This window comes from Rhizobium sp. FG113 (assembly GCF_057809895.1).
In genome coordinates this window covers 443,309-496,093 of the sequence record NZ_JBMDKV010000003.1, presented here as the reverse complement: position 1 = coordinate 496,093, position 52,785 = coordinate 443,309, and the positions used below count along the sequence as shown (strand labels likewise).

Genomic DNA, 52,785 nt, shown 5'->3' with positions numbered 1-52,785 from the left:
CAAGCTCTACCACATGCTGCCGGCAGCCGTGTCGGGTGATCCGACCGTCCGCACCGCGGCCGACAACCAGACGGTTCGCAACGTCTTCGTCATTGGTCCGGACAAGAAGATCAAGCTCATCCTCGTCTACCCGATGACGACGGGCCGCAACTTCGACGAAGTCATCCGCGTCATCGATTCCTTGCAGCTGACCGCCAAGCACAAGGTCGCGACGCCGGCCAACTGGCAGAACGGCGGCGACGTCATCATTGCCGGTTCGGTCTCCGACGAGGACGCGAAAAAGCAGTATCCTGACGGCTGGGTGTCGCCCAAGCCCTACATCCGCATCGTCCCGCAGCCGAAGGGCTAAGCTCGACGCGGGACATCGATATCGGACAGAACGCAGGAGGCGAAGATGATCTTCCGTCAGCTTTTCGACCCCGCATCCAGCACCTACTCCTACCTGATGGCAAGCAGGCGGGGCGGGGAGGCGCTGATCATCGATCCTGTGCTTGAAAAGGTCGATCGCTACCTGCAGCTCATCCATGAACTCGACCTGAAGCTGGTCAAGGCCGTGGACACGCATCTGCACGCCGATCACATCACCGGTCTTGGCGCCTTGCGCGACAAGACCCACTGCACGACCGTCATGGGCGAGCAGACGAAGGCCGATGTTGTCTCGATGCGCCTGTCCGACAATGACAGGCTGACGATCGAGGGCCTGTCGCTCGATGTCATCTACACGCCTGGTCATACCGACGATAGCTACAGCTTCGTCCTTCCAGACCGTGTCTTTACCGGCGATACGCTGCTGATACGCGGCACCGGCCGCACCGACTTCCAGAACGGCGATCCGCGCGCCCAGTTCGAATCCATCTTCGGCCGCCTGCTGAAACTGCCGGATACGACCCTGGTCTACCCTGCCCACGACTACAAGGGCGACACGGTCTCGACGATCGGCGAGGAGAAGGCCTTCAACCCGCGCCTGCAGGTGCGCTCGGCCGATGAATATGCCGATCTGATGAACAATCTGAAGCTCGCCAATCCCAAGATGATGGACGTGGCGGTGCCGGCCAACATGAAGATCGGCATGGATCACCACGACGTCGACAGCCACGGATGGTCATTGAGCGTCCGGCAGGTCTTTGATCTGATGGGCAGGCCCGATGTTGCGCTGATCGACCTGCGCGAGGATAGCGAACGCCAGCGCCACGGCGTTATCCCGTCATCGCTGCATTTTCCCTATCCGGCGCTCGCTGAAAGCATCAGCGCCGGCGGCGTTCTGCATGAACTGGGTGTCTCGACCACCAAGCGCCTGGTCTTCTACTGCGCCTTCGGCGAACGCTCCGCCATGGCCGTGCAGGCCGCGCACGACGCCGGCATCGCATCCGCCTGCCACATCGAAGGCGGCATCGATGCCTGGAAGAAGGCCAACGGGCCGGTCACCCACTGACCTTCTTTATCTTATGAACAGAGCGGCCTGATCAGGCCGTCTTCGCTACCGGCACTGTCTCGCCGAGCCACGTCGCGCAGTCGCTCAGCGCCCGCTTGGCGATCAGCTGCCGCTTCATGATCGTCTTGTCCTTGCCGCGAAAGCGCTTCACGCCCTCCGGCTTGACGATCGAGCCCGGCTCGAGCTCCGGAAACAGCCCGAAATTGATGTTCATCGGCTGGAAGGAGCGCTTGCCCGGTTCCTCGTCATTGCTGATATGCCCGCCGGTGATATGGCCGAGCAGCGAGCCGAGCGCCGTCGTCACAGGTGGCAGCGACACCGCTTCGCCCTTGCGCTCGGCAGCTGCGAACCGGCCCGCGAGCAGGCCGACGCTGGCGCTTTCGACATAGCCCTCGCAGCCGGTGATCTGGCCCGCGAAGCGCAGGCCCGGCCGCGACTTCAGCGTCAGCGAACCGTCGAGCAGCGTCGGTGAGTTGATATAGGTGTTGCGGTGCAGGCCGCCGAGACGGGCGAACTCGGCATTCTGCAACCCCGGGATCATCTTGAGGATCTCGGTTTGTGCGCCGTATTTCAGCTTCGTCTGGAAGCCGACCATGTTGTAGAGCGTGCCGAGCGCATTGTCCTGGCGCAGCTGCACGACGGCATAGGCCTTGACCGTCGGATTATGCGCGTTGGTGAGCCCCATCGGCTTCATCGGTCCATGGCGCAGCGTCTCGCGGCCGCGCTCTGCCATGATCTCGATCGGCAGGCAGCCGTCGAAATAGGGAGTGCCTTCCCATTCCTTGAAACCGACTGTGTCGCCGGCGATCAACGCATCGACGAAGGCATTGTACTGCGCTTCGTCCATCGGGCAGTTGATGTAATCCTTGCCCGTGCCGCCAGGGCCGACCTTGTCATAGCGCGACTGATACCAGCAGATATCCATGTCGATGCTCTCGCGATAGACGATCGGCGCGATGGCATCGAAGAAAGCGAGCGCATCAGCACCCGTCTCGGCCTGGATGGCGCTCGCAAGCGACGGCGCCGTCAGCGGGCCGGTGGCGACGATCGCCAGATCCCACTCCTTCGGCGGAAGACCAGTGATCTCCTCGCGCACCACTGATATCAGCGGATGATCGTGCACCGCGCGGGTGACGGCTTCCGAGAACCCGTCGCGATCGACAGCCAGCGCGCCGCCGGCCGGCACCTGGTGCTTGTCGGCGCACGCCATGATCAGCGATCCCGCCATGCGCATTTCCGCATGGATGACGCCGACGGCATTGGCGGTCGCGTCGTCCGAGCGGAACGAGTTGGAACAGACGAGCTCGGCCAGATGGTCCGTCTTGTGAGCATCGGTGCCGCGCACGCCGCGCATCTCGTGCAGGATGACGGGAACGCCGGCGTTTGCGATCTGCCACGCGGCTTCGGAGCCCGCGAGCCCGCCGCCGACGACGTGGATGGGAGAATGGGAAGAGGTCTGGGTCATGCGCGGCTGATTATCACGCCGCGCCATCACAGCAAACTGGATATTGGCAGGAAACCGGATATTTGAGCAGCATCTGCTGTACCCCGGTCACCCCACCATTCTCTAGAGATCAAGCTCCAGCCGCGTCTCACCCTTGGCCGGAACCGCGCAGCAGATCAAAGCCTCGTCGTCTGCAACCTCGGCCGTCGGCTCCCTGGTGTAGGCAACCGTACCCGACAGCACCTTGGTCCGGCAGCTACCGCAATTGCCGAGCCGGCAGCTGAATTCCGGCTGCAACCCGCGCGCCTCGGCAAGTTCCAGCAACGTCCCGCCCTCCGGCTCCCACCGCGCCTCCTTGGCCGATTGCGTGAAGTAGACAGGCACCGGCACATCCGCCGCCGCCCGAGCCTGCACCGGGGCAGCCTCGGCCGAAACGCCACCCGATCGCGCAACCGATGCCACGCCGAAAGCCTCGGCATGGATCCTGGGATCGGCGACGTTCAGCCCGCGCAGCCCGTCATAGACCGACTGCATGAAACCCGGCGGGCCGCAGAGGTAGAAGTCGTAATCGTTGAACGGCAGCACGGCGCGCAACAGCGCCATGTCGATCCGCCCCTGCGCCTCATAGTCTCGCCCCTCGACCGCACCGGAGACATCCCCAAGCAGCCGGACCAACCTGACTGCACCGCCAGAAGCCGCGACAAGCGCTCCAATCTCATCGTCAAACGCGCGCTCGGCCTTGCTGTGCGCGGAATAGAACAGCCACACCGGCCGCATCCCGCGCTTGCGGAACCCCTCGTAGACGACATGCCTGAGCATGGCGAGCAATGGCGTGATGCCGATGCCGGCCGCCAGCATCACCGCCGGCCGCGGCTCCGCCGCATCGATGCCGAACGTGCCGCCAGGCGCACGCGCCTCGATGATGTCGCCGACACCGATGTTGTCGTGCAGATGGCGCGAGACGACGCCCTCCCGCTTGACGCTGATGCGGTATCGGTTATCGGACGGCGCGACCGACAGCGTATAGGTCCTGATCAGCGGCCGATCCTCGCCGGGGACAGTCACGCGTATCGGCAGATATTGCCCGGCCGCATGCGCGATCAGCCCGCCGCCATCGACGGGCTCCAGGTGAAACGAGCGGATGCCGGCGCTCTCATCGACAATGCTTGCCACCCGGAGCGGCCGCCAGCGGCTCGCCATCTCGGCGGCGCTGATACGCCCGGCCGCCGCCGTCCAATCGCCGGTCATCAGCGCGTTCGGCGATTGCCCGTCGGCGCGCGCGTTCCACCGAAGCGGCAGCGCATCCGCCCGATAGACGACCCGATGCGGGCGGAAGCGCCACAGACGCTCCGCACCCTGGAAGGCGGCGATCTCGGGCGAATCCAGGATGACTTCGGCATCACCAGACAATTGCAGCAGATCGCCGCTGTCGAAATCGACGAAGACGAGGCCGGCGCGGCCATTGATAAGGATATTGCCAAGCGTATTGAAGAACAGATTGCCGGCGAAGTCGGGGATCGTCAGAACCCCATCCTCGCCGATCCGCACGAAGCCCGGCTTGCCGCCCCGGTGCGAAACATCCACCTGCCGCTCGCCATCTTCGCGATCGGCATAGGACGCCACGAAGAACGTATCCGATTTCGAGATCAGTGCCATCGCCCGCGCGTCCAGCGTCTCCGAAACGACGGCCGGCACGGCAGAGGAGAGCTCAGGCTCGCGGCTGAAGCCGAAATCGCGCAGCTGGATATATTGCGGGCAGTTGCCATAGGACTGGCCGACGGTGACATCGAAGCGATCCGCTGAGCTGCGTGCGATCGTGCCGTTCAGCCGGTTGCGCCGGCGCGTCTGCAGCTCGATCCCGAGCATGCCGATCGCATTGCCATCCTCCATCCCACGATCGGCCGGATCGGCGGGCTCGCGCGGCAGCTTGACGCTCAGCGTGTGCACATCCGGACTGTCGAGGAACCCAGGATAGTTCGCCCGCAGCGTCGCCCAGGCGTCACCATCTCTATCCACCGTGCCGAGCACGATGAAGGGGAGCTGCGGGTAGAACTGGCGGTGTTGCTCGATCAGGTGGTCGCGCAGCACGCGCGCGCCCACATCCTTCATGCGCGCCGCGACGCCGGCCTTTTCCTGCAGGGCAATCTCCCCGTCATGCCACGGGGAAGGCTTTTCAGTCTGCTTCAAAGCAAGCATGACATTCTCCTTCGCGGATTTGTGAGGATCGGCGGCGGCGCGTGGCCTGTCTCAGGCCGCGTCGGGAATACCGATCGCTGTCTTCTGGAATGGGCGGAATCCGGGCAGCGCCTCGATACGCTTCAGCCAGGCGCTGACATTGCCGTAGCGGAAGCGATCGACATTCCCCTCCGGCGCGCGGGCGATGTAGCTGTAGAGCGCGACGTCGGCGATCGTCGGCCGATCCGCTGCGATCCATGCCTTGCCCGCCAGTTCCGCATCGATCAGCGCCAGAATACGGTGCGCGCGTCCGATCACCTCTTCGGTGTCGAAGCTCGCGCCGAACACCGTGACCAGCCGCGCGGCGGCGGGGCCATAGGCGATCTCGCCGGCAGCGACCGAAAGCCAGCGCTGAACGGAAGCGGCGCCCACGGCATCCTCCGGCAGCCAGTCCGGCGCATGCTTCTTGGCGAGGTAGACCAGGATCGCATTCGAATCCGCAAGCACCAGCCCGTCGTCGTCGAGAACGGGGATCTGCCCGAACGGGTTGAGCGCCAGGAAAGCGGGCTTCTTGTGCTCGCCACCGGCGAGATCGATGTCGACAATCTCGGCGTCGATCCCGGCAAGTGAGATGAACAGGCAGGCGCGGTGCGCATGGCCGGAAAGCGGGTGCGAATAGAGCTTCATGGAACTGGTCTCCGTTGATGTTGGCGGAGAGAATAATTGTTCCTGATTTCGTGCGGAATTTCGATTATTAGAAAGGGACTGTTTCTCTGTGTGGAATAAAGGTGGCGATATGGATCGGCTTCAATGCATGAAAGTCCTGGTGCGGGTGTCCGAGACGGCAAGCTTTGCGGAAGCGGCACGCCAGCTGCATATGAGCCCGCCCGCCGTCACCCGCGCCGTGGCTTTTCTCGAGGATGCCACCGGCGCGCGCCTCTTCGTGCGGTCGACGCGATCGGTCAACCTGACCGAGGCCGGCCGACGCTATGCCGATGATTGCAAACGCATTCTGGCCGAGATCGACGAAGCCGAGGCCTCCGCCGGCGGCTCGCACGCGACGCCATCAGGCATGCTGACGATCACCGCGCCCGTGCAGTTCGGGCAGCTGCACATCATGCCTGTCATGACGGAGTTTCTCGATATCCATAAGGGCGTGACCGGCCGTGTTCTGCTCTTCGACAGGATCGTCAGCCTGGTGGAGGAGGGGATAGACGTCGCGATCCGCATCGGCCGCCTGCAGGATTCCGACCAGACGGCGATCAAGGTGGGCAGTGTCCGCCGCGTCGTCTGCGGCGCGCCCTCCTATTTCGAACGCCACGGCGAACCGAAGACACCCGCCGATCTCGCCAACCACGCCACCATCGTCAACACCGGCTCGTCGGCACCCCTCGACTGGCACTTCGCTCCCGACGGCGCCGCCGCCACGCTGCATCCGCGCCTCTACTGCAACACGGTCGACGCCGCGATCGCCGCCTCGGTCACCGGCTGGGGACTATCCCGCCCGCTCTCCTACCAGGTCAGCCGGCACGTTGCTGCAGGCCAGCTGCGTCTGGCGCTCGAAGATTACGAGGAGCCGCCGCTGCCGATCCATGTGGTTCACGCCGAGGGCCGCCACGTGTCGGCCAAGACACGGGCCTTCGTGGACTTCGCGGTGGCGAAGTTGCGGGCGTTGGAGATGTAGGTGGGGAGGGTGTATCTCAAACGCGAAAACGGCGCCTTGTGGGCGCCGTTTTGGGTACTTCAGGCGTTCCGCTATTAGCGGAAAGCGCGCGAAGCGATGTTGTGGATCTGGTAGCGGCTTACGCCGATGTCAGCCAGGGCCTGGTTGGAGAGGCTGCCGAGTTCGCTAAGGGTACGGCGGTAGCTAATCCAGCTCTTTGCAATGCGGATCGGGTTCATGGGTAGTTCCTCAAGATCAGTTCAGTGAGCGGCGCGATTGCCGTCTCAGTGGTTGACGCTGATATAGGTGATCCCGGTCATATTGTGCAGTGCATTTATTAGGCTCCTGCCATGCAATTGTGCAGTACGATGCACAGATAAAGCGCAAGTGTCACTTTTTGAGCAGGCGGAACACTTGGGTGCGGTGCAACCTAGGCGTTAATGAGACGTTAAGACAAAAGAAAACGCCCGTTGCCTGGTGGCAGCGGGCGTCTTGGTGGGGCGATTGGCTTGGGAGGAAGCGAACCGCCCTGAGATCAGCGAAGATATTAGCGAACGGCGTCGCGAGCAACACGCTGGATGTCGGCGCGGTCGATACCGAGGTCGTGCAATTCGCGGTTGGTCATGCGGCCGAGTTCGGTAACCGTCTGACGATACTTGCGCCAGTTGTTGAAAGAGCGAGAAATGTTCATGTCGATCCCCTTTCCGAGGGCTTGCGTCTGCCAGCTGCCGCCTATCGGCGCTGACCTCTATTTGATGAGCTGAATATATATTGCACTGCGAAGAGCTAACAGAGACAAGAATTCAACGCACATATGCAGCGGCTGCATCTCTCAAGCTGTAAATCGCACGATTTGGCCACGTTCTGGTCAATCAATAGGCAAAAAGCGCAATCCAGCGGCGGCGGGGCGTGTGAGCTGCCCCATGCGGGCCAAAACGAAGACGCCCACCGGATGCGCAATCCGGCGGGCGTCCATACGTATGACCGGCAACTGGGAGGAGGATGTTGCAGGTCGATCGGGGTGTTTGGAGGGGGAGGATAGATCCAAATCCCGATCCTATCGGCGGAAATCATATCCGAAGGCGTCCGGTAATCCGGTCCGGGTACATCCCGGCTGCGCGCATGCTCAATGGTTTTGAGTAAGAGTGCGATGCAGTATCTTGGCCGTCTCCATGCGCAATATGCATGGCATGACGTAGCGTAAGGGCAAAGTCTTGCCGGGCAATTAACGGTAGCTCCGAATGTCTGTGCCGAAAGGGTCTGTGAAGGAAATAACAAGGAGCCGTTTCCTCAATCGCCAAACCGCGTCTATAAGGTTGAAAATGAGGCGCGCCGGAGGGCTGTTTGCGCGCGATTTGCGGGGTAGGGCATGTATCGCGGACGTCTGGAGAGGGATTTGTCGCAGTGGGTCGGCAAGGGGTTGCTCACCGAGCAGACCGCCGATGCGCTGCTCAAGGAATATGACGGGCGACCGGCAAGCTTCAGCCTCGGCAATGTGCTGATGATCCTCGCCGCCATCCTGCTCGGCGCCGCCATTCTGCTGGTCGTCGCGTCCAGTTGGGAGGCGATACCGCGCCTCGTCAGGATGTTCTTCATCCTTGCGCTGATCTGGTCGGTCCATCTCGGCGCCGGTGCTGCCCTTGTCCGCGGCCAGATCGCCGCCGCCAACGCGCTGCTCGTCATAGGGACGCTCACCTTCGGCGGCGCCATTTCGCTGGTCGGGCAGATGTATCACCTGTCGGGTGACGAGCAGACGGTCATGTATCTCTGGTTCGCCATGGCCGTGGTCTCGGCCGTGCTGTTCCGCTCAGGCGTGGTGTCGGGCGTGGCGGGCTTCCTCGCCTGGGGCAGCTTCGGTCTCTATCTCAGCGGCTCCGACATGCGCCTGATGACACTTGATTCATGGGCGGCGCCCGTCATGGCGGCAATCGTCGTCGCCTTGGTGCGCTACACCGGCGCCGGCCGCGTGCGTCATCTGGCCTATCTGCTGCTGCTTGGCTGGCTCGCCTGGCTCTACACGCTGAATTCCGACCTGTGGCTGGCGCTGATCTATGTCATCGGCGGCATGGCGGTCTTCGTGCTGGTCAGCCTGCCGGTGGCGCGCCTGTCCTCGCTGATCAAGGGTGCCGGTGCCGCACCCGCCTTCTATTCCTTCCTGCTTGCCGTCATCGGCCTGTTCCTGCTGCATGTCGAGCTCGATGCCAGTAAATGGGTTCTCCCGCTCGGCATCGTCACGCTTGCCGCCTCCGTCCTGGCGATCGCGCTGCAAGGGCGTGACAACGGCGCCGTCCGCTATCTGGCCTATACGGTCTTCGCCGTCGAAATCCTCTATCTCGGCTCGGTAACGGTTGGTTCGATCCTCGGCACCTCGGGGCTCTTCCTCTGCTCCGGCCTATTCGTCGCTGCCGTTGCATGGATCGTCATCCGTCTCGAACGACGATTTGCCGGCAAGGCCAGGGAGGCGGTCCAATGAGCATATTCTCCTTCAAGGGCTATTCGAAACGCCGCTGCGTCACCGCCGCTGTCACCGTGGCGCTGCTGCAGACGGCCGTGCTCGGCTATATCGTCCAGAGCCGCGCCTCCGTCCTGCGCAACGGAACGCAGGTGCTGTTGAAGACCGCGCCCGTCGATCCGCGCGACTTCCTGCGCGGCGATTACGTGGTGCTGAACTACGACATTTCGTCCGTGCCCGTCTCCTCGATAACAGGCGCCATGCCAAAGGAGGCCGCCGAGCGTAGCCTCTGGGTGCGTCTGAAGCCGGGCGAGGGCGGTTTCTGGCAGATCGCCGAATCATCCTTCGACAAGCTCCCGCCAGCCGACGGTACGGCCGTCTTGCACACCCAACCCTTCTATAGCTACGGCGAGACCTCGCAGGCCGAAACCATCCGCGTCGAATACGGGATCGAGCGCTATTATGTTCCAGAAGGCGCCGGACATGCGCTGGAAGAGGCGCGCCGCGACGGCCAGGTGTCGATTGCTGCAAGCGTTGGCGCCAATGGCATGGCGCAGATCAAAAGCCTGCTGGTGGATGGCAAGCCGGCCTATGAGGAGCCGCTTTACTGAGTTTGACCGGTTGCGGGCGCAAGTCCGCGCGGCGGCGGGAAAAATCACTGTCATTTGACCTTCATTTTTCCTTTGCCTCCTCCAAATCGGGTGATATAGAGACGCCGCGCTCCGGAAGGCCTCATGTGCAGGCATATGCATGCGGTTTTTGAGAACGCGGGTATGGTGAAATTGGTAGACACGCCAGATTTAGGTTCTGGTGCCGCAAGGCGTGGGAGTTCAAGTCTCTCTACCCGCACCAAAGCTGGCTTGCAGGCGAGGGACCGAAAACGGTGCCCCTCGATTGCCCGGAGCCAAGCGCCGTTCCGCTCACGCAGAACGAAGAAGAATTGAGAACAAGCCACGCCCGGCACTTTCCGGCGTCGTGCTCATCGAAACGAACGGCGTCTGGGCACGGCCGCCACGAATTGAAGGTAGGAAGACATGCAGGTTATCGAAACGCTCGCTGAAGGGCTGAAGCGCGAAATCAAGGTCGTAATCCCGGCCAAGGACATGGAAACCAGGATGAACGAGCGTCTTGCCGACGTGAAGGACAAGGTCCGGATCAACGGCTTCCGTCCGGGCAAGGTTCCGGCCGCTCACCTCAAGAAGGTTTACGGCAAGTCCATCATGGCCGACCTCGTCAACGAGATCGTCCGCGAACAGCCGACTTCCATTCTCGCCGAGCGCGGCGAAAAGTCCGCCACGCAGCCTGAAATCGCGATGACGGAAGACAAGGACGAAGCAGAACTGATCCTGTCGGCTCAGAAGGATTTCGAGTTCACGCTCTCCTACGAAGTTCTGCCCCCGATCGAACTGAAGTCCGTCAAGGGCGTCAAGATCACCCGCGAAGTCGTTGATATCTCCGACGAGGAAGTCAACGAGCAGGTTCTCAAGGTCGCTGAAAGCGCCCGTTCCTACGAGACCAAGAAGGGCAAGGCCGCTGACGGCGACCGCATCACCATGGACTACGTCGGCAAGGTCGACGGCGTTGCCTTCGAAGGCGGCACCGACCAGGGCGCCGAACTCGTTCTCGGCTCGGGCCGTTTCATCCCGGGCTTCGAAGAACAGCTCGTCGGCACCAAGGCTGGCGACGAAAAGACCATCAACGTCACGTTCCCGGCTGACTACCCGGCCAAGAACCTCGCTGGCGCTGAAGCCACCTTCGACGTTACCGTTAAGGATGTTGCTGCTCCTGCCGACGTTGAAATCAACGACGAACTTGCTCAGAAGCTCGGCCTGGAATCGGCTGACCGTCTGAAGGAAATCGTTCGCGGCCAGATCGAATCGCAGTACGGCTCGATGACCCGCCAGAAGGTCAAGCGTCAGATCCTCGACCAGCTCGACGAGATGTACAAGTTCGAAACCCCGGCTTCGCTCGTCGACGCCGAGTACAACGGCATCTGGAACCAGGTCGCCAACGACCTCGCACAGTCCGGCAAGACCTTCGAAGACGAAGACACGACGGAAGAGCAGGCTCGCGAAGAGTACAAGAAGCTCGCTGAACGCCGCGTCCGCCTCGGCCTCGTTCTCTCCGAAATCGGCGAAAAGGCCGGCGTCGAAGTGAGCGAAGACGAAATGCAGCGCGCCATCTATGAGCAGCTGCGTCAGTATCCGGGCCAGGAAAAGCAGATCCTCGAATTCTTCCGTAGCCAGCCGGGTGCGGCCGCTTCGATCCGCGCGCCGATCTTCGAAGAGAAGGTCATCGACCATCTGCTGACCGAACTCGACGTCACCGACAAGAAGGTCACCAAGGAAGAGCTGCTCGCCGACGACGAAGGCGAAGGCTCCGAGAAGGAAACCAAGAAGGCCGCTCCGAAGAAGAAGGCTGCTGCCAAGGCTGAAGCCGCTGAAGGCGAAGAAGCTGCTCCGAAGAAGAAGGCCGCTCCGAAGAAGAAGGCTTCCGAGGAAGGCGCCGAGTAATCTCCGGCCAATCGATCCAACGAAAAACCCCGCTTCAAGCGGGGTTTTTTGTGCTCAAAATTTGCGGTCGGGCAACGCCGGCTCAGCCCGCCCGATGCGCATGCGTGAGCTCGTTGACCTTCTTGATATGCGAGACCGCCGCCTGTCCGCCCGCCGTCTTGGTGAAAAGCTCCAGCGTCTCGTCCTCGTGGTCACCGACAGGTGTCAATGCCTGGTCCATATAGGTCTTGGCATTCTTGTCGCGTGAAATCATGAAGGCGGTGACCGCCAGCCGCGCGATGGTGCCGCCGAGCTTCAGATGCTTGGAAATCGTCTCGCCGACGAAGCGCGGCCAGAAGACCAGTGCGCTCTCGCGCGGCAGGTCCGGCCGGCGCTCCGAGGGATGTTTCAACCGCAGCAGCCCGCTCTGCAGCGGATGCACGTTTTCCAGCGGCACGGTGGTGGCGAACGACACCAGCACCTTGACCAGCCGCGCCAGCGGCACCCCCGTCGCCACCGCCCGGCGCAGCAGCGTCTTCATATGCTCCGGCGAATAGTAGAGCGACCAAGCCTCCTGATAGATGCTCTCCCACTCCTGCTTGCTCATCTTCGGATGGTCGGTGCAGACATGCTCGACATCGTAGATGTTGAGATCCGGATCCATCGCCACGCCCTTGCGGAACAGCGTCTGGTGATCTTCGGAGCCGGGCAGTGGGGTCAGCACGAAGAACTCGATTACATCCAGCGGCAGCTCGTGCTGGATGATCGCGATATCGCGACGAATCGATTCCGGCGTATCGGCCGGGAAACCAAGAATGTAGCCGGCGAGCGTCATGATGCCCTGCGCCTTCCAGGCGAGCAGCATCTTGCGGTATTCGGTGATCTTGTTCTGGTTCTTCTTCGCCGCCGTCAGATTGTCGGGGTTGACGTTCTCCAGCCCGATGAACACGCGGGTGACGCCGGCGCGCTTCGATTTCTCGATGAAATTGGGGATCTTGTGGCACAGCGTGTCGACCTGGATCATCAGGCCGAGCGGAATGCCATCCTTTTCACGCAGCTGGATCAACCGGTCGAAGATTGCTTCCCAATCCTTGTTGCGGGCGAAGTTGTCGTCGGTGATGAAGAACTTGTGGATGCCCTGCGCCCAGTTCATCCGCACCAGCTTCTCGACATCATCAGCAGTGCGGAAGCGCGACTTGCGGCCCTGCACGTTGATGATGGTGCAGAAGGAACACTGATAGGGACAGCCGCGCCCGGCATCGAAGCTGGTGCTCAATCCAAGCGTCTGCGCGACATTGACCTTCGGCAGGAACGGAACCGCGGCCCCTTCGATGCTCGGCAGGTCGTTCATGAAATTGTAGAGCGGCGCCAGCGCACCCGATGCCGCGTCCTGCAGCACCTTCTCCAGCCGCCCCTCGACTTCGCCGGCGAACATCGAGATGCCCATCTCGCGGCATTCGTCCAGGCCCACGGCGTGCCCGTCGAGCATCGAGAGACAGCCGGAGACGTGAAAGCCGCCCATCGCAACAGGAATGCCGGCATCGCGGAAAGGCCGGGCGATATCGAGCGCGCGCGGATACTGGTTCGATTGCACGCCGACAAGCGCGACCATGCCGAAATTGCCGTTGGCCTTCAGTTGCCGCAGCAATGCTGAGGTGTTCACCCGCGTATTGGTTTCGTCGATAACGGTGATGTCGATGTCGACACCGGGGCCGAGCACTTGCCGCTCGGCGCAATCGGCGGCAATTCCGTAGAGCGCCGCCAGCGAGTTGGAGGGGATCATCGCCCGCCACCAGCGGATCACATAGCCATCGTCGTCGTAGTGCGACGGCTTGATGAGGATGAGCTGGAAATTCCGGTCAGTCTTCTCGGATAGTTCGCGCACGGTCACTCGCTGATTAGAGAGTCCCCCAGTGACATGAACGCTATCAGACGCAGCCGATTATACAAGCTGCGCCTATTACGAGGTTGTCAGGCGTCGAAACGCCCTCGTGGAGCCCGTGAACAAATGGGCTGATGTGCTTGATTGTGCTTACGGCCACGGCGGATGCGCGTGAAGCGAAGAGCTCAAAGCTCCGACTTGATATCGCCCATCCGGTTCCAGGCATCGAGGCCGGCGATCTTGTAGGCTTCGGCGAGAGTCGGGTAGTTGAACGTGTTCTCGACGAAATACTCGACCGTTCCCTTGAGGTTCAATACGGCCTGGCCGATGTGCACCAGCTCGGTTGCGCCTTCGCCGACGATATGGACGCCGAGCAGGCGGCGCGTCTTCAAGGAGAAGATCAGCTTCAGGAGACCGGTATCGAGGCCCATGATATGGCCGCGCGAAGTCTCGCGGAAACGGGCAATGCCGCATTCATAGGGAATGCCGCGTTCCTTCATCTCTTCTTCCGTCAGGCCGCAGGTCGAAATCTCCGGTACGGCGTAGATCCCGTAGGGGAAGTATTTCGGCGGCTCCTTGGCGACGGCGCCGACGGCGACGCGCGCCGCGATGCGGCCCTGTTCCATCGAGGTGGACGCGAGGCTCGGGAAGCCGACGACGTCGCCCGCCGCGTAAATGCCGGGCACCGATGTCTCGAACGTCTCGGGATTGACCTTCAACCGGCCACGGCCATCGGCCTCGAGGCCAGCCGCCTTCAGGTTCAGCGCATCGGTGGCGCCCATGCGGCCGGCCGCGAAGAGAACCATGTCTGTCACCAACCGGCGACCATTGTCGAGAATGAGCTCGACCTTGCCGTCATCGAGCTTCGTGACCTTCTCCGCCTTGGTGCCGAGCATGATCTTCATGTTGCGGTCGCGCAGCTGGTAGGTGAAGTCCTCGACGATTTCCTTGTCGATGAAATCGAGCATCGTCGACTTTGGATCGATCAGCGTGACGGCGGTGTCGAGCGCGCTGAAGATGGTGGCATATTCGATGCCGATGACGCCGGCACCGATGACGACCATGGAGCGCGGCAGTTCCTCGATATCGAGCAGTTCGTCGCTATCGAGCACCGTCTTGTTGTCGAAGGGGATATAGTCTGGACGGAACGGCTTGGTGCCGACGGCAAGCAGGATGCTGGCGGCCGAGACGCGCATGACCTCGCCGTCGTCCTTGACGATCTCGAGCGTCGAGGCATCGATGAAGCTCGCCTTGCCGCGCAGATGCTGAACGCGGTTGCGGGCGAACTGGTGCTCCAGCACCTCGACTTCATGATCGAGCGTGATCAGCAGGCGGCGGCGAAGGTCCTCGGCGCTGATCTCTTGCTTGACCCGGTAGGCCTTGCCGTAGAAGCCGCGCTCGCGCCAGCCGGAAAGATTGAGCGCCGTTTCGCGCAAGGTCTTCGAGGGGATGGTGCCGGTATGGACCGAGACGCCGCCGACGCGCTTGCCCTGCTCGATGACGAGCACCTTCTTGCCGAGCTTGGCGGCCTGGATAGCACCACGGCGACCGGCCGGGCCGCTCCCCACAACAACGAGATCGTATTGAAACATGGAAGCGGGCCCCGGTTGAAAAGCTGGAATCATATTGCGACGCAAAATGGCGCGTTCACACGTATCCGGTCAATGTTGCAGATTGATTTACGGCCGAATATTAGGAATGAGCGAGACGAAATAAGGGCGGCAGTGCCGGTGCTGCGGGATGGTTCGTCATAAAGACGGCCATCGACGATGAGAAAGAACGGGTCACTTCAGAATAGCGGATCCGGCCCGAGCGGGGAAAATCCACGGCCGGCGTTTTCAGATCAGCCGCAATCCCTTGAGGCTGGCATGGCCGTCCTTGCCGATGATGATGTGGTCGTGCACGGTGATCCCGAGTGGCTTGGCGGTATCGATGATCATCTTGGTCATGTCGATATCGGCACGCGACGGGGTAGGGTCGCCGGACGGGTGGTTGTGCACCAGAATGATCGCGGTGGCCGAAAGCTCCAGCGCGCGGCGCACCACCTCGCGCGGATAGACTGGCGTGTGGTCGACCGTGCCATGCCCCTGGACTTCGTCGGCGATCAGCGCGTTGCGCTTGTCGAGGAACAGGATGCGGAACTGCTCACGCGTTTCATGCGCCATGGCGGCGTGGCAGTATTCGATCACCGACGACCATGACGACAGCACCTGCTTGCCGCGCAGCTCGCTCTTCAGCGTCCGGTGCGCGATGGTCGAGATCAGCTTCAGGTCCAGCGCCACAGCCTCGCCAACGCCCTTCACCTCCTGCAGCAGCGCGATCGGGGCGCCGAAGACGGCGGCGAGCGAGCCGAAGCGGTCGAGCAGCGCCTTGGCGATCGGCTTGGTATCGCGGCGCGGGATCAGCCGGAACAGCATCAGCTCCAGCATTTCGTAATCGGCAAGCGCGGTATCGCCATGATCGCGGAAGCGCTGGCGCAGCCGTTCGCGGTGGCCGTGGTAATGCTCTTCCTTGGCGGGCGAGGGCCGGAGTGCGGCGGGCTTGCCGGCCTGCTCGGCGAAGAAGGACCGCTCGTCCATGCCATCGTCCTCATCCGCCGCGAAAGGCAGCTCCAGGTCTTCGGAATGGGGAACCGGTCCTTTTGCCATCAGCGGCTCATTTTGTGAGGGGTGGCAGGCCCGGGCGGTCGAGCCCGCCGGGCGACAGCGTGAAGATTTCGCAGCCATCGGCGGTGACGCCGACCGTGTGCTCGTATTGCGCCGACAGCGACCGGTCACGGGTGACGGCGGTCCAACCATCGGCCAAGACCTTCACATGCGGGCGGCCGAGGTTGATCATCGGCTCGATCGTGAAGATCATCCCCTCGCGCAGCTCCGGCCCTTCGCTGGCGCGGCCGTAATGCAAAATATTCGGGCTGTCGTGAAACAGCGCGCCGACCCCATGGCCGCAGAAATCGCGCACCACCGAGCAGCGCTCGGCCTCGGCATAGGTCTGGATCGCCTCGCCGATGGCGCCGGTGCGGGCACCGGGGCGCACGGCCGCGATCCCGCGCATCAGCGATTCATAGGTCACCTCGAGCAGCCGCTCGGCGGCGCGCTTGACCGTGCCGACGGTGTACATGCGGCTGGAATCGCCGTGCCAGCCATCGACCACATAGGTGACGTCGATATTGACGATATCGCCTTCGCGCAGCGGCTTGGCATCCGGGATGCCGTGGCACACGACATGGTTGATCGAGGTGCAGGTGGATTTCGTATAGCCGCGGTAATTGAGCGTCGCCGGAACGGCGCCATTCTCAAGCCCGAAATCGAACACGAAGCGATCGATCGCATCGGTCGTCACACCCGGCTTGACGATATCATCAAGCGCATCCAGACACCGCGCGGTGACCTGGCACGCCTTGCGCATGCCCGCGAAGGCATCGGCGCCGTAGAGCCTGATGGCGCCGGTATTCTTGGATGGCGCGGAGGAGGCTTCGATATAGTTTACCATTGCGGGGGCCTTAGCGGAAATTGTCGTCATTCATAATGCAGCTATGCCGGGTTCGTCCATTGCGATCAATGGGGGAGGCGCATTTAAGCTATCACGCCTTCATCGCACGCTGCCATCCCATTGGCACCCGATCGAGCCACCCGGCACCAGCAAGCCGGAAAACGAAAACGGCGCCCTTGCGGAGCGCCGTTCGCAGTCCTGCCGAGGCAGAAACCAGTATTAGTTGGCCGAGATGTTGACGGCCTTCGGGCCCTTGCCCATGCGATCCGGCTCGGTGTCGAAGGTAACCTGCTGGCCTTCGCGGAGCGACTGGATGCCGGAAGCCTGGAGAGCGGAGATGTGAACGAATACGTCCTTCGCACCGCCATCAGGAGTGATGAAACCAAAACCCTTGTCCTGGTTGAAGAATTTTACGACGCCTTTGGTGGCCATTGGGATAGGTCCTTTTCCCTGTAGTCTGTCTGGTATCCATCCCCCCGAGAGGAAATGGACGGCTTTCACTTTCGCGCTCCCTCATCTTAACTCAGAACGCGAAGGGTCAGTCGAGTAGTTCACGAACGGGGAAAGAACGTCTACGCGCGTGAAGGTCCCCCCACGCCGCCCCTCAAAGAAGGGCTCAGCCACATCAGTCCAGTCACCGGCATGCAAATGCCCGAGTACACAATTGGTGCCAGTAAACGGAGCAAAATGCAAGCGACATTATTCTGACACCAGCCGCTCCAAAGCGGGAATGGCCAAAGATTCAAACACTTGACGATTGGTAACGCTGAGCCGGTATCGCTGACCCATTCCTGGAATGCGTAGCGAAACGGCACGTTCACATCCCCAATTCGTGCGAATGCCCAACTGTTGGGCGACTGCCCGCTGAACGCGAGCGGAATTCCCGGTAGACGCGAGTTCGATCAGCGGGCGGCGCCGGCGCTGAGCTTGTGCTGCACCATGTCGGCACTGCCACGCACATAGGAGACGGCAGGCTTGCCGGCGGCATCGGCGGCGGCGTAGGCGATGATCGTCACGTCTTCCTCATAGGTCGAGACATAGAGCACCTGGGCCGGATTGACGTAGATCGTGTGATTGTGGGTGTTCTTGAAGCCGACGAATGCCATTGATGTCTCCTACCGTGTCTCGATGCGAGATATGCCACGCGGGCGTTGACGCAAGTTTAACGCGATGTCGGCGGGCAGGGCGGGGCGCTGGGGGCGCCGGGGGCGGTGGCGATCGCGATCGCATCAGGGTGTGGCCTGCGCTTCCTTCTGCGGGTGCCCAAGGAACGGTGGCGCTTTCTCGGCGATAAGGGCAAGTGTCTCATCAAGGCAGGCGAGCGCCCGGGCGTCGCCGGCAAGGCAATCACGGACGACCGACACCGTATGGCCGCGCAGGTCCGGCGGCAGGAGGTCAAGGAGCCGGAACATCGCGCCGTGCTCTCCATCGCGAGCATCGGCGCAGACCATCCCGGCCCAGCCGAGATAGTCGGTGAAGCAGGGTGTGTATTCCGAGGGCAGCGTATGGACGCAGGCGAGCTTGCTTCCCTTGACGGCGATGCGCTGGCAGGCGCGAGCGCGGCGGCAGCGGTTGATCGGGCAGGTTACGAGCGGCATGGACAGCATCTCCGATGTCCTCGCCGCCAGCGCAACGATCAACTCGAGACCGAGGCGGTCCCTGAGGTCCTTGCCGGGATCGTCATGAGCGTGCTGCGGCATTGCGGTCCTCTTCGGCTCCGGCGCGCGGCAAGGCCGTCACGCGGCTGGTTTCACCCGTGGTTTGATGGTTCAGGCTTCACTCGTGTAGCGCGCAAAATCGCGTGGCAAAGCGCGCAACTTCGATTGGCAACACAAACCTTTTGTAAGGCGGCCTTTAAAGGCACTTCACAGGCCCATTGATCTGGGTGCGCTCGGGGCCAATATTCCGCGCATGAACGATCTCAGCCCTTTCAACGAAATCCACCTCCTCAACCACACTGTTGTCCACTGGCGTCGCGCAGATGCAGGCTGGGAAATTGCCGCCTATCGGACATCGTCTGGCGGAGGAATGTTGCGATCTGTGGCCGGCGAACTCATACGAAGGACATCGTTGAGCGGCCCTGGCTCAACGGAGTTCAGCGAGGCGCTTGGCATGGTCACGTTAATTGCATGCACGAAGATACAGAGTGATAGGGTCAATGGACCTCGCCGCTGATCATGCTGCCGGACGCCCTCGCGACCGACAGCACTGTGCTTAGTTGCTTATGATCAGCTCTTTAGCGGCCACACCCTTGCCTCCGGAAACCGAATAGAGCAACTCGGCCTCATGAATCGTGAACGCGCCGAATACCTCCCGTATGGCTGGGACGTCGTTTATCGAGAGGATGAAGCGACCCCTGATCTGGCCTAGCATCGTCGCCATGGCGGCAAAATGTTCTCTACCAAACAGGTTCTTTCCATAGTCACCTTCGCTGCCGTAGTACGGCGGATCGAGGTAGAACAGCGCACCTTCGCGATCGTAGCGCGCTATGAATGCCCCCCAGTCAAGGTTCTCTATGACGACGCCGGATAGGCGCTCATGCACGTCTTCAAGGAGCGGGACGAGTCTTGTCAGATTGAAGCGCGCGCTGCCGCCAGTGTCCACCCCGAAGTTCTGACCTGCAACCTTGCCGCCAAATGCGAGCTTCTGAAGATAGATGAAGCGCGCAGCCCGCTCGAGGTCGGTGAGCGTCGTCGGATCACAAGCCTTCAACCGCTCAAACTCGCGACGGCTACTGACTTGGAACTTGAGGGTGTCCATGAACTGCGGATAGTGGCGTTGTAGGATGCGAAAGAGGTTTATCACATCACCGTTGCGGTCGTTGATGACTTCAGCTCGTGGCACCCTCGTGCGGCGGAAGAAAACGCCGCCCATCCCGACAAAAGGCTCCGCATAAAGCTGGTGCGGGATGTCGGCAATCATCTTGACCAACCGAGGCGCAAGCGAGCGTTTGCCACCAATCCAAGCCGCTGGCGGGTGCGTGTTCGGCACATCCCGCCAAGAATCAATATTCACCATTTCCAAGAACTCACGAGTCAGTCACTAGAAACCCGCCCTGCAGGGTACGGGTGTGACGGTTGTGTATGCGGCTGTCGGACGGGTCTGGTCGCCAAACTGTGGCCCGTCGTCGGAGCGCTATTAGCGCTCTGACCACCCGTCTACAATCAGACTTGCGGCCACGATAGTTCATCGAATACGGCCTGCGCAGCTTCTTCAGTCTGAGCAGCTTCGATAGCAAATTTCGTACCTAAACGCGTTGCTTCGATAGCCGCCCCGATAAGCTGCCACTGAGAATATGCGCCGTTGACCACTGTCGCGACCTCGGCGAGCGTCGGAGCTGTTACGCCCACCTCGGCGGAAAGCATCGGATAGTCACTCACTTCGGGATTGGTAGTGGCCAAAAACTTTGAAGCCTCGGCCGCCTTCTGCTGGTAGGTCATGGCCTGCCCAGCGCCCGGCGTGATGGACCTGAGGCGCTCAGCTTCAGCAGCGTTGTCGACCATGGACTTCAGCAAAACTTTGACTTGTTCCAGAGTCAGTGGCGGCTGCTCGGGCTCCTCTTCACGCGGAAGCTCGACAACATTGAACCCGTCATCGATCGAAATGATTTTACCCTCGACCATCCCAGCGATAGCTGCGGCGTATTGCTCATCAGTGATCGCAACCCCGCCCGGAAGTTCTTCTGTCGATATTTGTCCATTGATTGCCCAAGGCATTATTTGACCCTCATGTAAGCTTTGACCCCGAGATTTTTCATGCGGTTTTCGTTGGCGATGCGCGGCGTTCCATTGGTGCCATCGGTAACCGGGCCCGTGGTAGTGCCCGTGGAAACGATGCTGTAGCCACCACCTCCGATGTTGGAGCCACCAGCACCTGTCGCACCAGTCCAGTTGTGCACGTGTCCCTGTGAAGCGTCATCTTGCAGCGTTCCCGGTGCAGTGCTGGGGCGAAGAATTCGGCCTTCTGTGTTGATAAGCCGAATGGTTTGCCCGTTCATCGGGGAGCCCGCTACCGAGATGACAGCACTTGCTAGAACTTGTGGCGCGGTTCCCGAAACGCTTTCCGTTGTCAGCTTCGCGTTGTTGAACGCACCCGCGCCAGTCAAGCCGGCAGTAAGTTCGACAAAGACAACCTCGGCGTCACTGACCGGAGGAACGTCAACACCGGTCAGAGCGGTGTTCACGTAGTAGGTCTCGCCGATCTTGACCGATTTCCATTTCGACTGCGCCCAAAAGTTGGCGAGCGTGATTTTACGCAATGCTCCCGAGACGCTGTCCCAGAAGCCGATTTCATCCGCTGCCACAAAAGCAGTTTTCGCGGTGGCGCCATGGATCGCGCCGGCAAACCCATTGACCACCGAGTTATAAAGAGCCAGCGTCTTGCGATACCAATGAAACGCAGAGAACAGGCCACTTCCGGCTGTTACTTCGACGTCTTCGGCCGCGTTCGCGAACCTATCGGCAAGCGAGGCGCTGCCTGCTGCGTTGAAGGCGGCAGCTGTGGCGTCCTCAAGCAAAGCTTCAGCGGCTGCGACGATGGCAGTGCTGGCCTGATCGGTAATCAGCCGGAAAACATCTCCATCCTTAACGCCGACGATGAGCATGTCTTCAACCAGCCCCTCTGGAGCGATGTCGTTCCCGGAGTTTGACTTGACCGTCAGAGCCGCTTGGCCGTTGAACGAAATCGTGACGGGGCTCGTCGTGTTCGTCTCCGCGATCGGCACGATGACCAGGGCAATCTCCGATACCGGGATGCCCGTCGTGGCCTGGATGGCGGAAGGCGAACCAGCGCCGACGTTGGTAGCTTTGATGAAGCTGTAAGGAAGTTCCATCGCTTTGACCCAAGCGCCGGCGAGACGACGATAAACGCCGTTCTTTGCTGGATCCGGGTCAGCATAGACCCAAGGTGTGAAATCGCCCACGGCAGCGGCTACCAGCTCCGCATAGGTGGTAAAGATCTTCCCAGCATTGGTGAGGAGCTGGAAAGGCCCCGTGGCAAGCAGCTGCGCCGCCGCCGCCTCGACCGGAACGAGGACCGTCGATCCGTTTCGGTTGCCGATGAACTCGTCCAGGAGCGATGCCTGATCGATGTTGGTTGATCTTACGCCGTCGTCCATTTCTTCCTCATCGAATCGTGACGGAGAACGGGCCGGAGATCGGACCGGCGACGCCGTCAGCATTTTGGGGTTCAAGCCAGTAGTAGTGCACGCCGGATGGCAGGCAGGTTTCTGTTTCCAAGAAGGCAACGACGTTGTCGATCGAGCCCACGAAGGTGGACGATGCCGAGAGGCCGAAGACGTTGTTGCCGGCGACGGCGAGCAGCCGATCAGAGAAGTTGCCGCTCACAGATCGTGCAGTTCCGTCGACGTTCGCCACGCCGGACAATCGAGGAGCGACATTGCCTGCAGAGACGCCAGAAAGCGTCCCGGCTATGCGGTAGTATTTTCCGGCCGTGGCTGCGAGGGGCTGTGAAATCACCGCTGCCGTCCCGGCCGAGTGCGAAGCAACGCCACCGGCGATCGACCAGCCGGTTCCAAGCGTCCACGTGGAAGCGCTGTCGAACCCACCATTTGTGATCAGGTTGCTACGCGTGCTGTCCCCATCTGGAATGCTGTAGCTGCGCGACGCAGAGACATCGAGCGCCGTGCCGATCGCGTCAGTCGCACGATTGAGGACGTTTGACATCGACCTATAGAGCTGCACCTTTTTTGTTGCAGCGTTGTCGGTTGTCGAGAACATCACGGTCGCGCCGCCGAGGAGCGCTCCGACAGTGACTGTGCTGCTATCGAGCCCAGTCGGGACCGGCGCATCATCGTTCCCGATCGTTACGTTCACCACTGTCGTGAAAGGACCGAGGACGTTGGCCGGCGAGATGGCGGCGGCGCGGAGCTGCACAGGGTTTCCGGTCGCATAACCGGGAATCGATGCACCGCCATCGGAAGACGGGAAGTCGATACTGTTCCAGACAGATGCGCCGTTAAGACGATGTTGAAGCCGGAAAACAGAGCTGACGATCGCGCCGGAGCCGGCGTTTACCAGCACATTCAAGCCGCCTTCAACACCGGTTCCATTGAGGCCGGTTTTTATGGAGCGGAAAGCGGGCGCCGGCGGCTGTGCGGTGGCATCGCCAACGTCATCACCTACACGGCCTGACCACTCCGGAGGCTCTTCCTCGTCTGTCAACTCGTCGATGATCGGCGCGGCGTCGACGAGCCTGTACACGGAGGAAAGGTTCTGGCCCGCTTCAACGCGGGTCACCAGGAGCGGATAAGACTCGGTCAGCGACTGCCCAAAATGAAGAATGTCACCGATGATCGGCCGATCCTCTTCATTGCCCTGGAGCATGACGGCGGACGAGCTGCCGACGATCGGCACAACCGGCCGAACGACACTCACGCCGATCGTGTCGTCCTCGTCGGCAAAGACGCGGTAGCGAACTGCGTAGGTTCGACCTGCGACGATCTCGACCTCTTCGTCCAGCTCGATGAGCTTACCCGTCACAGACCGAACGCGAGCTGCCACCTGGGTGCGTTCCAACACGTCGAGCGAACCGACAACGAGGTCACCACGCGTGGCTACGCGAACGGACCCGGCTTGCACAGCAGAGTAGGTATCGAGGCGATATAGCGCCTCATACATGCGCCGGCGCGCCTCGATCCAGATCTCGTCCGGATCGGTCTTGCCTGGTAGCTCCAGCGCTTCAGTGAGGATGATGGAGCCAGAGTGCCCAGGCCACGGCACCAGGCGCTCGGCCGGCTTGTAGTCGTTCGTGGCATCGAGAAACGAGACGCGAAACCCATCCGGCGGATCGAAGTAGTTGCGGGTCGCTTTGAACTGCCAGCTGTTGCGCGGGTTGATGTGATCGACGACCAGAGATTTCGGCCGATCGACGACAACAGTCCAGCGTAGGCCGTCATGTCGCTGCATGGCGCGACCGGCAGCAGCGATCTCAGCAAGGTTTTCACGAAACAGCTTATCGTCGTCCAGGGCTCTATCAAATTTCAGGCCCTTCAGAGTGCAGTATTCGTGCCAGTCCTGAAGCTCTTCCAGATTGATGCCACTATCGTCGGTCGGGCGCGGATTGGCGGGTGACTGAAGCGCATAGCGGAACCACGAGGCGGGGTTGCTGGTCTCACGTACGACCCACGTACCTGTCGCCTTATCCCAGTCGAGGCAGCGCTTGGAGGCAATCGCGTTAAAGCTCTCCAGCGTCCCATTCAGCTGGTACGTCGCCTTCACCCGAACCGCGACCAGCGCAAGCGGCTTGTCGAAGTTCAATGGATATTCCGGGCGCAAGGTCTGGAGCGACAGCCAGCTGGAGCGGCTCTGCGTCCTGGTCGACGTGTGTTCGTCCGTCATCCGCTCGACTTCGATTTCCCAGCGGCCGCGCGATGGAAAGTCCCACGTGTGCTGCCGATAGAAGCCCTCGAACTTAGCATTGGTGATGTTCAGGGTGATTACGTCCGCCCACGCCTCGGTGTTGGCCTTGCGCTGGCGGATGCGGATTGCCACCGTCACGTTGATCGGATTTCCGCTATCGTTGACGCTGCCGCAGCCGGCAGGAAAACCGACAATGATCGAGGCCCCGGAGGCATCGGAACCTGTGGTGCGCACGATCGGCGTCGATTTCGACGGGCCGGAGATGACTGTGCCGGCATCGTTGCGTGGCAGCGGCCGTACCAGCTCGGCACCGACGTTCTCCTCGTTGACCTGCTTCGAGTAGATCGTAAGAGGCGCATCGGTGGCGAGCCCCTCTCTGATCTCCGTGGTCACCTCGTCATATTCAGACAGCTCGGTATCGCCGATCCGGAAGCCAGACAGGTTGAGGCCGTATTGACCTCCATAGCCGAAATTGAAGACGGCGCGGACATACTGAATGTCGCCGACGATCTCAGTGTAGGACATGGCTGCAAAGGGCGGCGCATACCTGACCTTGCCGACAATATCGGGAACCACGCCATTCGGATCGAGCCGATTTTGCCATCCCGAGACGGTGTAGACCGGGTTGGTGGTCGTGTCCTTCGGTGTCTTTGGTTTTGTCGGGGGGATCAACGCATTGATCAGCAGCGAGCCGAGGACGTTCACGCCCAGGCCGATCAAGCCAGCGGCCACGCCCGTCGAAATACCAAATGCGCCGGCCAGCGCCGGTGCCCAGAGCTGCCCGAGCGCAACCGCTACGACGGACACGACGATCGACAGCAGGGATTTCAGAATGCTTTTGCCCGGAACGATGCGGATGACGACCTTGACGCCGGCTTTCGGCCGAACCCGGCTCCACTGCTCCCGCTCGATCACCAAGACACCTTGTGCGGTGACGAGCGTGACACGCATGTGCTGAAGGTCGCGACCGGAAGCGCGAGGCAACGAGGCTTCGACCATCTGGAGCAGCGACAGCCCTGTTGGAAGCTCGATGTCGATGCGGCCGGCGCCTGGATCGAGAAGTGGTGCGGCCAGAACCGAGACCACGTCGCTTCGATCGGCTGGGATAAGCGCCGGCGCGTTCACGCTGCCACCTGCGAACCGGCTTCAACATGCCGATAAATGCCCGTCAACCGATGCTGCCAGCGACCCGTGCTGTAGTGTTCAATCTTCGCCTGATCATCGGCGGTGACGTGCAGCATGAGGCCGGGTGACACGACGATGCCGATATGTGTTTCAAGATGCCCGCGCCGGAAGGTGGCGAGGTCAAAAGTCCGCGCGCCCGCGACGGGACGCCAGCCATGCGCTGCGCGTTCGCCAGCGACCAGCGAGGCCACTTCGGCGCGCTCCTCGACCGAGACGTATTCCCCGGCATAGGTCGGCAGCACGATGCCGAGTTCTTCGCGATAAACGAGAACGGCGAGACCCCAGCAATTGCAGCCATCAGCCGCAAAGCCGAACTCGCTGTAGGGAGTGCCGACATATCTATTGGTCCAGTGGATCATCTGTGTAGCCCCGGAAAACGATCCTTGGTCATGCGACCGCCTGGATACTTCTCGTCTTCGATGTCCTCTCGCGAGAAATCGATGGTGACCTCGCCGGCGTCGATCTCGGCCGAGGTGATCTTCATGTCGCGGAATTCGGCCTCGATCAGGCTTGGCGACGAGGCGAGCACGACGGCAACGTGGATCGTCGCAAGGCTGGTAAAGCTGCGCAGGATTTTTGCGATTTCATTGTCGACGTTCTCGAGCACAAAGCTGCCGGAAGCCGGCGCGTCTTCCAGGTCGGAAGGAACGAGCGCGCTCGCCAGCACGAAATAGAATGGCTCCGAGGCCGGATTGCTGCCCATCCAAGTTGAGCGTGTGCCGTACATCAATGGGTCGTCGGACAAGCGCTCGGTGTTGTCTGTCGACAGGCGCACCGGGGAATCAAGCATCGGGTGGTCGATGAAGAAGAGCGCAACCTCGATCTCCTCCGATCCCTCGGCATCTTGTGCCATGCGGGCATTGAGTGACATCCGTCTCATGGCATCACCGTCACATTGAACGTGATGCGGAACCTCGTGCCGACGATCGCCTGTGAAGGAAGCGTATCACCGAACAAGCAGAGCCAGCGCTTGGCAATCAAGACCGGATGACCGGAGCTGGTGAGGAGCGGCCGACCGTCAGCAAGCAGAAGCTGCCAGCCATCAGTTGTCGGATCTGGCATGTAGAAAGGCAGCGCACCGCTCTTCGTGTCCCGCTTGTAGAAGGAATCGAAGACGGCCTTCTGATCACGCTGCACGAAGATCGAGAGCGTGACGTATTCGGGCACTGACGAGAACCGGCGCCGATATGCCGGCGGGCCGCTTTCGCCCTGGCGCTTGAGACGCGCATCCATGGGCGTCAACTGGAAGGTGTTCCGTTCCGGACGCGGAAGCTCGGCCGGCCAAAGAGCAACTGTCATCCGCGATTAACTCCCTGCCTGCGCAGGCCGTACTGCCGCTCCATCGTGCGGGAAGCGTTGCCACCCTTCTTCGCGATTGCGCCGCCAACACCCTCGGACAAGGTGAAGATCGTCTGGCGCTGGCCTTTGTCGTCAGTGCGCTCCTCGGTCTCGACGTGCGCGCCGCTGTAATTGTGGATCTCGATCTTGGATCGGTCGTTGGCGGCCGCCATGTAGCCGCGACCTCCGACAACTCCGCCGGTGGCATAGCCCGGCTTTCCGAGACGCATCGCTTCGACGACGGCAATGCCGCCAGCATCCGCGATGTTGCGCTGGCTCCAGACAATCTCGCCCTTGTGGACGATGCCCGCAGGATCGTTGATCCCGCCATGGCCGGTAAAGCCACCGGTGTCATAGAGGCCGATGCCGCCGTTGGCGGCCAAGGTAGCTTGAGCGCCATTTGGAACGAACGCTCCCCCAAATAGGCCGCTGAAAAGTTTGCTGAACCATCCTCCGCCGCTCGAGGTAGGAGCCTGCGGAAAGAAATTGGTCGACAGGCTCTGGCCGAGCTGGCCCAAGCCGTTCCCGAACTGACCAAGCCCCTGTGTCGCGCTTCCGCTCGCACCGGCCAGCTTGCCGATCGATTCAGTGGCGCGCCGAACCTGAGTTTCTGTCGCAGACACCCAGCTGGTGCCGACGCCACCACTGGTGTTGCCCGACAGCATTTCGAGTTGGAGCTGACTGCCTGTGCCTCGCGTTGCTCCGGTCGCAAAACCGACGTGACCGCCGGTTTGGTTTGCCCCGAGCCCGCGCGACTGGACGAGAACGTCGCCGCGCAAAAGCTGCGAAACATCGACTTTACTCCCCCAGTTCTGAAACGAGTTGGCAATTTGAGATCCGGACCCCGTAACGCCGATCTGCTTCAGAGACGAGTTTACGAAAGCAGCACACCATGCCGTCTGTGCCGCATCGATATCGACACCACCCTGCTTCAAGAAGGCGTTGATGCTCGGGTTGCCTTCCTTGGTGCCGATAAGCGAGGACGCAAGATCGACAGCCGAGGAGCCTTTGCTAACGGAGTTACTGTTCGCAGCGCCACCGAAAAGGCCGGCAAGCCCACCAGCGCCGCCAGAAACGCCGCCATTGATCATGACCGTGCCTGCGTTGACACTCATCGCACCAACACTCTTGCCCAGGACCGACCCCGTAGCGGTGTCGCCACCAAATAGCTTGGAGAAGATCCCGCCTAGGCCGCCTATATCGGAGAGCGTTCCGTAGTCGGTGCCCAGCAATGCATTCTTGAGTGGATTCTTTACCGACAGCTCCAGGAAGGTGCTGGAGATGTCCTTCGCGATATCTTCGAGCGCGCCACCGATGTCGCCGCTGGAGAGGCCATCAACGATACTGTCGATCGTGTCCTCACCCGACTTGCGCACCTTATCCCAAGCCTCGGTCTGCCTACGCAGCTCGTTGGTGACGTCGGAAATCTGCAAGGCATTGCGCCGATATTCCTCGGCGGCCGCGCTGTCGGCCGAAATGCCGCGCTGGCGCAATTCCTGCTCTGCCTGCAGAAGAGCGAGTGTCCGACGGCGTTGCTGCTCACTGGCTCCGACAAGGGAAATCTCGGTTCTGAGCTGAAGGATGGTATCATTTTGTCCACGCAGCATGTTAGCCGCAGCTATCTGCTCAGAGAGCTTACCGTAAGCCGCGGCCTTTTCCTTGATCAGAGCCAGTTCTGCCTGATCAACCTGCACACCGTTTCGGGCCGCCTCTTCCTTCAGTTGCTGCGTGAGGCGGTATTCCATCCGCAGCCGTTCGGTCTCACCGACCGTTTGGCCGATCAGGCTCAGCTCCAGTTTCTGGCTATCGAGCGTTTCGTTAAGCGCCGTGAGCCGGTCGCGCTGCGCATCCGCGAGCGTCTTCTCGGCTTGGGCTAAAGCGAGCGCACTGGCCTTTTCTATCCGGTCCCGCCGATCAGTCGCTGAATCGTCACCGTTGTACTGAGCGGCAGCAGACGCTCGCGCTGCATTTGCCCGTTCCTGGGGAGACCGCGCATTAATTTCCGCGATCTGCGCATCGAAAGCCTGCTGTCGCCGCTGAGCGGAGACGCGCTGCTGGGATTCCCAAAGGGTTAAACTAGTGCTGTCAGCTCTCGCTGTTGGCCCCTGGGAGAGGAGCATGCCGTTGGGACCACGGTCATTGAACACTGCGCGCTGGATGCGCTCCATCTCCTGGAGCGCCTTCGTTCCCTGACGATACTCCTCGACGAGAAGTGCCAGTTCGTCAGCACGCTTGGCGAACTTCGGGTCTAGCGCTGCCTGCTTATAGAGGCTGTCATAGAACGCATCGAAGTCAGGCTTTCCTTCTTTGGCCTCTCCTCTCAGCCGCCTCAGGGCGTCTTCGATGGGCTTGTACGCACTATCAACCGACAGGTCATTGCCACCTTGTGTGCCGCCACGAACCCGGCCGAGGATGTTGCCCGTCTGGTTGAACAAATTGTACTGAGCCGTGTTGGTGACACTGCGCAGCGCTCGAATGTCCGATCCCGACTGGAAGGTCAGGACTTTCGCACTTTCGGTTGCGAAGCTCTTCGCCTTGTCGACCAACGATCCATAGCGCTCTTCGAGCCGCTTGAGCACGCTCTCGTGGTTTTGCAGGACATCGTCCATCTTCCGCGTCTCGGTCGCGGCGTCCATAAGACCGACCCCAAAGTGGATCGCTGCAGCGGTAGCTGTGGTCAACCCGATTGCCACCAGCGAAACAGGGCTCAAGATCTGGCCGGCAGCAGCTGCAAGCGTGGTTCCGGCCTCTTTCAGGCTCTGGCCGGCAAACGCGGAGGCCAACTGTGGACCCTGCTGAAGGCCGACTGTTGCCGGGTTCATAAATGGCGCCGTCGTGAAAACGTCCTGCACCTGATAGGCAACGTTCGTCGCCTGAAAATTCTGGTTCCCAGCAGAGCGCTGTGCGTTGACCCGCCCTTTGATCGCATCGATGCTCGCCAACGTCGCCTGACGCTCGCGAACCATAGCAGCGGTCATCTCGTTCGTGGAGAGAGCGCCCTGGGCGTGAAGAGTACGGATCTCAGTGAGGCTGGCCTTGTATTCGCGGATGACGGCAAAGAGCGGATTGTACTTGGCCCGCAGATCATCGAGTGACTTGCCCTGGGCGGCAAGCGCGCCGGTCCACTCGCGGGCATTGCTGTTGGCAGCGCCGGTATTCAGCCCCACCGAGGCATTGATAAGCGACTGGAGCTTGGTCGTTGTGCGTTCGGCCTCGGCGCCGATCGCGGCGACGGCTTGCTGTGCCGACGCGCCGCCAGCCTTTGCGCCAGCGGCATCGATATTGACGCCGATCGAAAGTCTAAGTGCGTTCGCCATCAGTTGTCACCAGAGTTCAGCACGACCATGGCGGCCTGCTCGATGACGCGGAGATCGTCAAAGACGCCCGCGTCGGCGTTGCGATGCTGAAGGACGACCTGACACGCGGTGTAATCGAGCCCGATCCAGATCAGGCCAGCCAATGTAGCCACGACACGCCACTGCGTATCGCAAGCGAGGAAGGCTTTGAGCGACGGCCAATTGGATGCGATGATGGGCAAGAGGTCGTCCTCGTCTGCGCTTGCTTCAGCTTGTATGACGACGCCCATCTGCCGGAATTGCCCACGAGCGTCGTCGTCGATTGGAGCGGGCTTGGTACGATCGGAGCGGCCGAGGTGGTTGTTAGCCCAGGCGACGGCCGCTTCCTTCAGTTTCCCAGGCGGGCCTTATCCTGGCTGATCGCCTCCTGATAGGCGCGGTTGAGGCCGGCACGGATGCGATCGTGCTTCATGGCTTCAACGAAGTTTTCTTCGGTGAAGACGATCGGCTTGTCAGCCTCATCGATGACGCCGCGCCAGTTGCGAACCACCCGGCGGAAGGACGAAAGATTGATGCTTTCGAGTTCGGCTTCCGTCGATTTCAGGGTCGCGGGTGACTGATCCTTCTCGGCGGCAGCAAGCGCTGTGGCGCGCATCTCATCGAAGCGCTTGGCTTCCTGCCGGTCGATGATCTCGAATTCCACCTCGAACTCATATTCGGTCATCTTGCCCGGAGCGTCCGGATTAGGCTCGACCACCTTCACCGGCCACCAGCACGTCAGGTTCTTCACAAGTTTGAACATGTCTCTCTCTTCTTTAAAGCGGGTTACAAGCGCCTTCGAGGTCACTTCACGGTGATGGAAAACTCGTCGTTTCCGGCCACCGTCGTGAACATCAAAGGAATGGTGTTGTTGACGATCTTCTGGGTCTCGCCGTAAGCGACGCGCCCAATCTGGACGGCCGGCGCGTCGAGCTTGAAGATGTTGCCGGCGATTGTGCCGTGCTGAAGGGCAAGTGCGCCGGTCTGGTGCTGCGAGGAGATGGAGAACCAGTCCTTCGTCGCGAGGAGAACGGCCTCCATGGTGGCGCTGCCCGTCATGATACGGTCTACCTGCTCGATGCTCTCGGAGCCGATCAGGAAACGCGGCTCGATCTGGTTGCCCAGGTCGAACGAGAAGCCCTCGCACGCGCCAGTGAGGCCGAAGAGCGAGAAGGTCGAATTCGCCTTGTTCACCGGCACGGGCTTCTTGAACGCGGTTAGCGTGACCGCCGGAATCGGAATATCCGAAATGATGCCGAGCAAGCCCGTCATCGTGTAAGAAAGACGCGGGATCTGCTTCGGTGTCAGGGACGCCTTCACGGTGCCACGCGATCCAAGCATGACGTGGTTGACGCCATCGACGTTGAAGTAGATCGACGCCGCTTCCTGCTGAGAGGATATCGGCGTGTACTTCACGTCGGTACCGACGGTGATGACCTCAGCCATGCCGCATGCACGAAGAGCGGGTCCGAAGGCCGGAGCGGTCCCTGCTACGCCAGAGCCCGCGATCTCGATGTCGAAGGAAATGGTCGCATAGTTGCCGACCAGGATCACGCCCTGGTGGCCCATGTAGGGTACGACCAGGTCTCGCGAAACTTCCTCGCCGACCGAGGGATTGAATTCGACGTTCGTGGCGAGGACCGCGTTCGCAGCTCCGGTGGGAGTTGCGTCGGTCCCGTACGCGGTTTCGGTCTTCAACAGGAGTGCGCGGTTGCGGAAATAGCGCTTAGCCATCGTTACTTGGTTCCTTTGCCCTTGCCACCGACCGGCGCTTCATCAGCTTGCTCGACCAGTTCGGACGGTGCGTTGTCATCGGCCACGGCGAAGACCGTCTCCGGGTGTTCGGTGCGCTGGTTCAGCTTCAGCGAGCCGTCTGGTTGGCGGGTGTAGGAGCCGCCTTTTCCTTCGGTGTTGTCCAAGCTCATGCCTCCAAGTAGCGGCTGGTCTGCCACGTCTGGACGTAGACGGTGACGCCGTTGCCAAGTGCTGTGCCCTGTCCGGACACCAGTTCGAAGAGTCCGTCCTCCGGCGATACCGACCAGCCAGCCAGCGCGCCTTCGACCGAGGCCTTCAGGCCGTCGAAGTCCGCGACCCGCTTGCCGCCCTGGTTGTCGTCGTGGCGGCGGATGACGATGACGACGAGAAGCTGCACCGCGACGAGCTGCCGGAAAGCGCCGGAGCCGAACTCGTTGGGTTCGGCCTGTTCGCGGTAGGGAACGACAAAGACCGTGCCGTGCTTCGGTGCCGTGCCCTTGGAGACGGCCTCCAGTTCCTCGGCCGGCCTGACGTCTGCCACTGCCGTCGCTGCGGTCTTCAGGCGGGCGATCACCTCGTTGATCAAAGCCATCCCTCCAACTTCTCAGCCGAAAAGACGGGATCGGGACCGGTGACGCCGATCCGGTCGGCATTCGATGCGGTCGGCTGCGGCTCGTCTACGCCGGCCGGGTATAGCTTCAAGCGACCGGCTGCCACGTCCTTCAGCGACGACATTGCGTCCTTCCAGTCGCGGACGACGTAGTCAGGAGCGCCCTGGCGGTGGAGCGTGTAGCGGGCGATCGAAGTCGCCCAGGTGCGGACGAGATCCGGGACCGATGCCAGCGGGATCGCGTAGGCGACGGCCAGATAGCCGTTGATGGCGCTGTCAGCGCCGGCGAGAGCCGCCTCGACAACGTCGGGATCCGGCGTGCCGTCATCGTCGCGATCGGCGACCTGGATGATTTCATCCGAACCGGCGCGCTCGATCAGATCCTGAAGCGTGGCGTACGGCATGGCTCAGCCTTTCTGGACGGCGCTTGCGTTGCGGACGGCACGCTCGGCGGCCATGAAGCCGAACTCGATCTGCGTGCGAGCCATCGCGATCAGGCGCTTGTCGATGCCGTCAGCTCCGGCGATCTCACCGAGGATGACGGTCAGCAGTCGCTCGTAGGTCTGCAACGTCGTCAGCATCTCGACATTAAGCTGCACGGACAGGCCATCCAGCGTTGCCTGCTCGGCGGCCGTCATCGATCGGTCTCCAGCGCGTCAGTATCCCAGTCTGGAAACACGGCACCCTGTTCGGCCAGGGCGGTGTGTTCCGCGCGCGTGATCTCGATGATCTCGCTATCGACGATCTTGTTGTGCAGGATGACGCCCTTCAGCAGCTCGAAGCTTCTGAGCTCGTTGTCGATCGGCTGGCGCGCGGCGACAGCATCCTTCAAGGCCTTGGCGAAGATTTCGGCAATTTCCTCCCGCGAGAACAAGACCCCGTCGAACGTCACACCCTCGGTCGACATAACGCCCGACGACAGGAACAGCTCGCCACTCGAGAGGATCCCGGAAACCGATGCCTCCGCTTCCGGGTTTGCTGCCGCCTCGTTAACGGTCAGCGCTGGCTCAGGGTTTTCCGGCTCGCTAACCTTGCCGGTGGCATCTGCATCATCGCCCTGGGTATTCGTCGTCTGCAGGTCGTTGCCCTGCGAATTGGTGCCGCCGGGCTGCTCCTCGCCCGTGGCTGAAGCGGGGTCCTGGGAGGACGTTGCGCCCGCCATGAAGACAGGCGCAGCCGTCACGACGCCTGTGGAGCCCTCGTTCGAATCCGTCGTGACGATCTCGGTGCCAGACGTCGCCGTCGCGGTGCCGGCCATAAGCTCGGCAGTGGTGGTCTTGGTCTTCTTCGTTGCCATCACAAGTTCCTTCGGTTTTTGAAGAAAGGCCGGCGCACCCGGCCCTTGTCCAAACACCGCCGGTCGGGGAGAGAGATGACCCGACCGGAGGCATTGCCATCGTCCATCAGCAGCGCAGCGGCGGCTTCAGGAAGATGAGACCGTGGGTCTGATAGCTCTCGGCATATTCCGGCTTCAGCGGAGAAGCGGTGGCCGCATAAATCAGGTGGCCGCCCGGATTGTGGATCTCTGCGACGAGGGCGAGATCCGCCGGCGCGACGACGACGGCCATCATGGCCTTGGTCGCCTCGAGCGAGGCCTCCATGTGGTCGATGACGTTGAAGCGGAGCTCGGCCGGCATCGGCGTGGCGGAGCTCGGCATGTGAAGAAGGAAGATGCTGCCGATGAATGACAGCGCGCCGATGATGCAAATTCGAAATGAGCGCATTCGAAATTCCCTGTGAGTGTGGTGCTGGTGCCGGCGGCGGTGGGGTTTGCCGCCGCCGGCGGGTTCGATCCCGACGGCTGGAGTTCCCGCCGGGCCTTCAAGGCGTCACCACGCGTGACCTTAGATGACGTCCTGGAAGAAGTAGCCGAGGTCAGGAGCCGCGATGACTTCCTTGACGCTCATGCCGGCGCGAACGCGCTCGCTGCCGCGAAGACCGATCTTCGGCTCCGGAAGCGTGCCGGAGACTGGCGTGCCGAAACGGGCGGTCCAGCCGAACGTCGCCTGCTTGCCGTCGCTGCCGGCGAGCTTGTCGCGGCGAATGAGCGAGCAATGATTGCCCCAGAGGCGCAAGCGCACAGGCGCTTGACCGGGCTTGGCGGAATTCAGCCAAGAGGAACCGACCAGAATTTCGTCGAGTTCGAGCAGATCCGCGACTGCGCGCTTGTTTGCCATACCATCACCGGCGCCGGACGGCGTCAGAGCGCGCAGGACCGAAGCGTTGGTGCGAAGGGCCGTCCAAGCCGACTGGCCGAGGACAGCAACATTCGGGCGCATGATCATAGTGTCGGCCGCAGCCGCGATCTGATTGATCGGCTTGCTGTCGTCGGCATTCCACTTCGAACCGGCAGCAACGACGACCTTGTTGGCTGCAGGATAGGTCGCAGCGTTGTGAACCTTGTCGGCAACGCGCTTCTCGCGGTCGAGGAGGGTCAGATCGTAGAGTCGCTGCGCAGCCGTCGCGAGTGGGTCGAAGCCGGTGCCCACGGCGTTTGCGATGTCGGAATTCGGCACCACGTCGTCGAGGCCGTAGTCATCGGTTCGATCGTTTTTCTCGATCGCGTTGAATTCAACCTGGTTCGGCTCGGACTTTCTGCCGACCTTGGTGTCAGGCAGCGAGATCTGCTGAGCGAAGTCGAACAGCCACCACGTGAACTTCTCAGAGTTGAGGTCTGGCGGAAGGATCGGCAGAACCTGATCGGCAATGTAATCGCCATTTTTGTAGGCGATCAGAATGCCGGTCAGGACCGGATTGATTGGGAAGGGCGTACCCGACATGCGTTATCTCTCCTATTGACCGGGGATTAGCCCTGGATCTGCGAGGGGTTTACGAGGGCCTTGGCGACATCGCCGGAGGCAGCGTTGATCAGCAGGCGGCCGGCAACAGAGGCGTTCGCGCCTGCAGCCGGCGCACCAGCCACGGCACGGCCCTGCGCATCAGAGACGATGAACTGGCCGGGCAGGATGTTGCCGCCGCACTCCACGTCGGCCGGGCCGAACAGGACCACGTCGAAGCGCTCGCCGTTGGCAACGCCGCCAGGGCAATCGACCACGCCAGCAAGCCGCTCGTTGGCCGCGCCCGATGCCTGGACGAGCGTGCCGTCCGTGGCCGTGAATGCCACGAGGCGGCGGTGCGAGACCGCGCCCGAGGCGACGAAATTCTTGATGAACGAATTCATGCTGGTTCCTTTAACGGCGGTTTTGAAGGCGCATGGCGGCCGTGGCGGGGTTGAGCTGCTCGCCCTTGGCTGCCGCCTCCTTGATTTCGGAGACGATGGCGACGGCGACATGCTGCGGATCGGAGAAGTCCGGACCGTCGCCGGTGGCCACCTCGTCAGTAACGACAGGGATCGGCAGCTTCTCGAGGAGATCCCGGAATGCCGCGCGCGAGGTCTTGCGGACCTCCTCGCCACCTTCAGAGAAGGTCAGCTCGCTGGCGTCCGACAGGTCGGAAAACAGGAGCGTCGCCGTTTCCTGCAGCCCGATCGGCAGACGACCGGCCTTGACGATCTGGTCGACGAAAGCAGCATCGGCGGTGGCGCGGGTCTTGCGCTCGGACTCGGAGAAAGTGGTTTCGCGGTCAGCGACCGCCTGTTCACGGGCCTCAAGCTCGGCAAGGCGCGCGGCAATATCGGCCGCCGTGGTCTGCGTCGTCATGGTGTCGTCCTTCTTTTCGGAAAAGGCCGAGCCGGTCAGCTCGACCGTGTTTTGCGCCCGCAGATCGGCGACGCTCTGAGTGAGGTCGTCGATGTTCCACTGCGGCACGATCTTCTCAGCCGTCTCGATGTCCTTCGTCTCGATGAAGTAGTCACGAAGGTTGCGGAACATGCGGGTGACGCTTTCCAGCATCCACACCTGCTTCCAGTCGGCGAATTCCAGATCCGCGAAGACGAGACCGCCTTCCGCGTCGCCGAACTCGACGGCCTTCAGGCCCTTGACGGCCGGCGGCTCAGCACCGAGGAAACCGACATGGCGGAGATGATACGCGCCGGGCGTCGGGTTGTTGGCGCTGTCGGGAGCGTAGAACGCGGCTGAGCGCGCCTTGAACTTGCCGTCCTTGACGAGATCGGAGAAGGCCGCGTCGATGTCCTTCGGCTCGGCGACCAGACGGCCGTCACGAACCGACAGGCTCTTGATCCAGCCATAGGCCGGCGCATCCTGCTTCGGGTGCCCGACAACGATCGGGGCTTCATAGACGGACGGATTGTATCCGGCCGCGATAGCGGAAAGGTCAGTGTCGGCGAAAGCGACTGCGACGCCCTGGGCGGACGTGTGCTTGCCGGTGCGGAAAATCTCGAACGGTTTCATGGTCCGGAGGATGCCGGAACCGCATCATCCGAAACATTGACAACCAATTGCGAGTGTCTTTGGCAGTCGGAATGCAAAGTGGGGGAGCAAGGCGGGGATGACTTCGCCGTTAAAGCGGTTTCAAAGCCCCTTAGACGCGCTTGATGACTTCCAAGCTATCATCGCCGCACCAAAAGCGCCAGACGGCGTTCTATGGCCGTTTATTTCGATATCGCATTTTCGCCAACCGCCTCGACGAAGTGGTCGGTGATGATGCCGAGGATTTCGCGCTCGTCGGCTTGGCTGAAACCGAGGAACTGGCGCTTCGGTATCGTGACCTTCTTCAGACGGAATGTGCGACCGCCCATCGAAAATACAAGAGCGCTTGCAGTCTTCGGAACAATCGTGCCGCCTTCGTTGTGAATGCGGGCATAGATCAGGTTCGTGCCGATCTCGACGCCGTTGCCATCGGCAAGCTGCCAGATGATCTGCGACAGTGACCGCGTCTCGCCGACGAGGATACCCGGCCCCTTCTTGGTCTGGGCATAGAGCGGGTTGAGGTCGCGCCACGGGTTGCCGGCTGGATCCTGCTTGCCGATGAAGCGCCGCCTGGACGAGCTGGCCTCGTACTCACCGATGTTCTTCAGAGCCGGTGTGATGTCGTCGGCCGCCTCGATTAACGCCGCCAGGGCGTCATTGATCTCGGTGGAATCCAGTGTGAGTGTCGCGCCTGCCATCAGTCTTTCCTCCGGTAGAGAAGCGCGCCCTGGCGAAGAGCGTTCAAGCTGGCGTCCAGGCGATCGGCATCGACCTGCCAGAACCAACCCGCCTTCGACCAGTCGACGCGTAGCAGCACGACCTGACCGTTCGGGAGGCGGACGTTGCGGAGATAGGCCCGGCGGAGGATCATGCCCGACAACGTCGAAACCCAATCGGCCCAGATCTCGTCTGGCTTGGTGACGGCCGTCGCCAGCAGAGCCGCGAACCGCTGATCGGTCGACGCGACGTCCTGGTGGAAGAGCGCCGGCGCGAGGGTAAGGATGCCGCCCGCCCGATCGCGATAGATGCCGCGATCGTTCTTCAGGTCGAAGGTGTCGAGGAATGCCTTCGAATAGGCCGGTGCTGGCAGGTCGTCGCTCAGCAGCTCGGCCGCTTCAACGGGTGTCGGCTTCGGCATGGGCTGCGACGCGGTCACCTGAGCGGGCTTCACCGCTGGCAGCGGTTTGCTCAGTTGCGGCGGCACCATGCCGTCGAGCCATTCCTCGCCGACATTGTACTCCCAGCCGCGATCGATGCCGGGATAGCGCGTCTCCGGCTCACCGGTGCGCGGGTCGGTCGACTGATAGGCGCCGAGATCGGGGGCTTGATCCGGTCCGCTCTTCCCAAGCGCACGCAGCTCGCGCGCGGACAGCGCCTGGACGTCGCAACCGCACCCCCAGCCATTGGGCGGGAACATGATGCGCCACGCCGGGTCGGTCGCCGCCAGGACAAGGCCGTTCCAGGCGAGGTGCTGTTTGCGCGGGTGGAGCGCGCCGGAGTGAATGTATTCCCAATATGGCCGATACTTCAGGACATCGGGATCCATCATCTGGGCATAGCGGCCGGCCATGTAGCTGGTGCGCATGTTGGTCGTGTAGATGATGCGGGCGCGCCAAGCGCGGCGCTCTTCCTCGTCGCCGCCTCGGGAGTAGAACTTCCAACCGGTGCGATCGACGATGGCGTTAAAGTCGCTTTGAAACTCCTTGAAACCAGTGCCTTCGACGCGAGCCTTCTCGATCGCCGCCCGAAAATCCGCCAGCATGTCCTCGCGGGTGACGCCGGCAACCGAGAAGGCGTGAGCATGCGCACCATGGCGCAGGTCATCCCAGCGCCGCGTCGGCAGGTTCGTTTTCGCCTTCAGGAAGTCGATCGCCTCCTGGAACTGGACGCCATCAGCCATTGACGCTCACGATCCCTTCAAGCCGACCGAGCGTGACGCCTTGCTCCATGATGGAGGCGAGATCGTTGATGCCCATCTCCGACGAGAGGCGCGCGAGACGCACGATCAGATCGTCATAGGACGTCGCTTCGGTGAACTCGGTACGGATCGCCTCGATCATGCCGTCGATCGCCGGGCCGCCGGCGACCTCGAGCTGATCTGCGAGCTGCTCGGCGACGACGTCACCGTTGCGCCTGGTCGTGATCGGATTGTCCGCAAAATCGAGGTTTGCGGCGATGCTCTCGCCGGGCTTGCTGCCGATCTGCGTCGCGACCGCCTTCTTTACCCATTCGCCGCCATAGGTCTCGTTGATGTAGCTGACGTCCTTCGGCTCGTAGCCCATGTCGAAGATCTTCTTGTCGCGATCGGAGCGCGCATCGAGATCCTCGGCCTCGGAGAAGTCACGCCAGACATCAGGAATGCCAGCGCCGGGGAAATTAAGTTCGACGATCCACCGGACCAGGGTGTCACGGATGGTGGCGCTGACGAGATCGGAATCGGCCTTGGCAATGGCGATACGCACCTCGTTATGGATCTCGCCCAGCGATCGTGCGCCGCGCTCGCCGGAGTTCGTTGACAACGTCTCGCCGAGCACGGCCTCGCTCATCAGTTCGTCGAGGTAGCGGTTCAGCGTCTCGTAAAGATCCCCGCCGCCGCCGCGCGCAGCCTCAAGCAATTCGACCTTGACAGACTCTGGCGTCGCAATGCCGGTATCGTTGGACAGACGGCGAAGGCTGCTGAGGATCTGCGCTTCCTTGGCCTGATCGTAACCGCCCTCGTAGGTGGCGTGCGTCGTCGGCGTGGCATGCTTTTCCGTGCCTCGAAGCCAGTGGGCGAGCGCCTGGCGCTTGAACCAGGCGGGCCAATAGAGGACCGAGCCGAGGCCGACGCCATAGGGATCGTCATCGTCATCATCGATCGAATGACGGTGGACGATAAATTTCCTGTCGGGAACGCCCTGGCCATCGAGCGTGTTCGACCGAGTGAGCACGCGGAGCTCGCCCGCCATGTTGAATCGGAACCGGCGCTGCTTCTTCACGGGCACGCGGACGGCCGTCCAGGTGCCGCCGATATTGGTCCAAACGATCTCGGCGACTGCGAATCCCTTGAGCACCGCGCCCATGAGGCCGCCAGTCAGCCGGTCGAAGTTGAGCGCCTTCAGCTGGCGTTCGACTTCAGCCGCGGCCTTCTTGTCGAGACGGCTCTCCGAGGCTGGCGTGACGCTCCACTCGCGCGAGGTCACCTCAAGCTTGCGCTTTTGAAGGATCGCGAAGGCATGCGGATCCTTGCGGATCTCGTCGTAGAGCGCGAAGCCCTTGCCAGCGCCGCGCAGACGCAATGTCTCGTCGGTCGGCGGCAGGACAAGCTGGAAGCTCGGAACGTAGGGATCGGTCGCAGCGGTGGCGATTTCCGGAAGAAGAACAGGCGCGGTCATTTACATCCCCGTGAAGGCAAAGAGGTCGGCGCGAACCTCGGCAGAACCGAAGTCGCCAGCAAAATCGTCGAGAGCTGCGGCAGTCACTCGCTCAGTGCCGGTCGTGCCGGAGCCGACTTCCCCGGCCTTCTGCTCGCTGGCGAAGACGGCGAGCGCGCCGGCAATGGCGCTATCACCGTGGCGCGGGAAACCATCAGCGCCATCGGAGCGGGCATCATCCGGGATCTTGGCGACGCCCTTGGTCATGACGATCGCGCGATAGTCGTTCATGATGTCGTCATCGAGCGGCAACTCGAAGGTGCCGTCCTCGAATGCCGCCTTCAGCTTCGGCATGTTGAGCAGGTACCAGCCGGTCGACAGCTTGATTTCGCTGACCATGGATGCGCCGAAGGCCTGCCGGCAGGCCTCCGCCAGATACGCGCCGTTGCCGCTGGCGTCGAATGCGGCATGGAAGAAGCGCGGCATATGCTGGCGCATGTAAACGGCAATCTGCTTCTGGCTCTCGAACGGCACGTCGCGGAGCTCAAGCACGAACGGCGTCGACAACGACAGGTTCGGACGGACCTGCAGCGGGTGGATTACCGACAAGTCGCCCGATCGGCCAAAGTCCTGGCCAAAGCACGACCGCCAGTGCGGGTCGAGCTTGTTCAGGTGCGGCTTCAGCTGCTCCTCGCAGAATGCCTTGATCTCGGCGTCACGCAGCTCCTGCGGCCAGTCGACGAAGCCGGGAGGAGCCTTCCAGCGGATGACCGGGATCTCGGCATGCATGCGCGCCTGGATCAGCGTGCGGGCAAGATAGGCTCCGCTGCCCTGCGAGGGAATGCAGCGCAATTCCTCATCAGCGCCGGAGCCATAGGACTTGTAGATGCCGGCGCGCCATGTCGCCTCGGCTTCAGCCGACCATTCCTGTCCGGTCTTCAGACAGACACGCTGATAGAGCCCGTATTCAAGAGCGTCGTCGAAGGTCACGCGCACGACCGCGCCTGGACGCTTGCCGGCGCGGATCTCCTGGATGAGCTCGTTGAACGGATTATCGACGCCGTTGTGCGTCGAAATCACCAGAACCTTGCCGCCCCAGATCAGCAGCGCCATTGCCGCCTTCAGCAGTTCGGCCGGATCATCGTGGAACGCATACTCGTCGAAGATGACGAAGCCCTGGCGACCGCGCAGCGATCGAGGCTTGGAAGACAAAGCGCAAATCTCGAAGCCGCTGGCGAAGGTGATGCGAAACGCCTTGATGGCGTGGTCAGCACCTTTTTCGCCCTGCTCGATGAACAAGAATTCCTGCACCTCCGAACATGCCGGCATGAAGGCACGCGCCCACATGCCGCAGGTGTCGATGAACTCGCGCGCCATGTCGAGATTATACCCGAGATAGAGCACGTCCATGCCGCCTTCGGTGCGGGCAAGGCCAGCGGTCAGGACGGCGTCAGCGCCGACGCCCCAAGTCGCGCCAACGCGGCGGCTCTTGTCGGTAACGACGAGGCGGTGAGCAGCCGTCGCCTGCAGGAGCTGCTTTTGGTGGGTGAGCAGAACGTCGGGCAGCGACTTTCCGTCCAGTTCGACGGGCAGCTCCATCAGCATGGCGCGGCGGTGGCGTGCCCAATCTTCCTCGGTGACGAGCTCGGCGGTGTCGATATCGGTTGGGTTGACGCGAAGGCTCATGCTGCCACTCCAAGGATCTCCGCCTTGATCTCGGCGACCGTTTTCTTCGTCAGGCCCTTGGCCTTGGCGACGGTGTCGATGGCCTGGGCGGCCTTCTCATTGAATTCCTTCTCGACCTTTTGGCGCGTTGCCAGCGATACGCCCTGGGCCTGCGACGCCGATCGCAGTGCGTCGGCAAGTGCCTTCGCGCCCTTGGGATCGAGCCCGGCTTCACCGGCATTGGTCAGCAGTTCGAAGATGAGCGTCTTGATCGCCTCGGCCGCAATAAGCGTGAGGTTGTCGGACGCCTGGGCATCGAACTTCTCAGCGATCGTCGCCGCGATCTCCCGCGTCTGGTTGAGGCGGCTGGAGAGCGTGGCAAGCTTAAGGCTGAAGCGGTTGAACGCCGTTCGGCTGGGAATCGTGAAGTCGAGCTCGCCGTGGTACTCGCGCTGCAGCGCTTCCATCTTGCCGTAGAACTCAGAGTAAATGTCAGTCTGTGTCCGCTCACGGTCCTGCAGTTCGCGTGCGGCCCAGGCCACGATCTCCGCGCACTCCTCAGGGAGCAGCTCTATACCTGAAAGCCTGCCGCGACCCATGTCATTCTCCCGCCCGGGACGGGCGCTTCACGCCCTCGATGTGAACATGACGATCGAGGTGACGGCGGCCGAGGTTGGTCAGCGTGCCGATCTTGACGGAGCCGGCCTCGACGACGGAGATCGCGCCCATGTTGCGCAGATACTCCATCTCGCCATGGATCCACGGCCGTTCCTGGTAGATGGCGAACCGCGCCAGTACGGGCTCCAGCATGCTGCTGTTGAGGCTCTCGTTGGTCTGTTCGCCAAGCGCCTTCAGGATGATGAGGCGGGCTTCCTCGCGCATGATTTTCATGTAGTCCATGGCAATTTCCATCATCTCTTGCTCGTCTGTGCCTGTTCAATCAGCAGTTCGTTCAGTCGTTCGTTGGTGGCTTCGATCGGCTTCAGCTTTTCATTGAGCGTGTCCAGCCGGCCGGTAATGCGCTCCATCGCCAGTTCCAGGCGATGGGCGGTAGACTTATCCGGCAGGTGCTTCAGCTCGCCCTCAAGCGACTGGATGCGCCGATCGTACTCGACGAGCTTGGACTCGGCCTTCGTCTGGCGCTCATCGAGCTTCTTCTCACCGGCTGACAGCATGGACTTGATGACCACGAGCAGATTGAGGGAGGACAAGATCAGGGCGATAATTGTGCCGGCATCTCTAACGTCGAAGTTCATCGGTTTCTCTTCTTCAGTTCGTATGCCGTCTGACAGGCAATGCACCTAATGGCAGAGGACATAGCCTCACGCCGCGCAGGCTCGATTTCATGTGGGCAGTCCTGACAGTCGAATCGACCCTCATGTGCCAATGCCAGGCGCACGCGGGTGATTGCCGCCTGTCGCTCCTTTTCTGCCAATTCCTCGGCAAGATCGAAGTTCCTATCGTTACCGTTCAAGGTGTAACCCCGTTGGCAGCGTCGATCGCGGCGACGGCGGCAGCGCGCCGCCGATCGCACGATACAATTTCCGTCCGGTCCGACGACGCCATGTTGAACACGGCAGCTTCGTCGGCTCGGTTGGTGACCGGGTCGACGGCAGGCTTCGGTGAGGTCTCGCACGGCTTGCGGGCCTCGGGCGGCACCTGGATGGTCGGTCGCGGCGCGATCGGCGTCACCTCGGGCGGCCCGTCAGTGCGGGAGCAAGCCGACGCGGTCGCCGCTAAGGCCACAACTGTCAGCGTTCGCCAAATGCGCATTCTTCACCTTCAGGTCGGCTAGAGTTTGCTGGTCGGCGAAGTTCTTCTCCGCGACATCAGCCTGAATTTTGAGGACGGTGGTCGCCTGATCTGCGGCCTTCTTGTTGATTTCGGCGTTGGCCTTCTCGATCTTGCCAATCCAGTAGGCGTCTCGCTCGTCCGCCTTCAGCTGGACGGCTGCAGTGATCATGCTGTCGACCTTTGCCGTTCGGAGGTAGTCGACGTAGAGCGCGGCGATCACGAGGACCGCCGCAACGATGATGACCACCACGAGCTTCGCGATCCGGGCCGTCATTGCACCTCTCCCTGATCGGCAGGATCCGCGCGAGCGTCATAGGAGGCTGGAGGGCGCGAAGCTGCCAGGGCGGCGGAGCGGAAGTCCATCGCCCCTGAAAACCGGTGAATGCCGAGCATCGATCCGATCAGCACGACCATGCTCGGGACCACGATCGAGGCGAGATCGACGGCCTTCTCTTTGCCCATAAGGCCGCCGGCGACGATCGAGAGGATGACAGCCCAAGCCAGCCAGAAGGCGAACCACATCTGCTGACGAGATGTGGAATAGCCGGGTTTTGGATGTTCAGGCTTCATTGTGAGACAGGCCTCCGGAGGCGGTGGCGCTGACGCGGCCGCCGACCTGCGCGCCGCCCGTCCTCGGCCAGCGGATCGCTACGCAACGGGATTTCTCGACATTCGATAGCTTGACGCTGTTGCCCTGGTTGCCGCCCAGGACAACGTAGCTGTCCTTGTTCTCGCCGGCATAAAGGCCGACGTGGCCGCCACCTGGGCGCTTGAAGACGAGGATCGCTCCGATCGCCGGCGCGGCATCAATGCCGAAATCCGCCCAGGCAAGTGCCGACAGCGGATTGGTCGGAATGCGCTCAGTCGGCAGCGTTACGCCGACGCAATGCGCCATGAACAGGCCGCACCAGGGCGTATCGTCGTTGGTGTAGAAGTTGGAAACCCAGCCACCCAGCGCCTTTGCCCAGCCGAGAATTACCTGATTGGATTTCGGGCCGGGGATTTCCTGCACGCCCATGAAACGGCGCGCCTCTCGCATCCAGATCGGATCGAGCGGCTTGGCGGGACCAAGGGTGAACTGGGAGGAACCTTCGCCGCCGGGGTTCTTGCGAAGCTCGTGGACCGTGGCATCGTTGGCGGTGCCTGTCTGATCGAGATTAACGGCCTTTTGAAAGGCCTTCAAAGCTTCTGTTACCGCGCGCGGATTGACGTCATTCAGTTTATAAAAGCCGAGCGCCTTCAGACGCTCGACCAGCCACTTATCGAAATCCATTTTGACCCAACATCAGTGATTTGCCCGATGCTGAGAATGGTCGATCGCCAAGGGATTATCCCTTGGCAACTACTTGCTATCGAAAGCCTTGAGATGGTCGAAGAGGGTAAGCTGGCGCTCGTTGCGCGGCTTCAGCCACTTGCGGACCGTTACGTCCGTCGCGCGCAGCTCACGCGCTATAGCCTGAATTTTCCAGCCTTTCGCAAACAGACGGCTGGCGGTCCACTCTTTGGCAAGCGGAACACGAAAGATATGACCGGAGCCGAGCTTGCTGGCAAGAGCCTTTACGTTGTCGACGCCAATCAGCTGCGCGGGACCGCCGCCGGGCTGAGGCCGATCGGAGAGATAGATCTGCGCGCCGCCGAACTCCAGGAAGAACTGGATTGCCAGATCTTCACCGAGCACGGACACATAGGCGGAAAGGTGAGCCGGTACTTTTTCAGCCATGAACACCCTCCGGCCGCTGGCCTCGGTAAATGACGATGTTCCGCAAGGTGTAGATCTTCGAGAACTGGCCATCCTTGTCGATCGAGCGGTAGACAAGACGGGCGGTCATCGTGCCGTCAGCCTTCTGCCAGACGCCAGAAGAGCTGGTGATCGTCATACGATCGCTCGGCACGTCGAGCCCAAAACCAGCTAGAAGACGCGGCGCAAGCTTCTCGAGCTCCGGCAGAGAGATGCTGACTTTCCAGTTGTTGCGGCGCTTCTTACCCATGTCGTTTCCCTCGGAGCCTGCCAATCAGGCGAAGTTGTTTCGTCGTCAGATCCCGGAGGTGCGCCTCCAGTTCGATCCGTCGTTCCGATCGCGGCCGCATGCGATCGATCCGGGCTTTCAGGTCGCGCCGCTGCTCCTCGAGCGCGGCAACGTCGTTTCGCTCCGGCCAGTCGAAAAGCGGCAATGCTGTATCGGCCGGAGCGGTTTTCATGTTCAGCCCTCAGGCTTCCAAAGGATCAGTCGGCCGTCGAAGAGGTCGACGCCTGGATGATTGGCGCGCCAAAAAAGCCCCATGTTTTCCCTGGCTGTCTTGGCAACACGCCCTTTCAGCTTCACCTGCAGCCGGTCCGGATGAAATCCGTCAAGGCAGGCGAACTCCTCGATCGCGTCGCGGTGAAGGATGATGCCATCCACCTCGATCGAGGCGATGATCTCGTTGAGGAGCTCGTTCAGCCGGATCCGGACCGGAACGATTGCGATGCAGACCTGATCGGCGATGATGCGCCGGCAGTGCTTCGTCCGCATGCCCTCGTAAAGCTGGATGGCCTCGCCAGGACGAACATGGCGGCCGCGATCGGCGCGAACGGTCTGGCGCTTGGTGCCGTCTTCGATCTGCGGCGAGAAGAATTTCTTGAAGCCGTAAGCCACCATCAGAGGTCTCCCTCCGCGACGATGACGCCGTCGACCCTCAGACCGGTCCGCATGGCAGCGAGGCGCGCCTCGGCGTCCCGCCACCCATACGCCCAAATGCTGAAGGCCCAGAACCTATCATCATGGCGATAAGACATGCCGAACCGACGCATGACGTGGCCGCCCTGGTCGAGCAGGATCGGCGCTGGCGAGGTTCGCAGGACGTTGTCGCGGATCAGACCGACGACATTGGGGTGCTGGCTATCGAGGTCGATCACGCAGCATCCTTTCCACCGGTGCGGATCCGCCGGCCGAGCTCGTTCATGACAACCTGCCAGTCTTTCGTGTCGCAGACCGCGACAGCCGCGTCGGTGAGCTGCAGCACAAGCTGATGGAACTCCCGCACGCTGTTCGCATGCGGATTGCCGCCGAGCTTCAGCCATTGGGCCCAGGCAACCTTGAAACCATCGGCGCGTGCATAGTCCGGAATGATCTCACTGTCGGACCAATCGACACCGCCCTGGCGTGCGATCCATGCCTTCAGTGCTTCGACTGCACGGCGGGCGTCGGCCGCGAACTTGAGGAAACGGACGTGCTCGAGGCCGGTTTGCCGTTCGACGAACTTGACCAGGGCAGCATCGTCGCGGTTCTGGACGATGCCGAGGTTCCAGGCCGAGATCCACAAGGCCTGCAGCTTGCCGGCATATTTGCCAGTCAGCTTCAGGCGACCGTCGGCCCGGCGCGCAGCGCGCTCAGGCTTGAAGCCGTCGCTCTCGAAGACCTTCAGCACCTTGCGGCGCTCGGCATCCGACATCAACTTGGTAGACGTCTTTCCGGTGATCACCTGCAGCTTGGCGCGGTATGTTTCGTCGTCCAGGCCGAGCTGCTTTTTGGCGACGTGGATCAAGGCGATCGAGTTCTTCATTCGCCTTCTCCCCTGTATGTCAGCTGAAGCGGAGGAGCGGGCAGCGCGAGAGGTGCGGTCTTGACCTTGGTTTCCTTTTTTGGGCGAGCCGCCTCCTTCTGCGCCTTCAGGATCCGCTCGAGGTCGTCAAGGAGATATCCAGCCTCGCTATGATCGGTGCTCTCGATCTCGACGCGGATCACGGTTTTGCCGGCCTTCGTAGCAGCGCTGTAGGATTTCAGGCGGCAAGGATCTTGGAAGTAGATGCCAGTCATTACGCATCCTTCTCTTTGGACGGTGGGTTCTCGGCCTGCGGTTCCTCCGTATTGACAAGGTGCGGAACCACCTTCCGGAGATCGACGCCACCTGTGGAACGGAGCGTCATGGAGCCGTTTTTATGAACGCGTATCGAAACCGACTTGCTGGATTTCTTAGCCATCGACGGCGGCCTCCGAAGCTGGAGCAGCTGGAAGCGGCATCCAGTGGGTGAAATCATTGCTCTCGTAGAGATCGAAAACGAAACCGCGCTCGTCGGTCTCGTTCAGGTCGTCATGGACGACGTCGAAATAATCTGCCCAAACGAAGGCGTTCTGCTCCGCGCCCCACTGGACGACCAGCACTCTCTCCCATCGACCGAGGGTGCATTTCGGACGAATTGCGATAAGCGGCGTGCCATCTCTGGGAGCCGTCTCGATCGGAAGCCAGCCGCCCTGTGATGGAATAACCACCTGCGGCAATGGTGAATGCTTCGGTTTTGACGCCTGTTTGGCGCGGATTTGCTCGACCTTCGTCCAGACACGCGACAGCTCTGTTTCCGCCGCTTCGTGCATGTCGAGTTCGTTTGCGAGGCAGAGAGCGGCGAGCGTCACCATGACGCCGCCGACTTCCTGGGCAGGTTCGCCAATTGCTCGGCCGAAGACGTAATCGACGAGCTGGTAAGCCTCGTCGGCGGTGCAGCCGGTCGATTGGACGAGTTCAAGAGCCTCTTCGAGGAAGCGGTGGTTTCGCTCCAATCGATCGCCTGCGATCATTTCGCCGAAGCATTCCATCATCCACGGCTGCACACGGTCCTGGAACGATGCGGCTTGAAGTGTCGTCGGTGCTGGTCCTTGGCAGTTGGCACACACCGCCGAAAATCCGCCGGTGAAGAAGGGACCAATACGGCCGTCGCCGCCACAGGCTACGCAATTTGGATTGCTCATTTGTATTGAACTCCCGCGTCGTCGAGAATGGCGTCAGCAAGCCCATCGTCGGCGATGCGCTCGATCAGCAGGCACATGAGGGCATCAACAGTGAGCTGCCGCGCTGCAGCTGCTGCGCGGAGCTTCTGGCGGTACTCGAAATGAACGGCGACAGGAGCCGCCGTCTGGTTTCGACGTTCGCCACGGTCACGCTGGATTGCATCGGCTGAGCTGAGCAACCCATGGACCTTCTTCCGGTCGATGCCCAAACGGTTGGCGATCTCGGCATTGCCGATGCCTTGCCCCTTTAGCGCCAATGCTGCGGCGGTACGGCTTGGGTAGCCGAGTGCAGGAATAGGCGCGCTCATGAAAGTGCCCTCGCCATTTCGCCAGCAATGCGGCTGACGTTGATCTCGGTCATGACGATGGTGCCGGCTTCGTCTTCCGCCGTGACGCGGGCGAAGGACATGCCGTCGTGTGCAACGACGTCGAAACCTTCCTGACGGTAGGCATCGATCATCACGCGTTCATAGTCAGCGGCGGTCCATGATGTATTCTTTCTCATGCCGCACCTGCCTTGATGAGGGCGTGGGTAACGTCCTCATTCAGCTGCTCGGCTGCGATGTTGGATGGGGCCGGGCAAACGGTGGTCGGCTCGATCGCGCGGCCGATCTCAGTCGAGAACTGAGAACCGCACGCAAAGCTGACAGTCTTGGAGCCGTTTCGGCTCGACGAGCCTTCACGGGATGCGCCGCAAGCAGGGCAACGCGTGAGCGCTTCCAGCTTGCCGACACGGGCTTGAGTGAGCTGATCCATCACGCATCTCCCTTCAGAACGGCACCGGCGAGGAGAAGGCCGACGAACAGGAACCAGCCCCAGCCATTCTTGCCCTGGTAAGCAAGGTAGGCGGCGGCACCTACAGAAATCGCGGAAGGGACCAGCAGCAGAATTTCAACGTAATCCTTCATGGGTCACCTCAAGCCTTGGCGATGTCGATGGTGACAGGCTCGAAATCGTCCTGCTGGCTACGTCGACGATAGAACCGGACGTACTCTTTCGAACCTGTCACGCGGATAGAATCGCGGATCGCCTCCATCGCCTTCAGCCAGCGCTCATCCTTGATATCGAGCTTCAGCAGCATGAACACGTCCGAGCGGTTCACCTGACCTTCCTTGTCGGTGTTGAAAGCGCGCATAATGATCGACTGGATCTCCTCGCGGCTGTCAGCGGCCCACTCGACGAGGCAGGTGTCGATCAGCGACTTGGCGATCTGCAGCTCCGGGCCGAAGGTGATCTGATCGGAGACCTGCAGCTTGATCTGCAGCAAGCCGTCATAGGTCGAATATGTGCGGTTGCCCTTCTTGCCGCCGATCTTCGTGCTGTATTTCTCGGCGAGGAGCTCATCCAGGGCGAGCAGGTCGGCGGCCGTGTGGCCCTTGAACCGGCCGATCTGCGCGCTGAGGCTTTCGGCAAAACCGAAGATGCTGCGGACGGTCTCGTCCTCGAGCTTATGCTGAGGCTTGACGACGGACACCGGATCGTAGCCGCCCTTGGCGTTGATCATGAAGGTGTTGCCGTTGACTTCAATGGTGCCGGGTTTTGCGCCGTCGGCGATGATGACAGAGTCCATTTCACTGGCCTTTCAAAGAGTGTTCAAAGCGGGATTAAGCGGCGCTGCCGCCGTCGAACGGCGATGGCGTGCGGGCTGGGAACGCGACGACGTTGCTGTTCGGGCGCATGGCTTCGAGGATGACGACTGTGCCGGGGGTCAGCAGCTGCGCCCGATCGGCGGCCGCGCGGCGGTTCCATTCGTCGGCGCTAAGGGCGCTCTCCAGATCGAGCGAGTGCTGCAGGATGCCATCGACTTCCTGGATGACACCTTCCAGTGCCTCGTCGGTGAGGACGACGCCGCCGTGACGGTTATCGGCGAGCCAGCGGCGCATCTTGCGAAGGCGATCGGATACGTAGTGCAGTTCGGTACCATTACGGGTCATTCAATCTCTCCTGACGGTTGAGCGATGGAAATTCGGCTGTGAGGGCATTGGGTGCGGCAGGCGCGATACATCTGCGCCCGCAGCGATGACGTGACGACGGCCGGCTTGGCCTGCCATTCGAGGCAGACGTTGCGGGCAATCTCTCCGAGGATCGGGCACACGATGGTTTCAGCCATCAGAGCGCCGCGAACCATTTCCCGCACGCGGCTGAGGTCGCCGCGATACGAATTCGAAAGCACCTGGCTGACGGTGGCAGCTGAATAATCCAGCTGCTTGGCGACAGCGCTCTGGCTCGAAAGCATGCAAGCCTCGGCGAGCACGACGACCCAATCCGGGGCGTCTCCCCATGCAGCAATAGCCTTTGCCTTGTGATCGACGGCCGGGCGGCCTGCCTGAGGTCCACGGTTCACGTGCGATCCTCCTCTGCGATGACCGAGCCGATGATCACACCCTTGTTCTGGTCGTAGACAAGGTTGGCGTTATGGATCCGCGGTGCTTTTGGTCCGGTGTTGGCGCTCCCCAGGAGCATGAAGACATGCCAGGATTTACCCGGCTTGCCCTCGCGGACCACGCGGAGGAGGCCAGCTCGATGGAGCTTCGCCACATACTTCTTGGCGTTGGCGAGGCTCACCTGGACATCATCAGTGCTGGCCGCGACGGCGAGATCCGCGATGGTGAAACCGCCGTGAGCCCGGCGCATGGCGTTCCACATGTTCTGACGGCCGGCGCCGACGTTGCTGAGATCGCCGTTGCGCGCGATGATCGGGCAATCGCGCTGACGCTTGAGGAGCCGGTAACGTATTGGCCGCCCTTCGATCCGCTCGATGTAGCCGCCCTTGATCATCTTGTTGAAGAAGGTGCGCAGTGCGCCTTCCTGATAGGGATCGCCGGCATTGTCGACCTCGTCGAACGTGACTGTCTCGCCATTGGCGGTCTTGTCGAGCATGACGCTCCAGAACCATTCGCTTCCGTGGCGAACCGGCTTTGCACCGGCCACCTCGAGCTTGAGAACAAACGGCATCAGCGTACTCCCCGACGAGGAGCCTGACCGGTGAAGATCGAGCCGTTATACGTCTGAAGGCTGACGGTATCCGTGCCTTGGGCCTTGGCGGACTGGGCGACCGCCGCAAGCGTGGTAACGATGCGCGATGCCGTCCCCTTGGTCTTGTCGACGATCGCCGCCAGGAGGTCATCCTGGACCGTCATCCATGGGTGATAGATCTTCGCGAGCGCTCGGGCATCGTCGATGTCGGACGGCTGAGCCATGCCGAAAGAACTGACGCGGTTCTGGCAGCGCTCGTAAGCTTCCAGCTTTTGCGGAAGCTTCTCTTCGCCGACGAGAAGGACCGGAATGCGGGCACCCTTGTAGATGTCACGCACCAGCTCGATCATTCCCTTGTCGACCAGTTTGTCAGCCTCGTCGATAATCAGGAGGCGGTTCGGATCGTCCTGCAGGAGACGAAGAGCCTGTTGCATCATCGCCGCGATGGTGCCTTTAGGCTTTTCGACGCCGAGTTCGCCGAGCAGCATTTCGCAGAAAGTCTTCCGGCTCCAATAGTCGAAGACTTCGAGATAGAGCGCGTTGCACTTGTTCTGAATGAACATGCTGGCGCGGCTCTTCCCATACCCTGAGTGGCCGTAAAACAGGCCGAGACCATCGACACCTTCAGGTCGGTTGATGATCTCCAGCGCCACGGTATAGGCCGCGACGACGTTCTTGAGCGGGGCCACCGAGCCGAAACCGGTGTTGACACCCTGTGCTCTTGCATTCATGATTCACCTCGTGATGTTGACTTTTTCCAGTGCCCGCCGGCTGCAACCGGCGGGTATTTTCTTTTTCAGGTACGCAGTCCCGGAGCCTGATCTCCGAATTCTTCCCAAAGCCCGCGATGGGTTTTGTATTCAGTGCTCTCCCTGTAGGAGCCGAACCAAACGACCTTCTCCGGATCGACAGGTTCGCCATTCTCAAGCGCCCGCTCGATCGCCTGCGCCTTCCAGAACTTCTGCGCTGGCGTGGCTTCGGTGCGGATCGGGCGGACATTCTCAGTTGCCGGCATCGGCGCGAGCTCGGCCTCGACGCGAGCCATCATCGCGGACACGCGGGCATCGAAAGCCATGAACTCGTCGCGATCGATGACGCCGTCTGAGGCGTTGGCAGCGTCGAGCGCGGCAGCGATCTGCGGCGTGCTGTGGACCTCTTCGCGCTTCGGCAGAGCGATGACGTTCGGGACGTCGCGTGCGGCAACTTCTAGCGCCTTGTCGATCAGCGGCTTGCCCTTGACGATCTTGCTGATTTCCGCGCGGATCGGGTCGA

At 61.6% G+C, this 52,785-nt stretch carries 67 protein-coding genes and 1 tRNA gene (2 of these 68 only partly in view); 7 read left to right on the top strand and 61 right to left on the bottom strand.

The annotated features are described in order from the left end of the window. On the top strand, positions 1–349 hold the 3' portion of the coding sequence (locus tag ACODTZ_RS12760; protein WP_047512084.1) for a peroxiredoxin. The gene continues 311 nt to the left of window position 1, outside the view; the window shows 349 of its 660 coding nt (coding positions 312–660); its start codon lies beyond the left edge, outside the window; it ends in the stop codon at positions 347–349. Between the two features lie 45 nt (positions 350–394). Continuing rightward, complete coding sequence (locus ACODTZ_RS12755) at positions 395–1,432, top strand: MBL fold metallo-hydrolase (RefSeq protein ID WP_018900069.1); 1,038 nt, start codon at positions 395–397, stop codon at positions 1,430–1,432. Between the two features lie 31 nt (positions 1,433–1,463). Here the strand turns inward: ACODTZ_RS12755 and trmFO are convergent, their stop codons facing one another. From trmFO to ACODTZ_RS12740, 3 genes are all read right to left on the bottom strand, one after another. Beyond that, positions 1,464–2,897 carry a methylenetetrahydrofolate--tRNA-(uracil(54)-C(5))-methyltransferase (FADH(2)-oxidizing) TrmFO gene (gene trmFO / locus ACODTZ_RS12750; protein WP_489026152.1) on the bottom strand — a complete coding sequence of 478 codons (1,434 nt, stop codon included), beginning with the start codon at positions 2,895–2,897 and terminating at the stop codon, positions 1,464–1,466. A gap of 102 nt (positions 2,898–2,999) precedes the next feature. Further along, a complete protein-coding gene (locus ACODTZ_RS12745; RefSeq protein ID WP_489026150.1) occupies positions 3,000–5,072 on the bottom strand; it encodes a 2Fe-2S iron-sulfur cluster-binding protein in 2,073 nt (690 codons plus the stop codon). A 51-nt stretch (positions 5,073–5,123) separates the two neighbouring features. Further along, a complete protein-coding gene (locus tag ACODTZ_RS12740) occupies positions 5,124–5,738 on the bottom strand; it encodes a glutathione S-transferase family protein (RefSeq protein ID WP_489026148.1) in 615 nt (204 codons plus the stop codon). Between the two features lie 109 nt (positions 5,739–5,847). Between ACODTZ_RS12740 and ACODTZ_RS12735 the strand changes: the two genes are divergently transcribed. Next, a complete protein-coding gene (locus ACODTZ_RS12735) occupies positions 5,848–6,735 on the top strand; it encodes a LysR family transcriptional regulator (RefSeq protein WP_489026146.1) in 888 nt (295 codons plus the stop codon). A gap of 74 nt (positions 6,736–6,809) precedes the next feature. Here ACODTZ_RS12735 and ACODTZ_RS12730 read toward each other — a convergent pair whose 3' ends face one another. Both ACODTZ_RS12730 and ACODTZ_RS12725 read right to left on the bottom strand, forming a co-directional pair. After that, entirely contained in the window at positions 6,810–6,953 is a 144-nt protein-coding gene (locus ACODTZ_RS12730; protein ID WP_018900063.1) for a DUF1127 domain-containing protein, read from the bottom strand. A 308-nt stretch (positions 6,954–7,261) separates the two neighbouring features. Beyond that, positions 7,262–7,405, bottom strand: coding sequence for a DUF1127 domain-containing protein (locus tag ACODTZ_RS12725; protein ID WP_018900062.1), 144 nt, complete (start codon positions 7,403–7,405; stop codon positions 7,262–7,264). 678 nt (positions 7,406–8,083) lie between these two features. Between ACODTZ_RS12725 and ACODTZ_RS12720 the strand changes: the two genes are divergently transcribed. From ACODTZ_RS12720 to tig, 4 genes are all read left to right on the top strand, one after another. After that, positions 8,084–9,187 carry a DUF2157 domain-containing protein gene (locus tag ACODTZ_RS12720; protein WP_489026144.1) on the top strand — a complete coding sequence of 368 codons (1,104 nt, stop codon included), beginning with the start codon at positions 8,084–8,086 and terminating at the stop codon, positions 9,185–9,187. Then, complete coding sequence (locus ACODTZ_RS12715) at positions 9,184–9,777, top strand: GDYXXLXY domain-containing protein (protein ID WP_489026142.1); 594 nt, start codon at positions 9,184–9,186, stop codon at positions 9,775–9,777. The genes ACODTZ_RS12720 and ACODTZ_RS12715 overlap by 4 nt, the downstream gene beginning before the upstream one ends. Positions 9,778–9,933: 156 nt before the next feature. Then, a tRNA-Leu gene (locus tag ACODTZ_RS12710) sits at positions 9,934–10,018 on the top strand. Positions 10,019–10,200: 182 nt separating this feature from the next. Then, positions 10,201–11,679 carry a trigger factor gene (tig, locus tag ACODTZ_RS12705; RefSeq protein WP_489026140.1) on the top strand — a complete coding sequence of 493 codons (1,479 nt, stop codon included), beginning with the start codon at positions 10,201–10,203 and terminating at the stop codon, positions 11,677–11,679. 82 nt (positions 11,680–11,761) lie between these two features. Here the strand turns inward: tig and ACODTZ_RS12700 are convergent, their stop codons facing one another. The 56 genes from ACODTZ_RS12700 to ACODTZ_RS12425 all read right to left on the bottom strand — a co-directional run. Next, a complete protein-coding gene (locus ACODTZ_RS12700; protein WP_489026139.1) occupies positions 11,762–13,543 on the bottom strand; it encodes a B12-binding domain-containing radical SAM protein in 1,782 nt (593 codons plus the stop codon). Positions 13,544–13,725: 182 nt separating this feature from the next. After that, entirely contained in the window at positions 13,726–15,132 is a 1,407-nt protein-coding gene (gene sthA, locus ACODTZ_RS12695; RefSeq protein ID WP_489026137.1) for a Si-specific NAD(P)(+) transhydrogenase, read from the bottom strand. Positions 15,133–15,378: 246 nt separating this feature from the next. Continuing rightward, positions 15,379–16,188 carry a RadC family protein gene (radC, locus tag ACODTZ_RS12690; protein WP_112983095.1) on the bottom strand — a complete coding sequence of 270 codons (810 nt, stop codon included), beginning with the start codon at positions 16,186–16,188 and terminating at the stop codon, positions 15,379–15,381. A gap of 7 nt (positions 16,189–16,195) precedes the next feature. Then, entirely contained in the window at positions 16,196–17,032 is an 837-nt protein-coding gene (gene map / locus ACODTZ_RS12685; protein ID WP_018900055.1) for a type I methionyl aminopeptidase, read from the bottom strand. A 219-nt stretch (positions 17,033–17,251) separates the two neighbouring features. Beyond that, on the bottom strand, positions 17,252–17,464 hold the full coding sequence (locus tag ACODTZ_RS12680; protein WP_018900054.1) for a cold-shock protein: 213 nt from the start codon (positions 17,462–17,464) through the stop codon (positions 17,252–17,254). Between the two features lie 470 nt (positions 17,465–17,934). Beyond that, positions 17,935–18,138, bottom strand: coding sequence for a hypothetical protein (locus ACODTZ_RS12675; RefSeq protein WP_111563609.1), 204 nt, complete (start codon positions 18,136–18,138; stop codon positions 17,935–17,937). A 123-nt stretch (positions 18,139–18,261) separates the two neighbouring features. Further along, positions 18,262–18,732 (bottom strand): hypothetical protein, encoded by a 471-nt coding sequence (locus ACODTZ_RS12670; protein ID WP_489026134.1) that lies wholly within the window; start codon positions 18,730–18,732, stop codon positions 18,262–18,264. 514 nt (positions 18,733–19,246) lie between these two features. After that, positions 19,247–20,050 (bottom strand): DNA adenine methylase, encoded by an 804-nt coding sequence (locus tag ACODTZ_RS12665; RefSeq protein ID WP_489026132.1) that lies wholly within the window; start codon positions 20,048–20,050, stop codon positions 19,247–19,249. Positions 20,051–20,196: 146 nt separating this feature from the next. Beyond that, a complete protein-coding gene (locus ACODTZ_RS12660) occupies positions 20,197–20,748 on the bottom strand; it encodes a hypothetical protein (protein ID WP_489026130.1) in 552 nt (183 codons plus the stop codon). Then, complete coding sequence (locus tag ACODTZ_RS12655) at positions 20,748–22,148, bottom strand: hypothetical protein (protein ID WP_489026128.1); 1,401 nt, start codon at positions 22,146–22,148, stop codon at positions 20,748–20,750. Before ACODTZ_RS12655 ends, ACODTZ_RS12660 begins: the two co-directional genes overlap by 1 nt. Positions 22,149–22,155: 7 nt before the next feature. Further along, positions 22,156–25,536 (bottom strand): TipJ family phage tail tip protein, encoded by a 3,381-nt coding sequence (gpJ, locus tag ACODTZ_RS12650; RefSeq protein WP_489026126.1) that lies wholly within the window; start codon positions 25,534–25,536, stop codon positions 22,156–22,158. Next, positions 25,533–25,955, bottom strand: a complete 423-nt coding sequence (locus ACODTZ_RS12645) for an NlpC/P60 family protein (protein ID WP_489026124.1) — start codon at positions 25,953–25,955, stop codon at positions 25,533–25,535. The genes gpJ and ACODTZ_RS12645 overlap by 4 nt, the downstream gene beginning before the upstream one ends. Next, complete coding sequence (locus ACODTZ_RS12640; protein WP_489026122.1) at positions 25,952–26,476, bottom strand: hypothetical protein; 525 nt, start codon at positions 26,474–26,476, stop codon at positions 25,952–25,954. The genes ACODTZ_RS12645 and ACODTZ_RS12640 overlap by 4 nt, the downstream gene beginning before the upstream one ends. After that, positions 26,473–26,895: a hypothetical protein gene (locus ACODTZ_RS12635; protein WP_489026120.1), complete on the bottom strand. Its 423-nt coding sequence runs from the start codon at positions 26,893–26,895 to the stop codon at positions 26,473–26,475. Before ACODTZ_RS12635 ends, ACODTZ_RS12640 begins: the two co-directional genes overlap by 4 nt. Beyond that, entirely contained in the window at positions 26,892–29,900 is a 3,009-nt protein-coding gene (locus ACODTZ_RS12630; RefSeq protein WP_489026118.1) for a hypothetical protein, read from the bottom strand. Before ACODTZ_RS12630 ends, ACODTZ_RS12635 begins: the two co-directional genes overlap by 4 nt. Positions 29,901–30,250: 350 nt before the next feature. After that, positions 30,251–30,472, bottom strand: a complete 222-nt coding sequence (locus tag ACODTZ_RS12625) for a DUF1799 domain-containing protein (protein ID WP_489026116.1) — start codon at positions 30,470–30,472, stop codon at positions 30,251–30,253. A gap of 146 nt (positions 30,473–30,618) precedes the next feature. Further along, positions 30,619–31,032: a hypothetical protein gene (locus tag ACODTZ_RS12620; protein ID WP_489026114.1), complete on the bottom strand. Its 414-nt coding sequence runs from the start codon at positions 31,030–31,032 to the stop codon at positions 30,619–30,621. A 41-nt stretch (positions 31,033–31,073) separates the two neighbouring features. Continuing rightward, positions 31,074–32,003, bottom strand: coding sequence for a phage tail tube protein (locus tag ACODTZ_RS12615; protein ID WP_489026112.1), 930 nt, complete (start codon positions 32,001–32,003; stop codon positions 31,074–31,076). A 2-nt stretch (positions 32,004–32,005) separates the two neighbouring features. Continuing rightward, positions 32,006–32,188 (bottom strand): hypothetical protein, encoded by a 183-nt coding sequence (locus ACODTZ_RS12610; protein ID WP_489026109.1) that lies wholly within the window; start codon positions 32,186–32,188, stop codon positions 32,006–32,008. A 2-nt stretch (positions 32,189–32,190) separates the two neighbouring features. After that, complete coding sequence (locus ACODTZ_RS12605) at positions 32,191–32,616, bottom strand: phage tail terminator protein (protein WP_489026107.1); 426 nt, start codon at positions 32,614–32,616, stop codon at positions 32,191–32,193. Further along, on the bottom strand, positions 32,607–33,038 hold the full coding sequence (locus ACODTZ_RS12600; RefSeq protein WP_489026105.1) for a gp436 family protein: 432 nt from the start codon (positions 33,036–33,038) through the stop codon (positions 32,607–32,609). The genes ACODTZ_RS12605 and ACODTZ_RS12600 overlap by 10 nt, the downstream gene beginning before the upstream one ends. Before the next feature lie 3 nt (positions 33,039–33,041). Further along, a complete protein-coding gene (locus ACODTZ_RS12595) occupies positions 33,042–33,272 on the bottom strand; it encodes a hypothetical protein (protein ID WP_489026103.1) in 231 nt (76 codons plus the stop codon). Continuing rightward, positions 33,269–33,931 (bottom strand): hypothetical protein, encoded by a 663-nt coding sequence (locus ACODTZ_RS12590; protein ID WP_489026102.1) that lies wholly within the window; start codon positions 33,929–33,931, stop codon positions 33,269–33,271. The genes ACODTZ_RS12595 and ACODTZ_RS12590 overlap by 4 nt, the downstream gene beginning before the upstream one ends. A gap of 106 nt (positions 33,932–34,037) precedes the next feature. After that, the gene (locus tag ACODTZ_RS12585) at positions 34,038–34,358 is read right to left on the bottom strand and encodes a hypothetical protein (protein ID WP_489026100.1); all 321 of its coding nucleotides are present in this window, start codon (positions 34,356–34,358) and stop codon (positions 34,038–34,040) included. A gap of 120 nt (positions 34,359–34,478) precedes the next feature. After that, positions 34,479–35,414, bottom strand: coding sequence for a major capsid protein (locus ACODTZ_RS12580; protein WP_489026098.1), 936 nt, complete (start codon positions 35,412–35,414; stop codon positions 34,479–34,481). Between the two features lie 26 nt (positions 35,415–35,440). Beyond that, complete coding sequence (locus ACODTZ_RS12575) at positions 35,441–35,815, bottom strand: hypothetical protein (RefSeq protein WP_489026096.1); 375 nt, start codon at positions 35,813–35,815, stop codon at positions 35,441–35,443. Positions 35,816–35,825: 10 nt separating this feature from the next. Next, on the bottom strand, positions 35,826–36,944 hold the full coding sequence (locus ACODTZ_RS12570) for a peptidase (protein WP_489026094.1): 1,119 nt from the start codon (positions 36,942–36,944) through the stop codon (positions 35,826–35,828). A gap of 200 nt (positions 36,945–37,144) precedes the next feature. After that, a complete protein-coding gene (locus ACODTZ_RS12565) occupies positions 37,145–37,660 on the bottom strand; it encodes a phage virion morphogenesis protein (protein ID WP_489026092.1) in 516 nt (171 codons plus the stop codon). Next, complete coding sequence (locus ACODTZ_RS12560; protein ID WP_489026090.1) at positions 37,660–38,862, bottom strand: PBECR2 nuclease fold domain-containing protein; 1,203 nt, start codon at positions 38,860–38,862, stop codon at positions 37,660–37,662. The genes ACODTZ_RS12565 and ACODTZ_RS12560 overlap by 1 nt, the downstream gene beginning before the upstream one ends. Further along, positions 38,855–40,336 (bottom strand): DUF935 domain-containing protein, encoded by a 1,482-nt coding sequence (locus ACODTZ_RS12555; protein WP_489026088.1) that lies wholly within the window; start codon positions 40,334–40,336, stop codon positions 38,855–38,857. The genes ACODTZ_RS12560 and ACODTZ_RS12555 overlap by 8 nt, the downstream gene beginning before the upstream one ends. Beyond that, complete coding sequence (locus ACODTZ_RS12550; protein WP_489026086.1) at positions 40,337–42,001, bottom strand: hypothetical protein; 1,665 nt, start codon at positions 41,999–42,001, stop codon at positions 40,337–40,339. It lies immediately after the preceding gene. Beyond that, complete coding sequence (locus ACODTZ_RS12545; protein WP_489026084.1) at positions 41,998–42,579, bottom strand: DUF3486 family protein; 582 nt, start codon at positions 42,577–42,579, stop codon at positions 41,998–42,000. Before ACODTZ_RS12545 ends, ACODTZ_RS12550 begins: the two co-directional genes overlap by 4 nt. 1 nt (position 42,580) lies before the next feature. Beyond that, the gene (locus tag ACODTZ_RS12540) at positions 42,581–42,880 is read right to left on the bottom strand and encodes a VpaChn25_0724 family phage protein (protein ID WP_489026082.1); all 300 of its coding nucleotides are present in this window, start codon (positions 42,878–42,880) and stop codon (positions 42,581–42,583) included. An 11-nt stretch (positions 42,881–42,891) separates the two neighbouring features. Continuing rightward, positions 42,892–43,236, bottom strand: coding sequence for a DUF2730 family protein (locus tag ACODTZ_RS12535; RefSeq protein ID WP_489026080.1), 345 nt, complete (start codon positions 43,234–43,236; stop codon positions 42,892–42,894). After that, the gene (locus tag ACODTZ_RS12530; RefSeq protein ID WP_489026228.1) at positions 43,233–43,379 is read right to left on the bottom strand and encodes a TraR/DksA C4-type zinc finger protein; all 147 of its coding nucleotides are present in this window, start codon (positions 43,377–43,379) and stop codon (positions 43,233–43,235) included. The genes ACODTZ_RS12535 and ACODTZ_RS12530 overlap by 4 nt, the downstream gene beginning before the upstream one ends. Before the next feature lie 71 nt (positions 43,380–43,450). Next, positions 43,451–43,672, bottom strand: a complete 222-nt coding sequence (locus ACODTZ_RS12525; RefSeq protein WP_489026078.1) for a hypothetical protein — start codon at positions 43,670–43,672, stop codon at positions 43,451–43,453. Positions 43,673–43,685: 13 nt separating this feature from the next. After that, positions 43,686–44,048, bottom strand: coding sequence for a hypothetical protein (locus ACODTZ_RS12520; protein WP_489026076.1), 363 nt, complete (start codon positions 44,046–44,048; stop codon positions 43,686–43,688). After that, positions 44,045–44,344, bottom strand: coding sequence for an NAD(P)+ transhydrogenase beta chain (locus tag ACODTZ_RS12515; RefSeq protein WP_489026074.1), 300 nt, complete (start codon positions 44,342–44,344; stop codon positions 44,045–44,047). Before ACODTZ_RS12515 ends, ACODTZ_RS12520 begins: the two co-directional genes overlap by 4 nt. Beyond that, complete coding sequence (locus tag ACODTZ_RS12510; RefSeq protein WP_489026072.1) at positions 44,334–45,047, bottom strand: TIGR02594 family protein; 714 nt, start codon at positions 45,045–45,047, stop codon at positions 44,334–44,336. The genes ACODTZ_RS12515 and ACODTZ_RS12510 overlap by 11 nt, the downstream gene beginning before the upstream one ends. Before the next feature lie 69 nt (positions 45,048–45,116). After that, positions 45,117–45,494 carry a helix-turn-helix domain-containing protein gene (locus tag ACODTZ_RS12505; RefSeq protein ID WP_489026070.1) on the bottom strand — a complete coding sequence of 126 codons (378 nt, stop codon included), beginning with the start codon at positions 45,492–45,494 and terminating at the stop codon, positions 45,117–45,119. After that, the gene (locus tag ACODTZ_RS12500; RefSeq protein WP_489026068.1) at positions 45,487–45,762 is read right to left on the bottom strand and encodes a hypothetical protein; all 276 of its coding nucleotides are present in this window, start codon (positions 45,760–45,762) and stop codon (positions 45,487–45,489) included. The genes ACODTZ_RS12505 and ACODTZ_RS12500 overlap by 8 nt, the downstream gene beginning before the upstream one ends. Before the next feature lie 213 nt (positions 45,763–45,975). Then, positions 45,976–46,413, bottom strand: a complete 438-nt coding sequence (locus tag ACODTZ_RS12495; RefSeq protein ID WP_489026066.1) for an ASCH domain-containing protein — start codon at positions 46,411–46,413, stop codon at positions 45,976–45,978. Continuing rightward, positions 46,413–46,670, bottom strand: coding sequence for a hypothetical protein (locus ACODTZ_RS12490; RefSeq protein WP_489026064.1), 258 nt, complete (start codon positions 46,668–46,670; stop codon positions 46,413–46,415). Before ACODTZ_RS12490 ends, ACODTZ_RS12495 begins: the two co-directional genes overlap by 1 nt. Continuing rightward, positions 46,667–47,317: a gp16 family protein gene (locus ACODTZ_RS12485; protein WP_489026062.1), complete on the bottom strand. Its 651-nt coding sequence runs from the start codon at positions 47,315–47,317 to the stop codon at positions 46,667–46,669. The genes ACODTZ_RS12490 and ACODTZ_RS12485 overlap by 4 nt, the downstream gene beginning before the upstream one ends. Beyond that, positions 47,314–47,571: a hypothetical protein gene (locus tag ACODTZ_RS12480; protein ID WP_489026060.1), complete on the bottom strand. Its 258-nt coding sequence runs from the start codon at positions 47,569–47,571 to the stop codon at positions 47,314–47,316. Before ACODTZ_RS12480 ends, ACODTZ_RS12485 begins: the two co-directional genes overlap by 4 nt. Positions 47,572–47,727: 156 nt before the next feature. After that, positions 47,728–48,498 (bottom strand): DUF551 domain-containing protein, encoded by a 771-nt coding sequence (locus ACODTZ_RS12475; protein ID WP_489026058.1) that lies wholly within the window; start codon positions 48,496–48,498, stop codon positions 47,728–47,730. Continuing rightward, entirely contained in the window at positions 48,495–48,845 is a 351-nt protein-coding gene (locus ACODTZ_RS12470) for a hypothetical protein (protein ID WP_489026056.1), read from the bottom strand. Before ACODTZ_RS12470 ends, ACODTZ_RS12475 begins: the two co-directional genes overlap by 4 nt. Further along, positions 48,842–49,042 carry a hypothetical protein gene (locus tag ACODTZ_RS12465; RefSeq protein WP_489026054.1) on the bottom strand — a complete coding sequence of 67 codons (201 nt, stop codon included), beginning with the start codon at positions 49,040–49,042 and terminating at the stop codon, positions 48,842–48,844. Before ACODTZ_RS12465 ends, ACODTZ_RS12470 begins: the two co-directional genes overlap by 4 nt. Next, complete coding sequence (locus tag ACODTZ_RS12460; RefSeq protein ID WP_489026052.1) at positions 49,039–49,293, bottom strand: hypothetical protein; 255 nt, start codon at positions 49,291–49,293, stop codon at positions 49,039–49,041. Before ACODTZ_RS12460 ends, ACODTZ_RS12465 begins: the two co-directional genes overlap by 4 nt. Beyond that, positions 49,293–49,445: a hypothetical protein gene (locus ACODTZ_RS12455; protein ID WP_489026050.1), complete on the bottom strand. Its 153-nt coding sequence runs from the start codon at positions 49,443–49,445 to the stop codon at positions 49,293–49,295. The genes ACODTZ_RS12460 and ACODTZ_RS12455 overlap by 1 nt, the downstream gene beginning before the upstream one ends. Before the next feature lie 8 nt (positions 49,446–49,453). Then, a complete protein-coding gene (locus ACODTZ_RS12450; protein WP_489026048.1) occupies positions 49,454–50,107 on the bottom strand; it encodes a DUF3164 family protein in 654 nt (217 codons plus the stop codon). Positions 50,108–50,141: 34 nt separating this feature from the next. Next, positions 50,142–50,471 (bottom strand): hypothetical protein, encoded by a 330-nt coding sequence (locus tag ACODTZ_RS12445; RefSeq protein ID WP_489026046.1) that lies wholly within the window; start codon positions 50,469–50,471, stop codon positions 50,142–50,144. Next, positions 50,468–50,881 (bottom strand): transcriptional regulator, encoded by a 414-nt coding sequence (locus ACODTZ_RS12440; protein ID WP_489026044.1) that lies wholly within the window; start codon positions 50,879–50,881, stop codon positions 50,468–50,470. Before ACODTZ_RS12440 ends, ACODTZ_RS12445 begins: the two co-directional genes overlap by 4 nt. Beyond that, a complete protein-coding gene (locus tag ACODTZ_RS12435; protein ID WP_489026042.1) occupies positions 50,878–51,492 on the bottom strand; it encodes a hypothetical protein in 615 nt (204 codons plus the stop codon). The genes ACODTZ_RS12440 and ACODTZ_RS12435 overlap by 4 nt, the downstream gene beginning before the upstream one ends. Next, the gene (locus tag ACODTZ_RS12430; protein WP_489026041.1) at positions 51,492–52,244 is read right to left on the bottom strand and encodes an AAA family ATPase; all 753 of its coding nucleotides are present in this window, start codon (positions 52,242–52,244) and stop codon (positions 51,492–51,494) included. The genes ACODTZ_RS12435 and ACODTZ_RS12430 overlap by 1 nt, the downstream gene beginning before the upstream one ends. A 65-nt stretch (positions 52,245–52,309) precedes the next feature. Beyond that, positions 52,310–52,785: the 3' end of a DDE-type integrase/transposase/recombinase gene (locus ACODTZ_RS12425; RefSeq protein WP_489026040.1), read on the bottom strand. It continues 1,726 nt past the right edge of the window; the window shows 476 of its 2,202 coding nt (coding positions 1,727–2,202); the start codon falls outside the window, past its right edge — the gene reads right to left on this strand; its stop codon occupies positions 52,310–52,312.

Excerpts from the sequence above, each read along its gene's own strand:
- ACODTZ_RS12505 (WP_489026070.1), bottom strand. The coding sequence starts at position 45,494 with ATGGCTGAAAAAGTACCGGCTCACCTTTCCGCCTATGTGTCCGTGCTC.
- ACODTZ_RS12455 (WP_489026050.1), bottom strand. The coding sequence starts at position 49,445 with ATGAAGGATTACGTTGAAATTCTGCTGCTGGTCCCTTCCGCGATTTCT.
- ACODTZ_RS12660 (WP_489026130.1), bottom strand. The coding sequence starts at position 20,748 with ATGCCTTGGGCAATCAATGGACAAATATCGACAGAAGAACTTCCGGGC.
- map (WP_018900055.1), bottom strand. The coding sequence starts at position 17,032 with ATGGTAAACTATATCGAAGCCTCCTCCGCGCCATCCAAGAATACCGGC.
- ACODTZ_RS12630 (WP_489026118.1), bottom strand. The coding sequence starts at position 29,900 with ATGGTTCGCGAGCGTCAGGCGACGTTGGCGAGCATCGATGCGATCAAA.
- ACODTZ_RS12465 (WP_489026054.1), bottom strand. The coding sequence starts at position 49,042 with ATGAGAAAGAATACATCATGGACCGCCGCTGACTATGAACGCGTGATG.
- ACODTZ_RS12540 (WP_489026082.1), bottom strand. The coding sequence starts at position 42,880 with ATGGACTACATGAAAATCATGCGCGAGGAAGCCCGCCTCATCATCCTG.
- ACODTZ_RS12665 (WP_489026132.1), bottom strand. The coding sequence starts at position 20,050 with ATGGTGAATATTGATTCTTGGCGGGATGTGCCGAACACGCACCCGCCA.
- ACODTZ_RS12730 (WP_018900063.1), bottom strand. The coding sequence starts at position 6,953 with ATGAACCCGATCCGCATTGCAAAGAGCTGGATTAGCTACCGCCGTACC.
- ACODTZ_RS12575 (WP_489026096.1), bottom strand. The coding sequence starts at position 35,815 with ATGAATTCGTTCATCAAGAATTTCGTCGCCTCGGGCGCGGTCTCGCAC.
- ACODTZ_RS12565 (WP_489026092.1), bottom strand. The coding sequence starts at position 37,660 with ATGGCAGGCGCGACACTCACACTGGATTCCACCGAGATCAATGACGCC.
- ACODTZ_RS12470 (WP_489026056.1), bottom strand. The coding sequence starts at position 48,845 with ATGAGCGCGCCTATTCCTGCACTCGGCTACCCAAGCCGTACCGCCGCA.
- ACODTZ_RS12495 (WP_489026066.1), bottom strand. The coding sequence starts at position 46,413 with ATGGTGGCTTACGGCTTCAAGAAATTCTTCTCGCCGCAGATCGAAGAC.
- ACODTZ_RS12735 (WP_489026146.1), top strand. The coding sequence starts at position 5,848 with ATGGATCGGCTTCAATGCATGAAAGTCCTGGTGCGGGTGTCCGAGACG.
- ACODTZ_RS12635 (WP_489026120.1), bottom strand. The coding sequence starts at position 26,895 with ATGACAGTTGCTCTTTGGCCGGCCGAGCTTCCGCGTCCGGAACGGAAC.
- ACODTZ_RS12600 (WP_489026105.1), bottom strand. The coding sequence starts at position 33,038 with ATGCCGTACGCCACGCTTCAGGATCTGATCGAGCGCGCCGGTTCGGAT.
- ACODTZ_RS12745 (WP_489026150.1), bottom strand. The coding sequence starts at position 5,072 with ATGCTTGCTTTGAAGCAGACTGAAAAGCCTTCCCCGTGGCATGACGGG.
- ACODTZ_RS12430 (WP_489026041.1), bottom strand. The coding sequence starts at position 52,244 with ATGAATGCAAGAGCACAGGGTGTCAACACCGGTTTCGGCTCGGTGGCC.
- ACODTZ_RS12550 (WP_489026086.1), bottom strand. The coding sequence starts at position 42,001 with ATGAGCCTTCGCGTCAACCCAACCGATATCGACACCGCCGAGCTCGTC.
- ACODTZ_RS12725 (WP_018900062.1), bottom strand. The coding sequence starts at position 7,405 with ATGAACATTTCTCGCTCTTTCAACAACTGGCGCAAGTATCGTCAGACG.
- ACODTZ_RS12515 (WP_489026074.1), bottom strand. The coding sequence starts at position 44,344 with ATGAAGCCTGAACATCCAAAACCCGGCTATTCCACATCTCGTCAGCAG.
- ACODTZ_RS12755 (WP_018900069.1), top strand. The coding sequence starts at position 395 with ATGATCTTCCGTCAGCTTTTCGACCCCGCATCCAGCACCTACTCCTAC.
- ACODTZ_RS12670 (WP_489026134.1), bottom strand. The coding sequence starts at position 18,732 with ATGCCGCAGCACGCTCATGACGATCCCGGCAAGGACCTCAGGGACCGC.
- ACODTZ_RS12485 (WP_489026062.1), bottom strand. The coding sequence starts at position 47,317 with ATGAAGAACTCGATCGCCTTGATCCACGTCGCCAAAAAGCAGCTCGGC.
- ACODTZ_RS12620 (WP_489026114.1), bottom strand. The coding sequence starts at position 31,032 with ATGTTCAAACTTGTGAAGAACCTGACGTGCTGGTGGCCGGTGAAGGTG.
- ACODTZ_RS12675 (WP_111563609.1), bottom strand. The coding sequence starts at position 18,138 with ATGGCATTCGTCGGCTTCAAGAACACCCACAATCACACGATCTACGTC.
- ACODTZ_RS12545 (WP_489026084.1), bottom strand. The coding sequence starts at position 42,579 with ATGGGTCGCGGCAGGCTTTCAGGTATAGAGCTGCTCCCTGAGGAGTGC.
- ACODTZ_RS12595 (WP_489026103.1), bottom strand. The coding sequence starts at position 33,272 with ATGACGGCCGCCGAGCAGGCAACGCTGGATGGCCTGTCCGTGCAGCTT.
- ACODTZ_RS12480 (WP_489026060.1), bottom strand. The coding sequence starts at position 47,571 with ATGACTGGCATCTACTTCCAAGATCCTTGCCGCCTGAAATCCTACAGC.
- ACODTZ_RS12590 (WP_489026102.1), bottom strand. The coding sequence starts at position 33,931 with ATGGCAACGAAGAAGACCAAGACCACCACTGCCGAGCTTATGGCCGGC.
- ACODTZ_RS12570 (WP_489026094.1), bottom strand. The coding sequence starts at position 36,944 with ATGAAACCGTTCGAGATTTTCCGCACCGGCAAGCACACGTCCGCCCAG.
- ACODTZ_RS12680 (WP_018900054.1), bottom strand. The coding sequence starts at position 17,464 with ATGGCCACCAAAGGCGTCGTAAAATTCTTCAACCAGGACAAGGGTTTT.
- ACODTZ_RS12715 (WP_489026142.1), top strand. The coding sequence starts at position 9,184 with ATGAGCATATTCTCCTTCAAGGGCTATTCGAAACGCCGCTGCGTCACC.
- ACODTZ_RS12555 (WP_489026088.1), bottom strand. The coding sequence starts at position 40,336 with ATGACCGCGCCTGTTCTTCTTCCGGAAATCGCCACCGCTGCGACCGAT.
- ACODTZ_RS12460 (WP_489026052.1), bottom strand. The coding sequence starts at position 49,293 with ATGGATCAGCTCACTCAAGCCCGTGTCGGCAAGCTGGAAGCGCTCACG.
- ACODTZ_RS12720 (WP_489026144.1), top strand. The coding sequence starts at position 8,084 with ATGTATCGCGGACGTCTGGAGAGGGATTTGTCGCAGTGGGTCGGCAAG.
- ACODTZ_RS12585 (WP_489026100.1), bottom strand. The coding sequence starts at position 34,358 with ATGCGCTCATTTCGAATTTGCATCATCGGCGCGCTGTCATTCATCGGC.
- ACODTZ_RS12615 (WP_489026112.1), bottom strand. The coding sequence starts at position 32,003 with ATGGCTAAGCGCTATTTCCGCAACCGCGCACTCCTGTTGAAGACCGAA.
- ACODTZ_RS12535 (WP_489026080.1), bottom strand. The coding sequence starts at position 43,236 with ATGAACTTCGACGTTAGAGATGCCGGCACAATTATCGCCCTGATCTTG.
- ACODTZ_RS12640 (WP_489026122.1), bottom strand. The coding sequence starts at position 26,476 with ATGAGACGGATGTCACTCAATGCCCGCATGGCACAAGATGCCGAGGGA.
- ACODTZ_RS12445 (WP_489026046.1), bottom strand. The coding sequence starts at position 50,471 with ATGACCCGTAATGGTACCGAACTGCACTACGTATCCGATCGCCTTCGC.
- ACODTZ_RS12740 (WP_489026148.1), bottom strand. The coding sequence starts at position 5,738 with ATGAAGCTCTATTCGCACCCGCTTTCCGGCCATGCGCACCGCGCCTGC.
- tig (WP_489026140.1), top strand. The coding sequence starts at position 10,201 with ATGCAGGTTATCGAAACGCTCGCTGAAGGGCTGAAGCGCGAAATCAAG.
- trmFO (WP_489026152.1), bottom strand. The coding sequence starts at position 2,897 with ATGACCCAGACCTCTTCCCATTCTCCCATCCACGTCGTCGGCGGCGGG.
- ACODTZ_RS12605 (WP_489026107.1), bottom strand. The coding sequence starts at position 32,616 with ATGGCTTTGATCAACGAGGTGATCGCCCGCCTGAAGACCGCAGCGACG.
- ACODTZ_RS12645 (WP_489026124.1), bottom strand. The coding sequence starts at position 25,955 with ATGATCCACTGGACCAATAGATATGTCGGCACTCCCTACAGCGAGTTC.
- ACODTZ_RS12510 (WP_489026072.1), bottom strand. The coding sequence starts at position 45,047 with ATGGATTTCGATAAGTGGCTGGTCGAGCGTCTGAAGGCGCTCGGCTTT.
- ACODTZ_RS12560 (WP_489026090.1), bottom strand. The coding sequence starts at position 38,862 with ATGGCTGATGGCGTCCAGTTCCAGGAGGCGATCGACTTCCTGAAGGCG.
- ACODTZ_RS12500 (WP_489026068.1), bottom strand. The coding sequence starts at position 45,762 with ATGGGTAAGAAGCGCCGCAACAACTGGAAAGTCAGCATCTCTCTGCCG.
- ACODTZ_RS12435 (WP_489026042.1), bottom strand. The coding sequence starts at position 51,492 with ATGCCGTTTGTTCTCAAGCTCGAGGTGGCCGGTGCAAAGCCGGTTCGC.
- ACODTZ_RS12580 (WP_489026098.1), bottom strand. The coding sequence starts at position 35,414 with ATGTCGGGTACGCCCTTCCCAATCAATCCGGTCCTGACCGGCATTCTG.
- ACODTZ_RS12520 (WP_489026076.1), bottom strand. The coding sequence starts at position 44,048 with ATGACGGCCCGGATCGCGAAGCTCGTGGTGGTCATCATCGTTGCGGCG.
- sthA (WP_489026137.1), bottom strand. The coding sequence starts at position 15,132 with ATGTTTCAATACGATCTCGTTGTTGTGGGGAGCGGCCCGGCCGGTCGC.
- ACODTZ_RS12450 (WP_489026048.1), bottom strand. The coding sequence starts at position 50,107 with ATGGACTCTGTCATCATCGCCGACGGCGCAAAACCCGGCACCATTGAA.
- radC (WP_112983095.1), bottom strand. The coding sequence starts at position 16,188 with ATGGCAAAAGGACCGGTTCCCCATTCCGAAGACCTGGAGCTGCCTTTC.
- ACODTZ_RS12655 (WP_489026128.1), bottom strand. The coding sequence starts at position 22,148 with ATGGACGACGGCGTAAGATCAACCAACATCGATCAGGCATCGCTCCTG.
- ACODTZ_RS12475 (WP_489026058.1), bottom strand. The coding sequence starts at position 48,498 with ATGAGCAATCCAAATTGCGTAGCCTGTGGCGGCGACGGCCGTATTGGT.